At 71.9% G+C, this 57,235-nt stretch carries 46 protein-coding genes, 1 tRNA gene and 1 riboswitch (1 of these 48 cut by a window edge); of the genes, 22 read left to right on the forward strand and 25 right to left on the reverse strand.

Annotated elements, in window-relative coordinates:
• Window positions 1–81 precede the first annotated feature (81 nt).
• Together ACWD0A_RS16685 and ACWD0A_RS16690 are read right to left on the reverse strand one after the other, a co-directional pair.
• A complete protein-coding gene (locus ACWD0A_RS16685) occupies window positions 82–1,377 on the reverse strand; it encodes a class I SAM-dependent methyltransferase (RefSeq protein WP_451298672.1) in 1,296 nt (431 codons plus the stop codon).
• A gap of 197 nt (window positions 1,378–1,574) precedes the next feature.
• Window positions 1,575–2,954, reverse strand: a complete 1,380-nt coding sequence (locus tag ACWD0A_RS16690; RefSeq protein ID WP_451298674.1) for an NAD(P)/FAD-dependent oxidoreductase — start codon at window positions 2,952–2,954, stop codon at window positions 1,575–1,577.
• Window positions 2,955–3,544: 590 nt separating this feature from the next.
• Between ACWD0A_RS16690 and ACWD0A_RS16695 the strand changes: the two genes are divergently transcribed.
• Window positions 3,545–4,339, forward strand: coding sequence for a VOC family protein (locus ACWD0A_RS16695; protein ID WP_451298676.1), 795 nt, complete (start codon window positions 3,545–3,547; stop codon window positions 4,337–4,339).
• 6 nt (window positions 4,340–4,345) lie between these two features.
• On the opposite strand, the gene ACWD0A_RS16700 is transcribed toward ACWD0A_RS16695, so the two are convergent.
• The 11 genes from ACWD0A_RS16700 to ACWD0A_RS16750 form a co-directional block, all read right to left on the reverse strand.
• Window positions 4,346–5,338: a Ppx/GppA phosphatase family protein gene (locus ACWD0A_RS16700; RefSeq protein WP_451298678.1), complete on the reverse strand. Its 993-nt coding sequence runs from the start codon at window positions 5,336–5,338 to the stop codon at window positions 4,346–4,348.
• Window positions 5,335–5,871, reverse strand: coding sequence for a DUF501 domain-containing protein (locus ACWD0A_RS16705; RefSeq protein WP_451298680.1), 537 nt, complete (start codon window positions 5,869–5,871; stop codon window positions 5,335–5,337). The genes ACWD0A_RS16700 and ACWD0A_RS16705 overlap by 4 nt, the downstream gene beginning before the upstream one ends.
• A 32-nt stretch (window positions 5,872–5,903) precedes the next feature.
• Complete coding sequence (locus ACWD0A_RS16710) at window positions 5,904–6,377, reverse strand: FtsB family cell division protein (protein WP_177152366.1); 474 nt, start codon at window positions 6,375–6,377, stop codon at window positions 5,904–5,906.
• 93 nt (window positions 6,378–6,470) lie between these two features.
• Window positions 6,471–7,757 carry a phosphopyruvate hydratase gene (gene eno / locus ACWD0A_RS16715; RefSeq protein WP_451298682.1) on the reverse strand — a complete coding sequence of 429 codons (1,287 nt, stop codon included), beginning with the start codon at window positions 7,755–7,757 and terminating at the stop codon, window positions 6,471–6,473.
• A 275-nt stretch (window positions 7,758–8,032) separates the two neighbouring features.
• The gene (locus ACWD0A_RS16720; protein WP_451298684.1) at window positions 8,033–8,680 is read right to left on the reverse strand and encodes a transglycosylase family protein; all 648 of its coding nucleotides are present in this window, start codon (window positions 8,678–8,680) and stop codon (window positions 8,033–8,035) included.
• A gap of 3 nt (window positions 8,681–8,683) precedes the next feature.
• Window positions 8,684–8,857: riboswitch (cyclic di-AMP (ydaO/yuaA leader) on the reverse strand.
• A 270-nt stretch (window positions 8,858–9,127) separates the two neighbouring features.
• The gene (locus ACWD0A_RS16725) at window positions 9,128–10,090 is read right to left on the reverse strand and encodes a transglycosylase family protein (RefSeq protein ID WP_451298686.1); all 963 of its coding nucleotides are present in this window, start codon (window positions 10,088–10,090) and stop codon (window positions 9,128–9,130) included.
• Window positions 10,091–10,231: 141 nt separating this feature from the next.
• Window positions 10,232–11,476 (reverse strand): cytochrome P450 family protein, encoded by a 1,245-nt coding sequence (locus ACWD0A_RS16730; RefSeq protein WP_451298688.1) that lies wholly within the window; start codon window positions 11,474–11,476, stop codon window positions 10,232–10,234.
• Window positions 11,473–12,489 (reverse strand): nucleoside triphosphate pyrophosphohydrolase, encoded by a 1,017-nt coding sequence (locus ACWD0A_RS16735; RefSeq protein WP_451298690.1) that lies wholly within the window; start codon window positions 12,487–12,489, stop codon window positions 11,473–11,475. Before ACWD0A_RS16735 ends, ACWD0A_RS16730 begins: the two co-directional genes overlap by 4 nt.
• A 19-nt stretch (window positions 12,490–12,508) precedes the next feature.
• On the reverse strand, window positions 12,509–13,156 hold the full coding sequence (locus tag ACWD0A_RS16740; protein WP_451298692.1) for a SurA N-terminal domain-containing protein: 648 nt from the start codon (window positions 13,154–13,156) through the stop codon (window positions 12,509–12,511).
• Window positions 13,157–13,292: 136 nt separating this feature from the next.
• The gene (locus tag ACWD0A_RS16745) at window positions 13,293–13,706 is read right to left on the reverse strand and encodes a GtrA family protein (RefSeq protein WP_451298694.1); all 414 of its coding nucleotides are present in this window, start codon (window positions 13,704–13,706) and stop codon (window positions 13,293–13,295) included.
• Window positions 13,703–14,677, reverse strand: a complete 975-nt coding sequence (locus ACWD0A_RS16750; protein WP_451298696.1) for a glycosyltransferase family 2 protein — start codon at window positions 14,675–14,677, stop codon at window positions 13,703–13,705. Before ACWD0A_RS16750 ends, ACWD0A_RS16745 begins: the two co-directional genes overlap by 4 nt.
• A gap of 124 nt (window positions 14,678–14,801) precedes the next feature.
• Between ACWD0A_RS16750 and ACWD0A_RS16755 the strand changes: the two genes are divergently transcribed.
• A complete protein-coding gene (locus tag ACWD0A_RS16755) occupies window positions 14,802–17,174 on the forward strand; it encodes a YfhO family protein (protein WP_451298698.1) in 2,373 nt (790 codons plus the stop codon).
• A gap of 147 nt (window positions 17,175–17,321) precedes the next feature.
• A complete protein-coding gene (locus ACWD0A_RS16760) occupies window positions 17,322–18,245 on the forward strand; it encodes a class I SAM-dependent methyltransferase (protein ID WP_307715098.1) in 924 nt (307 codons plus the stop codon).
• Window positions 18,246–18,303: 58 nt separating this feature from the next.
• Here the strand turns inward: ACWD0A_RS16760 and ACWD0A_RS16765 are convergent, their stop codons facing one another.
• The 3 genes from ACWD0A_RS16765 to ACWD0A_RS16775 form a co-directional block, all read right to left on the reverse strand.
• The gene (locus ACWD0A_RS16765; protein ID WP_451298700.1) at window positions 18,304–19,809 is read right to left on the reverse strand and encodes a protein kinase domain-containing protein; all 1,506 of its coding nucleotides are present in this window, start codon (window positions 19,807–19,809) and stop codon (window positions 18,304–18,306) included.
• Entirely contained in the window at window positions 19,806–20,459 is a 654-nt protein-coding gene (locus ACWD0A_RS16770; protein ID WP_451298702.1) for a hypothetical protein, read from the reverse strand. The genes ACWD0A_RS16765 and ACWD0A_RS16770 overlap by 4 nt, the downstream gene beginning before the upstream one ends.
• A gap of 99 nt (window positions 20,460–20,558) precedes the next feature.
• Window positions 20,559–22,607: an N-6 DNA methylase gene (locus ACWD0A_RS16775; protein ID WP_451298704.1), complete on the reverse strand. Its 2,049-nt coding sequence runs from the start codon at window positions 22,605–22,607 to the stop codon at window positions 20,559–20,561.
• Window positions 22,608–22,890: 283 nt separating this feature from the next.
• On the opposite strand from ACWD0A_RS16775, the gene ACWD0A_RS16780 reads away from it, so the two are divergent.
• Together ACWD0A_RS16780 and ACWD0A_RS16785 are read left to right on the forward strand one after the other, a co-directional pair.
• Window positions 22,891–23,697 (forward strand): DUF4352 domain-containing protein, encoded by an 807-nt coding sequence (locus ACWD0A_RS16780; RefSeq protein ID WP_451298706.1) that lies wholly within the window; start codon window positions 22,891–22,893, stop codon window positions 23,695–23,697.
• A gap of 161 nt (window positions 23,698–23,858) precedes the next feature.
• Complete coding sequence (locus tag ACWD0A_RS16785) at window positions 23,859–24,626, forward strand: hypothetical protein (protein ID WP_451298708.1); 768 nt, start codon at window positions 23,859–23,861, stop codon at window positions 24,624–24,626.
• 198 nt (window positions 24,627–24,824) lie between these two features.
• Here ACWD0A_RS16785 and ACWD0A_RS16790 read toward each other — a convergent pair whose 3' ends face one another.
• The 3 genes from ACWD0A_RS16790 to mfd all read right to left on the reverse strand — a co-directional run bounded on the left by ACWD0A_RS16790 (window position 24,825) and on the right by mfd (window position 30,045).
• On the reverse strand, window positions 24,825–25,571 hold the full coding sequence (locus ACWD0A_RS16790; RefSeq protein WP_451298710.1) for an N-acetyltransferase: 747 nt from the start codon (window positions 25,569–25,571) through the stop codon (window positions 24,825–24,827).
• A gap of 98 nt (window positions 25,572–25,669) precedes the next feature.
• Complete coding sequence (locus tag ACWD0A_RS16795) at window positions 25,670–26,422, reverse strand: HNH endonuclease family protein (protein WP_451298712.1); 753 nt, start codon at window positions 26,420–26,422, stop codon at window positions 25,670–25,672.
• A gap of 92 nt (window positions 26,423–26,514) precedes the next feature.
• A complete protein-coding gene (gene mfd, locus ACWD0A_RS16800; RefSeq protein ID WP_451298714.1) occupies window positions 26,515–30,045 on the reverse strand; it encodes a transcription-repair coupling factor in 3,531 nt (1,176 codons plus the stop codon).
• Between the two features lie 270 nt (window positions 30,046–30,315).
• On the opposite strand from mfd, the gene ACWD0A_RS16805 reads away from it, so the two are divergent.
• Genes ACWD0A_RS16805 through ACWD0A_RS16815 form a run of 3 tightly spaced genes read left to right on the forward strand, consistent with a single transcriptional unit; the run spans window position 30,316 to window position 32,589 of the window.
• A complete protein-coding gene (locus ACWD0A_RS16805) occupies window positions 30,316–30,810 on the forward strand; it encodes a SigE family RNA polymerase sigma factor (RefSeq protein WP_451298716.1) in 495 nt (164 codons plus the stop codon).
• Window positions 30,803–31,150: a cell wall synthesis protein CwsA gene (cwsA, locus tag ACWD0A_RS16810; protein WP_451298718.1), complete on the forward strand. Its 348-nt coding sequence runs from the start codon at window positions 30,803–30,805 to the stop codon at window positions 31,148–31,150. The genes ACWD0A_RS16805 and cwsA overlap by 8 nt, the downstream gene beginning before the upstream one ends.
• Before the next feature lie 20 nt (window positions 31,151–31,170).
• Window positions 31,171–32,589: a DUF2079 domain-containing protein gene (locus ACWD0A_RS16815; protein ID WP_451298720.1), complete on the forward strand. Its 1,419-nt coding sequence runs from the start codon at window positions 31,171–31,173 to the stop codon at window positions 32,587–32,589.
• A 121-nt stretch (window positions 32,590–32,710) separates the two neighbouring features.
• On the opposite strand, the gene ACWD0A_RS16820 is transcribed toward ACWD0A_RS16815, so the two are convergent.
• Window positions 32,711–35,287, reverse strand: a complete 2,577-nt coding sequence (locus tag ACWD0A_RS16820; RefSeq protein ID WP_451298722.1) for an ABC transporter permease — start codon at window positions 35,285–35,287, stop codon at window positions 32,711–32,713.
• Window positions 35,284–36,072, reverse strand: a complete 789-nt coding sequence (locus tag ACWD0A_RS16825) for an ABC transporter ATP-binding protein (protein WP_177152391.1) — start codon at window positions 36,070–36,072, stop codon at window positions 35,284–35,286. Before ACWD0A_RS16825 ends, ACWD0A_RS16820 begins: the two co-directional genes overlap by 4 nt.
• Before the next feature lie 363 nt (window positions 36,073–36,435).
• Here ACWD0A_RS16825 and ACWD0A_RS16830 point away from each other — a divergent pair, with 363 nt between their 5' ends.
• From ACWD0A_RS16830 to ACWD0A_RS16840, 3 genes are all read left to right on the forward strand, one after another.
• On the forward strand, window positions 36,436–37,995 hold the full coding sequence (locus tag ACWD0A_RS16830; RefSeq protein ID WP_451298896.1) for an MFS transporter: 1,560 nt from the start codon (window positions 36,436–36,438) through the stop codon (window positions 37,993–37,995).
• A gap of 167 nt (window positions 37,996–38,162) precedes the next feature.
• Complete coding sequence (locus ACWD0A_RS16835) at window positions 38,163–38,732, forward strand: DUF485 domain-containing protein (RefSeq protein ID WP_451298725.1); 570 nt, start codon at window positions 38,163–38,165, stop codon at window positions 38,730–38,732.
• Window positions 38,729–40,339: a sodium/solute symporter gene (locus ACWD0A_RS16840; RefSeq protein WP_451298727.1), complete on the forward strand. Its 1,611-nt coding sequence runs from the start codon at window positions 38,729–38,731 to the stop codon at window positions 40,337–40,339. The genes ACWD0A_RS16835 and ACWD0A_RS16840 overlap by 4 nt, the downstream gene beginning before the upstream one ends.
• 105 nt (window positions 40,340–40,444) lie before the next feature.
• Here ACWD0A_RS16840 and ACWD0A_RS16845 read toward each other — a convergent pair whose 3' ends face one another.
• Both ACWD0A_RS16845 and ACWD0A_RS16850 read right to left on the reverse strand, forming a co-directional pair.
• Window positions 40,445–43,066 (reverse strand): SUKH-4 family immunity protein, encoded by a 2,622-nt coding sequence (locus tag ACWD0A_RS16845; RefSeq protein WP_451298729.1) that lies wholly within the window; start codon window positions 43,064–43,066, stop codon window positions 40,445–40,447.
• A 7-nt stretch (window positions 43,067–43,073) separates the two neighbouring features.
• Window positions 43,074–44,096 carry an SMI1/KNR4 family protein gene (locus ACWD0A_RS16850; protein WP_451298731.1) on the reverse strand — a complete coding sequence of 341 codons (1,023 nt, stop codon included), beginning with the start codon at window positions 44,094–44,096 and terminating at the stop codon, window positions 43,074–43,076.
• A 219-nt stretch (window positions 44,097–44,315) separates the two neighbouring features.
• Here ACWD0A_RS16850 and ACWD0A_RS16855 point away from each other — a divergent pair, with 219 nt between their 5' ends.
• Window positions 44,316–44,822, forward strand: coding sequence for a YwqJ-related putative deaminase (locus ACWD0A_RS16855; protein ID WP_451298733.1), 507 nt, complete (start codon window positions 44,316–44,318; stop codon window positions 44,820–44,822).
• Window positions 44,823–44,833: 11 nt separating this feature from the next.
• The gene (locus tag ACWD0A_RS16860; RefSeq protein ID WP_451298735.1) at window positions 44,834–45,325 is read left to right on the forward strand and encodes an SUKH-3 domain-containing protein; all 492 of its coding nucleotides are present in this window, start codon (window positions 44,834–44,836) and stop codon (window positions 45,323–45,325) included.
• Between the two features lie 30 nt (window positions 45,326–45,355).
• Here the strand turns inward: ACWD0A_RS16860 and ACWD0A_RS16865 are convergent, their stop codons facing one another.
• Entirely contained in the window at window positions 45,356–46,672 is a 1,317-nt protein-coding gene (locus ACWD0A_RS16865) for a sensor histidine kinase (RefSeq protein ID WP_451298737.1), read from the reverse strand.
• A 155-nt stretch (window positions 46,673–46,827) separates the two neighbouring features.
• Here ACWD0A_RS16865 and ACWD0A_RS16870 point away from each other — a divergent pair, with 155 nt between their 5' ends.
• The 8 genes from ACWD0A_RS16870 (at window position 46,828) to ACWD0A_RS16905 (ending at window position 53,395) form a co-directional block, all read left to right on the forward strand.
• Window positions 46,828–47,676, forward strand: coding sequence for a hypothetical protein (locus tag ACWD0A_RS16870; protein ID WP_451298739.1), 849 nt, complete (start codon window positions 46,828–46,830; stop codon window positions 47,674–47,676).
• Window positions 47,677–47,712: 36 nt separating this feature from the next.
• Window positions 47,713–47,784 (forward strand) — tRNA-Gln (locus ACWD0A_RS16875).
• A gap of 110 nt (window positions 47,785–47,894) precedes the next feature.
• Window positions 47,895–49,343 (forward strand): bifunctional UDP-N-acetylglucosamine diphosphorylase/glucosamine-1-phosphate N-acetyltransferase GlmU, encoded by a 1,449-nt coding sequence (glmU, locus tag ACWD0A_RS16880; RefSeq protein ID WP_451298741.1) that lies wholly within the window; start codon window positions 47,895–47,897, stop codon window positions 49,341–49,343.
• Between the two features lie 109 nt (window positions 49,344–49,452).
• Entirely contained in the window at window positions 49,453–50,430 is a 978-nt protein-coding gene (locus ACWD0A_RS16885) for a ribose-phosphate diphosphokinase (RefSeq protein WP_307715074.1), read from the forward strand.
• Between the two features lie 259 nt (window positions 50,431–50,689).
• On the forward strand, window positions 50,690–51,283 hold the full coding sequence (locus tag ACWD0A_RS16890; protein ID WP_451298743.1) for a 50S ribosomal protein L25/general stress protein Ctc: 594 nt from the start codon (window positions 50,690–50,692) through the stop codon (window positions 51,281–51,283).
• A gap of 97 nt (window positions 51,284–51,380) precedes the next feature.
• Window positions 51,381–51,974, forward strand: coding sequence for an aminoacyl-tRNA hydrolase (gene pth / locus ACWD0A_RS16895; RefSeq protein WP_451298745.1), 594 nt, complete (start codon window positions 51,381–51,383; stop codon window positions 51,972–51,974).
• A 67-nt stretch (window positions 51,975–52,041) separates the two neighbouring features.
• Window positions 52,042–52,512 (forward strand): hypothetical protein, encoded by a 471-nt coding sequence (locus ACWD0A_RS16900; protein WP_451298747.1) that lies wholly within the window; start codon window positions 52,042–52,044, stop codon window positions 52,510–52,512.
• Window positions 52,513–52,687: 175 nt separating this feature from the next.
• Window positions 52,688–53,395, forward strand: a complete 708-nt coding sequence (locus tag ACWD0A_RS16905) for an LPXTG cell wall anchor domain-containing protein (protein WP_451298749.1) — start codon at window positions 52,688–52,690, stop codon at window positions 53,393–53,395.
• 63 nt (window positions 53,396–53,458) lie between these two features.
• On the opposite strand, the gene ppc is transcribed toward ACWD0A_RS16905, so the two are convergent.
• Window positions 53,459–56,188: a phosphoenolpyruvate carboxylase gene (gene ppc, locus ACWD0A_RS16910; protein WP_451298751.1), complete on the reverse strand. Its 2,730-nt coding sequence runs from the start codon at window positions 56,186–56,188 to the stop codon at window positions 53,459–53,461.
• 219 nt (window positions 56,189–56,407) lie between these two features.
• Between ppc and ACWD0A_RS16915 the strand changes: the two genes are divergently transcribed.
• Window positions 56,408–57,235, forward strand: the 5' portion of a protein-coding gene (locus tag ACWD0A_RS16915; protein WP_451298753.1) for an acyl-CoA desaturase. Its footprint extends 180 nt past the window's final position; only the first 828 of its 1,008 coding nucleotides appear in the window; the start codon lies at window positions 56,408–56,410; its stop codon lies off the right edge, out of view.

Consider the following 57,235-nt stretch of genomic DNA (forward strand, 5'->3'; position numbering starts at 1 on the left):
TTTTTTTTCTCCGGTGTGCTCTCCCCCTGGGCCCGCGGGGGGGGGGGGCCGCCGCGCGGCGGCCACACCGCCGTCCCGCCCTCAGCCCCGCCAGTCCCGTGTGCGCGGGCGAAGGCCCGACTCGCCCGTCGTCGGGGTCCGGACCGCCAGGATCTGGTTGACTCCGATCCGGTTCCGTTCGAACGACACCGCCGACGCCGCCATGTACAGCCGCCACACCCGCGCCCGGCCCGGGGACGTCAGGCGGGACGCGCGGGGCCAGGACTCCTCCAGGTTGGCGACCCAGGCCCGCAGCGTGCGGGCGTAGTGCTCGCGGATCGCCTCCACGTCGCGGACCTCGAAGCCCGCCTCCTCCAGCGTGGCGACCGTACGGCCGAGTGGGGCCAGTTCGCCGTCGGGGAAGACGTACCGGTCGATGAACTCGTCCACGCGGTACGCCGCTTCGTTCTTCTCCGGGCGGCGCGCGATCTGGTGGTTGAGCAGCCGGCCGCCCGGCTTCAGCAGCGACAGGAGCTGGTCGGCGTACTCGCGGTAGCGGACCCGGCCGACGTGTTCCGCCATGCCGATGGAGGAAATCGCGTCGTACGGACCGTCCCTGACGTCGCGGTAGTCCTGCACGCGGATCTCGATCCGGTCCGTCAGCCCCTCGTCGGCGATCCGCTTGCGGGCGTACGCGGCCTGCTCGCGGGAGAGGGTGATGCCCGTGACCTGCGCGCCGTACTCGCGTGCCGCGTGGATCGCCATCGAGCCCCAGCCGCAGCCGACGTCGAGCAGCCGGTCGCCCTTCGCCAGCCCCAGCTTGCGGCAGACCAGGTCGAGCTTGTCGCGCTGGGCCTCCTCCAGGGTGCCCTCGCCCTCGTCCCAGTAGGCGCACGAGTAGACCATCGACGGGCCGAGCACCAGCCCGTAGAAGTCGTTGCCGACGTCGTAGTGGTGGCTGATGGCCTCCTTGTCGCGCCGTCTGGTGTGCAGCGGGCCGGTGCGGCGCCGCACCTCCTCGGCGGGGGCGGCCGGCGGGGGAAGCGCTCCGCCGAGCTTCAGCAGCCCCCGGGCGGCGGCCCGCAGCCGGGGGTCGCGCAGCGGGTGCACGGCGGGGGCGGCATCCGGATCCCGCTCCCACGCGAGCCCGGACAGCCGGTCGAGCACCTCGTAGAGGTCCCCGTCGACGTCGATCTCTCCGGCGACCCACGCACGCGCGAGGCCGAGCTCGCCCGGCCGCCACAACAGCCGCCGCAGCGCCCGCCGGTGGCGTACGACGACGACCGGCGCGTCCGGAGGACCGGACTCGCTGCCGTCCCAGGCCCGGATGCGCACCGGGAGCGGGGCTCCCAGCACTTCCTCGGCAAGAGTGGTCAGCCGCAGCGCGGCGTCGGCCATGGCGCACACCTCCGTGACGGTGGTTCCGCGGAACGCTCCACTTCCGTCCAACACGATGCCCACCCTGTGTACTTCCCCGCACTACGCCATGCACAGGCAAAATGCCTGCATGGCCCACCGGGTGTACGCCGGGGACGCCGAAGGGGCCGCCCGCACCACGGATGGCGGGCGGCCCCTTCGGGGCGGTGCGGGTGTCGTTACGACGCCTTGGCCTTCTCGGCCTCCGGCTTCGCGGCGACCGGGGCCGGCTTGGCGGCCTCGTAGAACTCCTCGCGCGGGCTCTCCATCGCACCGAGGGAGACGACCTCGCGCTTGAGGAACATCGCGAGCGTCCAGTCGGCGAAGACCCGGATCTTGCGGTTCCAGGTCGGCATGGCCATGCCGTGGTAGCCACGGTGCATGTACCAGGCGAGCCGGCCCTTGAGCTTGATCTTCACCTTGCCCATGACGATCATCGCGACGCCCTTGTGCAGGCCGAGACCGGCGACCGCACCCTTGTTCGCGTGCTCGTACGTCTTCTGCGGGAAGCCGCGCATCCCGGAGATCACGTTGTCGCCGAGGACCTTGGCCTGGCGCAGCGCGTGCTGGGCGTTCGGCGGGCACCAGGCGTTCTCGACGCCGGCCTTGCGGGCGGCCACGTCCGGGACCTGGGCGTTGTCGCCGGCGGCCCAGATGTAGTCGGTGCCGTTGACCTGGAGGGTCTCGTTGCAGTCGACGTGGCCGCGGGGGCCGAGCGGCAGGCCGTAGCGGGCCAGCGCCGGGTTGGGCTTCACGCCGGCCGTCCACACGATGGTGTTGGAGTCGACCTCGAGGCCGTTCTTGAGCACCACATGGCCGTCGATGCAGGAGTCCATGGAGGTGGAGAGGTAGATCTCGACCCCACGGGCCTCCAGGTGCTCCTTGCCGTACTTGCCCAGCTTGGGGCCCACCTCGGGAAGGATCTTGTCGGCGGCGTCGACGAGGATGAAGCGCATGTCCTCGCGCTTGACGTTGGTGTAGTACTTGGCCGCGTCGCGGGCCAGGTCCTCCACCTCGCCGATGGTCTCCGCACCGGCGAAGCCGCCGCCCACGAAGACGAAGGTCAACGCCTTGCGGCGGACCTCCTCGTCGGTCGTCGAGTCGGCCTTGTCGAGCTGCTCGAGGACGTGGTTGCGCAGGCCGATGGCCTCCTCGATGCCCTTCATGCCGATGCCCTGCTCGGCGAGGCCGGGGATCGGGAAGGTACGGGAGATCGCGCCGAGGGCGATGACCAGGTAGTCGAAGGGCAGCTCGTACGCCTCGCCGACCAGGGGGGAGACGGTGGCGACCTTGCGGTCCTGATCGATGGTCGTGACCCGGCCGGTGAGAACCTCTGCCTTGGGCAGCACGCGTCGCAGCGGGACGACGACATGCCGAGGCGAGATGCTGCCGGCGGCAGCTTCGGGGAGGAAGGGCTGGTACGTCATGTACGAGCGCGGGTCGACGACCGTGACGGTCGCCTCGCCGTAGCGCATCTTCTTCAGGATGCGACGTGCCGCGTACAGGCCTACGTACCCACCGCCTACAACGAGGATCCTGGGACGCTCCGTGGTGCTCATGCCATCGAGTATCCACCCCCCTCGGAGGGGGTGCTCGTGAGCCCCTTCACAAGCACTTGGGTGTGCTCTGCTACACTGCGCGGCCCACGTGACCGAGGTCATGGCGTGGTACGGGAACCACGGTGTAACAGAGGACGTTGTCCACCCCTCGTGAGCTGGCCCCTAAGCCTTCTCGACAGGAGAACCACTCCTCCTTCCCCTCTACGGGCAACGCATACCGAATGCCTTGGAATCCGCTGCAGAACACCCAACAGGCGGGTGGAGAGAGGGTTTCGGGGCTTCGGAGCACCCATCGGGACCGAATTCCTTGTGAAGAACTTCACGAACTTTCTCCGCGGGCGCCTCCGGGGGCCCTCCGATCGGTCCACCAGGCCCTGCCCGGAGGCCGGCAGGGCGAGCACCTCGCGCTCGTGCCGCGGGGGTGGAATGCCGAGCCGCCCCGTCGGTCCGCAGGGCCGGCCGGGCGGCTCCCGCGTACCCGTCGGGACGGTTCCGGGCTGTTCGGCGCGCGACGGGACGCGCCTGGTGCCAGGCTGGCAAAGGTGTGCCACGAGCCCTGAGACACAGCCCCGGAGAAAGAGAACTCGACCATGATCACGACCGACTTCGTCCCCGGCTCCCCGTGCTGGATCGACCTGGGCGCCCGCGACGTCCCGGCGGCGGCGGCCTTCTACAACGCCGTCTTCGGCTGGGAGGCCCATCCGTTCGGCGCCGAGCCGAGCGACTACAAGGCCCTCCGCCTGGACGGCAAGGTGGTCGGCGCCATCGGGCCGCTCACCGAGGAAGGCGCCCGCTCGGCCTGGATGGTCTACTTCCACACGCCCGACATCGAGGCCACCGTCAAGGCCGTCGAACAGGCGGGGGGCTCCGTCCGCACCCCGCCGTCCGAGGTCTCGGAGGAGGGCCGGTTCGCGCAGCTCACCGACCCGCAGGGCGCCCGGTTCGCCGTCTGGCAGCCCGGCACCTACCCAGGCATCGAGGTCGCGGACAGCCCGGGCAGCCTGGGCTGGGTCGAGCTGTACACGAACGACTCGTCGGCCGCGCAGGACTTCTACGGCACGGTCTTCGGCTGGACCGGCCAGGACATGGAGCTCCCGGGCGGCGGCGGCACGTACACCATGCTGACCCCGAAGGACCATCCGCCGGAGCGGATGTTCGGCGGCCTCATGGCCGTGCCCGGCATGTTCGAGTCGGGCGACGCGAAGCCGTACTGGCACCCCGTCTTCGGCTCGGCGGACTGCGACGCCACGGTCGCCCGTGTGCGGGAGAACGGCGGGTCGGTCTCGATGGGCCCGGAGGACGCGGAGGGCGTCGGCCGGCTGGCGGTGTGCAACGACCCGGCGGGGGCGGAGTTCGTCGTGCTGACCCCCGCCCCGCCGGCCTGAGACACCTCAGAACCAGCCTTCGGCCGCCTTGTACGCGATGCCGTCGAGGATGTCGTGCTCGCTGACGACGACCTCGCGGGCGCCGATGCGCTGCATGATCGTGAGCAGGACGAGCGCCCCGGCCTGGATGACGTCGACCCGGCCGGGGTGCATCACGCCGATCGCCGCGCGCTCGTCGTGCGTCGAGTTCAGCAGCATCGTCGTGACCTCCTCGACCTTCTCGTAGGAGATCCGCGAGTGGTGGATCCTGGACGAGTCGTACGTGTCGAGGCCGAGCGCGATCCCGGCCACCGTGGTCACGGAACCGGCGAGGCCGACCAGGGTGCGCGCCTCGTCGATCGGGACGGTCTGCGCCGCGAGGTCCAGCGCGGCCTCGATGTCGGCGCGGATCGCCGCGATCTGCTCCGGCGTCGCGGGGCTGCTCGGCGCGTGCCGCTCCGTCATCCGCACGCAGCCGATGTCGACCGACCGGGCGGCAAGAGAACAGGTGTGGCGCGTAGCGCCGCCGTTGAGGGTGGTGGCGGGCGACGGGCGGGAATGCTCCTCGCCGACCACGAACTCGGTCGAACCGCCGCCGATGTCGACGACCAGGTACGGCTTGTCCAGGTCGGTGCGGCCCGCGAGCGAGCGGGTGGCGCCGGTGAAGGAGAACTCGGCCTCCTGGTCGCCGGAGATGACCTCCGGCTCGACGCCGAGGATGTCGAGGACACCGCGGACGAAGTCGTCGCGGTTCTCGGCGTCCCGGGAGGCGGACGTGGCGACGAAGCGTACGGTCTCGGCGCCGAGCTCCTTGATGACGGCGGCGTACTCGCGGCAGGCCGCGAAGGTCCGCTCCAGCGCCTCGGGGGCGAGCCGCCCGGTGCGGTCGACGCCCTGCCCCAGCCGGACGATGATCATCCGCCGGTCGAGGTCGACCAGGCTGCCCGACTCCGGGTCGACGTCGGCCACGAGGAGCCGGATGGAGTTGGTGCCGCAGTCGATGGCGGCGACGCGGGTCACTTGTCGTCCTCCTCCGTGCCGAGGCCGGTCACGCACGGGCCCTTGCGCCACCACTCCGGCAGCATCGCGATCGCCTCGTCCCCCAGCGGGTTCACGCCGGGGCCCGCCGCGAGCGAGTGGCCGACCAGGACGTGCAGGCACTTCACCCGGTCCGGCATGCCGCCCGCGCTGGGGAAGCCCTGGAGCACCTCGATCGCGTCGCGGCGCGCGATGTAGTCCTCGTGCGCGGCGCGGTAGGCGGCGGCCAGCTCGGCATCCGTGGCCAGGCGTGCCTGCATCTCCTTCATGACGCCGTTGGCCTCCAGCGTGCCGATCGCGGACGCGGCCCGCGGGCAGGTCAGGTAGTACAGCGTGGGGAAGGGCGTCCCGTCCGGCAGACGGGGTGCGGTCTCGACGACATCCGGCTGCCCGCAGGGGCAGCGGTGCGCGATGGCGCGCAGTCCGCGCGGCGGCCGGCCGAGCTGCTGCTCGAACGCGGCGATGTCCGCGTCGGTCGGCTCGGTGTGCTCGGTGGTGGGAGGAGGGGTTTCCATGCCTGCCTTGCTGCTGTGTTCGCTACTGGGGGCTACTGGCGGTCGGCGTTGTCCACGCCGTTCCAGACGTTCGAGTACCAGGGCCGGTCCGCCGCGCTCTCGTCCTCGCGGCGCTCCTCGGCGGTCTCGGGGTCGATCACCGTGTAGCCGGTCTCGCCCGGGAGCACGTAGTGCAGGTGCTCACGGGCGAGGCGCCGGATGTACATGTCGTCCTGGAGGCGGGCCTTCTCGTCCCGGAGCTCCTCGACCTGCTCGCGGGCCTCGGCCATCCGGCGTTCCTGCTCGGCGATCTCGGCGCGCTGGGAGACGTACTGGCGCATCGGGTAGGCGAGGGCGACCACCAGGGAGCAGACGACCAGCGCGAGGAACGCGGCCCGGCCGGTGAGCCGGGAGCGGCGGGCCTGGCGACGGCTCTGCGACCGGTAGACGCGGGCGGCGGTCTGCTCGCCGAGCAGCCGCAGTCTCGTCGCGGTGGAGAACCGGTCCGGCTCCGGCCTGCGCGCCATGCTCTCTCGCCTCCCCTTTCACACGCGTACGTCCCCGGACACGGTACGGGACCGGGGCCAGGGACGTACGGAGGCGGGGGTGTCAGCCCGCGGTCAGCCCTTGAAGCGCGGGAAGGCGCTGCGGCCGGCGTACACCGCGGCGTCGTCGAGGATCTCCTCGATGCGCAGCAGCTGGTTGTACTTGGCGACGCGCTCGGAGCGGGCCGGGGCGCCGGTCTTGATCTGGCCGCAGTTGGTGGCGACGGCCAGGTCGGCGATGGTGACGTCCTCGGTCTCGCCGGAGCGGTGGGACATCATGCACTTGAAGCCGTTGCGCTGGGCGAGCTCGACGGCGTCCAGGGTCTCGGTCAGCGAACCGATCTGGTTGACCTTGACGAGCAGGGCGTTGGCGGTGCCCTCCTCGATGCCGCGGGCCAGACGCTCCGGGTTGGTGACGAACAGGTCGTCGCCGACGAGCTGGACCTTGGAGCCGAGCTTGTCGGTGATGACCTTCCAGCCGGCCCAGTCGTCCTCGAACAGCGGGTCCTCGATGGAGACCAGCGGGTAGGAGGCGACGAGCTCCTCGTAGTACTCGGTCATCTCGGCGGCCGAGCGGGCCTTGCCCTCGAACTGGTACGCGCCGTCCTTGTAGAACTCGGACGCGGCGACGTCCAGCGCGAGCGCGATGTCCTTGCCCGGGGCGTAGCCGGCCTCCTTGATGGCCTCGAGGATGAGGTCGAGGGCGGCGCGGTTGGAGTCGAGGTTCGGCGCGAAGCCGCCCTCGTCGCCGAGGCCGGTGGACAGGCCCTTGGTCTTCAGCACCTTCTTGAGGGTGTGGTAGACCTCGGTGCCCCAGCGCAGGGCCTCGGAGAAGGACTCCGCACCGATCGGCGCGATCATGAACTCCTGGATGTCCACGTTGGAGTCGGCGTGCGAGCCGCCGTTCAGGATGTTCATCATCGGAACGGGCAGCAGGTGCGCGTTCGGGCCGCCCAGGTAGCGGAAGAGCGGCAGGTCGGACGCCTCGGAGGCGGCGTGCGCGACGGCGAGGGAGACACCGAGGATGGCGTTGGCGCCGAGCGACGCCTTGTTGTCGGTGGCGTCCAGGTCGAACATCGCCTGGTCGATCAGGCGCTGCTCGGTGGCGTCGTAGCCGACGAGCTCCGGACCGATCTGCTCGATGACGGCGAGGACGGCCTTCTCGACACCCTTGCCCTGGTAACGGTTCTGGTCACCGTCGCGGAGCTCAATGGCCTCGAACGCACCGGTGGAGGCGCCGGACGGAACAGCAGCACGACCCGTGCTGCCGTCGTCGAGGCCAACCTCGACCTCGACCGTGGGGTTGCCTCGGGAGTCCAGGATTTCCCGGGCTACGACGACGTCGATGGACGGCACGAGCATCTCCTTCTGGGATGTGACGCGAGAAATGTGCAGAGGTCTGCTTGGCCTTGCGGCAAGAGCCTAACCGCCTCGGGGGCAAAGGCCGGCCGATGCCCGCCCCGTGGGACGAAAAAGGGCATGAACGCTGGGCTTGCCGGACAAAACCCCCGCAAGCTACCCGTAAGTAAGGCTCTTCGGGGCCCTTCACGACCGAACCCCGGCCCGGCGCTTACGGGGGAAGCAGCGCCGGACCGGGGTGCTCGGAATCCGTCCGCGGGCCCGCGGACGGCGGGCGGTCAGCTCAGGTGGAGCTGCTGGCCCGGGTAGATGACATCGGCGTTCTCGATGACGTCCTTGTTGAGGTCGAAGAGCTTCTTCCAGCCGCCCTTGACCTTCTCGGCCTCCGCGATCTTGCCCAGGGTGTCCCCGGCCTTGACCTTGTACTCGCCGTCGCCCTTCTTGAACGACGTGGCCGCGGCCTTCTTCGGCGCGGGGGCCTCGGCACGCTCGGAGCGGGTGGTCGGGGCCTCGGCGCGCTTCTCGGCCGGCTCGGCGGAGCCGCCGTTGTAGGGGGCGCTGGAGAGGCCCACGCCGCAGTTCGGCCAGGCGCCCTTGCCCTGGCCGGCGAGGACCTTCTCGGCTATCGCGATCTGCTGGGACTTGGAGGCCTGGTCGGCGGACGGGGCGTACGACGTGCCGCCGTAGGCCGCCCAGGTGGAGGCGGAGAACTGCAGGCCGCCGTAGTAACCGTTGCCGGTGTTGATGGACCAGTTGCCACCGGACTCGCACTGGGCGACGGCGTCCCACTCGGAGGCGGTGGCGGCGGAGGCCGAGGTGGCGCCGAGCATCGGGGCCGCGACGGCGGCACCGGCGACGCCGGCGAGCGTTGCGAGACGAACAGTCTTCGACGAGCGGCGGTGCTTGGCCTTGCCGGAACGCAGCATGGAGCTTCTCCTCACCGACGCCTGCGAGGTGAGCTGTCGGGTTCGGGCCGGAAGAGTTGCCCGGCCGCGCGTCGATGCGCGCGGCTCCACCCCCAGCCGTTCTCGGCCGTCGTGATCGACGGCCGGGACCGGCACTTACCTTGGGTCCCCCGCTCCTGCCTTCGGCGCACTGAGCGACGACTGTTCCCCCCGACCGACGGCAGGATTCGGCGTGACGGTCGACGGTGCCCGCGGTGGCGAGCGGTTCCGACCGTAAACACACCGCTCCCCGATGTCCAAAGTCGAACATCGGGGAGAAATCGCCCGAACCGCCCTCCACTTGGGAGGCGTTTGCGCAGGTCGGGCACGGCTTGGGCGAATTTGCTGGGCGATATCGGCCAGTTGCGGCAAAGAGACCCTTGTCTCACTTGCACAGAACGGACATATGCCAGCGAATCGCCGCTTGAACTACTCGCCGTTCAGGCCGAGATCGAGGCTCTGACCGGGGAGGATGAGATCGGGGTCGGCGCCCACGGTCTTCTCGTTCGCCTCATAGAGGGCACCCCACCCCCCGGGCACCTCGCGCTCGTCGGCGATGGCCCACAGAGTGTCGCCCGGCCGGACGGTGTACGTACCGTCGGACGCGCCCTCTGTCACCCCGTCACGTGCCGATGCGTCACCTCGTGAGGCATGACGACCGCTTTCGCGCTCCTTGTCCTCGATGCCCGTTTCGGCATCGTCGGGGGCGGGCTCGCCCCGGTGCCTGCCCGCGCCGGTCGCGGGGTCGGACGCCTCGGCGCCGTCCGTGCCGGCGGACGGGGCCGGGGACGCCTGCGCGTCGCCGTCCTCGGGCGTGGGCCTTGTGGAGGCGTCCGGCGCGGGGGTCTCCCGCGAACCGTCCGGCGCGTCCACGGCCGGGTCGCCGGCGCCTGCGTCACCGGAGTCGGCCGGTGCATCCGCGTCGGCGCCCGTGTCGGACCTCGTGTCGGCTCCGGCCTCCGGGCTCGCGTCCGGCAGAGGCAGGAGGTCCCCGGGGTCGACACCGGTCGAGGCGTCGTCGTTGGTCAGCCCCGCGATCGGGGCGCATGCCTGCCAGGCGTCGGGCCCCTGCGCGTCCAGCACCTTCTCCGCGACCGCGATCTGCTGCGAACGGCTCGCCAGGTCGGCGCTCGGCGCGTACGCCGTGCCGCCGAACTCCTCCCACGTCTGCTGCGACATCTGCAGCCCGCCGTAGAAGCCGTTGCCGAGGTCCGCGCTCCACATGCCGCTGCTCTCGCATTCGGCGACGCGGTCCCAGGTGGCCGCGTCGGCAGCGGAGGCGGAGCCCGCGCCGAGCAGGGGGATCGCGATGGCGGATCCGGTCACCCCCGCCGCGACGACGATGGCCGGAGCCTGACGGGGGCGGCGGTGACGTCCGTTCCCGGAGCGCATGCGGTTGCCTTTCGCGTGACTACTGGGGACTGTGCGGCCTGCTGATGCCTGCCGAGTCGACGGTGAACGTAGCCGCATTCGAACGTGAGTCACAAGTCGATGCAGCGCAGATCACGTAAAAGTCACAGACTTGACGCTGCGTCAGCTTCTGGTGGCGGTGAACTCAACGGGCAGAGTGCGCAATCCGCGCATGATGAGTCCCCCACGCCACCGCAAATCGGCCGGATCGCCCGCAAGTCGCAAGTCAGGCGTCCTCGTGAGCAGGGTCGCGATCGCCGTCTGCCCTTCAAGCCGGGCGAGCGGGGCGCCGAGGCAGTAATGGATGCCGTGCCCGTATCCCAGGTGCTGGTTGTCGCGCCGGGACAGGTCGAGCGTGTCGGGCTCGGTGAACCGCTCCGGGTCGCGGTCGGCGGCGGCGAGCACGACGAGCACGGGGTCGCCGGCGGCGATCCGCTGTCCGCCGATGTCCAGCGCCTCGGTGGCGAACCGCCAGGTCGCGAGCTCGACGGGACCGTCGTAGCGCAGGAGTTCCTCCACGCCGGTCTCCAGCAGGGCACTCTCGCCGGCCGCGAGCGAGCTCTGCAGCCGCTCGCGCTGCACGGGATTGCGCAGCAGGGCGTACACGCCGTTGCCGATGAGGTTGACCGTCGTCTCGAAGCCCGCGAAGAGAAGGATGAACGCCATCGCGGCGGCCTCGTTCTCCGTCAGGTGCTCGCCGTGGTCCGACGCCTTGATGAGCCCCGAGATGAGGTCGTCCCCCGGGTCGTTCCGCTTGCGGTGGATCAGCTCGGCCAGGTATCCCCGCATCTTCTTCACGGAGCGGGCGACACCGCCGCGCGGACCTCCGCCGTGACGGATCATCATCCCGGCCCAGTCACGGAAGTCGTCCTGGTCCTCACGGGGAACGCCCAGCATGTCGCAAATGGCGTAAATGGGCAGCGGGAAGGCGAACTCGTGGATGAGGTCGGCGCTCCCCTTTGTAGCGAAGTTGTCGATCAACCGGTCCGTCAGTTCCTGCACGCGCGGCGCGAACTCCGCCACGCGCCGCGGCGTGAACGCCTTCGACACCAGGCGGCGCAGCCGTGTGTGATCCGGCGGGTCGATGTTGAGCAGATGCGTCATCAGCTCGGCCTTGCGCTCGCCCGGGATACCCGTCCTGCCCTTGGCGTGCGCGGGCTCGTCGTGATGCGCCGGGTTCTTGGACAGCCGCTGGTCCGCGAGCGCCTGCTTCGCGTCCGCGTACCGGGTCACCAGCCATGCCTCCACCCCGGAGGGCAGCGCGGTGCGATGCACGGGCGCGTGCTCGCGCAGCCAGGCGTAGGCGGGGTACGGGTCGGTGGCGAACTCCCAGGTGAAGAGTTCGGGCGCGGTGTTGGGGTCGTTCACACCCCGACGGTATCCGGGCCGCCGTGCCCCTCCGCCGCGCGGATCGCGTCGCGGTAGGCACGGGCCGCCGCGCGCAGGGCCGCCTCCGGGTCGACGCCGTCCGCCTCGGCGCGTACGGCGAGGGCGAGCAGCTCGTAACCGATGCCCTCGCCGGCCGGGGGCGGCGCGTCCAGGCCGGCCGTACGGACCCGGGAGGCGAGCTTGGCCGCGAGGGCGAGGCCGGGCTGCCCGAGCGGCACGCCGTCGGTCACCGATGTGCGCTGCTTCTCGATCGCCTTGGTGCGCAGCCAGTGCTCCTTGACCTCCTCCGGCGTCTCGGCGGTCTCGTCCCCGAAGACGTGCGGATGCCGGTGGATCAGCTTCTCGACGATGGTGCCCGCGACGTCGTCGATCGAGAACGGCGCCTCGGCATCCTCCTCCGCGATGCGCGCGTGGAAGACGACCTGGAGCAGTACGTCACCGAGCTCCTCCCGCAGTTCGTCGCGGTCACCGTCCTCGATGGCCTCGACGAGCTCGTACGCCTCCTCGATGCCGTACTTGGCGAGGCCCTTGTGCGTCTGCTGCGAGGACCAGGGGCAGGCGCGGCGGATGCGGTCCATGACCTCGACGAGGTCGAGCAGCCGCGCGCCGGGCAGGTCGTACGAGCCGGGCAGCAGCTCCAGGTCCGGCATCCGGACCTGGCCGGAACCGCCGAGGCGGGCCAGTCCGTCGGTCAGCGCCCGGTCGCCTTCGCCGGAGGCGAGGACGACGACGGTGCGCCCTCCCCCAGAGCCTTCGGCCGGGGAGGTACCCCCCGCACAGGCGTCGACGAGCTCCCGGGCGCTCGGCGCGGCCTGCTCGACGGCGACGCCCGCCTCGCGCAGGTACGGCAGCTGCGGGTGGGCGGCGTCGGCGCAGAGCACCTGGTCGGCGGCGTGCAGCGTCTGCCACGCCGGCCAGGACAGCAGCCCGGGCGCCACGCGGTGGCTGGCGGTCAGCAGGACGATACGGCCGGCGTCGACAGGTTCGGTCACCCCTCGAACCTACCTCGGCTCAGGCTCCTGCCTCGACGGCCTCCGCCTCCTTGGAGACCTGGGTGATCCAGGGCGCCTTGTAGGCGCCGAGCTCCAGCTTGGTGTCGTCCCAGGCGCCGTAGCGCGGGTTCACATCGATCTTCAGCGACTTGGCGGCGGCGGTGAACACCTCGTTCATCCGCTCCTGGCCCTCGGGGCCGTTCGTCACGCCGAGCGCGGTGGCCAGCTTGTTCACGAGGACGTCCCGGCGCACGACCTCGTCGAGCTGGCCGGGGGCGACTCCGCGCTGCTGCAGATACATGGCGGCCAGCTGTTCCTGCCCGCCGGACTGCTCCGTGAGCGCGGCCCGCGCGTCCTGGATCTCCTTGCGGGTGACCTTCACCCCGGCGTCGGCGGCGGCCTTCTCCACGATCCTGTCCACGATCAGGTCGTAGAGCTTGGCCCGCCCGAGCTGCCCGGTGTCCTTGATCAGCTGGGCGGCCTGCGGTGACGCCTGCTGCGCGTCGCGCACGTCCTTGACCTCGGCCTGGACGGTGGACACCTCGATCCGCTGCCCGCCGACGACGGCGGCGGCCCCGGGGTGTGCCTCGTTGCCGCAGGCGGCGAGGAGGGGCGCGGCGGCGATGATCGCGGAGACGACGAGCGCGGTGCGACGACGGCGGTGCAAAGGGGCCTCCCGGCGTGATTGTGCTTCGGTGCACAAGGCCTTGCGATGATCGATGGTAGGCAGTCGGAGTGGTGTGGGCCACTGATTCGCCAAACGATTCGCCAGGCGGTGGGGATGCGCGGGGAGACCGGGGGGCCTACGTGCGGACCCGCTCCGGCTCCGGAGCGGGTTCACGGCGGCTGTCCGGGCGGAGCATGATCGTGCGGGAGACCACGAACGTGACGGGGATCGCCGCCGCCGCCGCGATCAGCGGGGCGTACCGGCTGCCGAAGTGGAGCACGTCCACCAGCAGGTACACCCCGCTCGTCGTCACCACGAAGTTCGCCGCGTTGGTCAGCGGGAAGAGCAGGAACTTCCGCCACGTCGGCCGCGTGCGGTACGTGAAGTACGAGGTCAGGAAGAACGAGCCGACCATGCTCAGCAGGAAGGCGACGACATGCGCCGCCACGTACGGGAGCCAGGTCAGCAGCACCAGGTACAGGCCGTAGTACGTCCCGGTGTTCACCACTCCCACCAGGGCGAACCTGACGATCTGGCCCCGTACCGTCATTTCCCTACCAGTTCCCCCGCGCGCCTGTTCCGCTCGTCGTCCCGTCGGGGAAGGCCGGCGTTGGTCGCCTTCACCAGGAAGTGCGGACGCCGCTTCACCTCGTAGTAGATGCGGCCGACGTACTCGCCGACCACCCCCAGCATCAGCATCTGCACGCCGGCGAGCGCGATGACCGCCACAAGCAGGGTGACATACCCGGGGGTGTCCACGCCGTTCACCAGGGCGACACCGACGATCCACGCCGCGTACGCCATGGCGACCGCGAGGAGCAGCATTCCCAGATAGATCGCGGCGCGCAGCGGTTTGTTGTTGAAGGAGAGCAGTCCGTCCAGGCCGTAGTTGAGCAGTTTCCCGAAGCTCCATTTGGAGCGGCCCTGCTCGCGCACCGCATTCTCGTACTCGAAAGTCGTCGTACGGAATCCGACCCAGGCGAAAATCCCCTTGGAGAACCGGTTGTACTCGGTCAGCTCCAGAATGGCGTCGACCGTCCGCCGCGACAGCAGCCGGAAATCGCCCACGCCGTCCACGAGCTCGACGTCGACCAGCCGGTTGATCAGCCAGTAGTAGGCGCGGGCGGTGACGGTGCGGGTGACCCGGTCGCCCTTGCGGGTGCGCTTGGCGATGACCTGGTCGAAGCCCTCCTCGTGCAGCTGCAGCATGCGCCGGACCAGCTCCGGCGGGTGCTGCAGGTCGGCGTCCATGATGACGACCGCGTCGCCCTCGGCATGCTGGAGACCGGCGAGCATCGCCGCCTCCTTGCCGAAGTTGCGACTGAAGGAGACATAACGCGTACGGGAGTCGGCCTCGGCGATCTCCTGGAGGAGATCGAGCGTTCTGTCCTGGCTTCCGTCGTCCACGTAGACCAGCTCGAATTCCTGCCCGAGCAGGCCCAGTTCGGCGGTCACATGGTCATGGAAGCGGCCGATGATCTCCTCTTCGTTGAAACACGGGACAACTATCGAGATCAGCACGAGAGAACAACAACCCGCCCGAATGTCGCCACCCCGTGTTCCACGTGACATACAGGCGACCATTGGGTGAACTGACCTGTGTGCAGCATGTTTTCACGATCGGCGCTGGCATATTCGATTCATCATGTGGACTCTGCCCTCCGCGCGCGGCCGTGCCGCTGCCCTCGCCGCGCTGATCACCGTCGGGACGGTGAGCGCCGGCGACGCCGTCGCCCGCACCTTCCCCTTCGGACCGCGCACCCGCAGCGTGAACGACCTCGGCAATCAGTTCGTCCCGTTCCACGCCCACCTGTGGGACCTGCTCCACGGACGCGCCGACGGCGGTGTGCTGCTCAACTGGCAGTCGGGCTACGGCACCAGCGCGCTGCCCGACCTCGGCACATATCTGACGAGCCCCTTCTCCCTGCTCGTCGGCCTCTTCCCGCGGGACGGGATCGACCTGGCCGTCTACGTCGTGACGCTCGTCAAGACGGCCGCCGCAGCCGCTGCCATGACCTGGCTGCTCACCGCCCTGCACAAGGGCCACGGGCGCCGGTGGATGGCGGGCGTGCTCGGCGCCTCGTACGCCCTGTGCGGCTGGTCGGTCGTGGAGGCGTCGTACAACCCCATGTGGCTGGACGGTCTGATCGCCTTCCCGCTGCTGTGCCTGGTCGGCGAGTGGGCGCGCAAGGGCAGGAGGCCGCTGCTCGGCCCGGTGATCGTCGCGCTCGCGTGGATCGCCAACTTCTACACCGCGTACATGGCCACGATCGGCGCCGCGCTGGTGCTCCTCGCCCGGCTGCTGCTGGAGGACACGCAGGCGCGGGAGAGGATACGGGTCCTGCTGCGCGCCGCGTGGACGGTGCTGCTGGGGATCGGCCTGTCCGCCCCGGTCCTCGTCCCCGTGTTCCTCGGCTCGAAGCACGCCTACCCGGGGTGGACGAAGGAGTTCGCGCCGGCCGGCTGGACGGACGTGTTCGCCCGGACACTGCCGGCGACGTACAGTTTCTTCACCCCCGCCGTCTTCGTCGGCGGCGGGGCGCTGCTGCTGGCCGGCGGCCTCGCGTTCAACCGGTCCGTGCCGAGGCGCGAGAGACGGTTGTGGACAGCGCTCATCGCGGCGGTCGCCGTCTCGCTCCAATGGGGCCCGACGCACCTGGTGTGGCACGCCTTCGCCACCCCGAACGGCAGCCCCTACCGGCAGACCTTCGTCCTCGCGGGCATCGTCGTCATCGCCGCCTGGACCTGTCTGTCGCGCGGCTGGCCGGGACGGCGGACCCTCCTCGGGGGCGGCGCCGTCGTGGCCGTGATCGCGCTCGGCGCAAGCACCAGCGAACTGGTCACCGGTCCGGCGTACCTGCTGTTCGCGGCGGGGCTGGCCGCCGTGCTCGGCGGTCTGCTGCTCGCCGCGCGGGGCCGGGCCGTGGCGGTGGCCGCGGTCCTGCTCACCGGGGCGCTCGCCGGCCAGGCCGCGGCGACGACCGCGTACGCCGACCGCGAGCGCCCGGCCAGGCTCGACGACTACCCGCCGTGGGGCGCGTCGCACAGCGAGCGGGCGGCGGCCGTCGCCGCCGCCGACGGCTGGCCCGGCTACCGCACGGACCCCGGGCGCACACAGCTCACCGGCAACGACCCGATCCTGCTGGGCGGCCAGGGGGCCTCGTACTACAGCAGTCACACGCCCGACGTCCTGACGCGCACGCTGGCGGCGCTCGGCGGCGGCTGGACGTCCAACGGCCGCAGTCTGCAGTCCCTGGACAATCCGGTCACGGACGCCGTCTTCTCGGTCGGGGCCCGGCTGCGGACCGCCCCCGGACAGAAGCCCCAGGTGATCCGGCAGGAGACCGCCCCGCTCGTGACGGTGCGGCCGGCCGGCGCCGAACCGCGCTACGGCGCCTCGCCCTTGCGCAACCAGGAGCTGCTGCTGGGCGCGAAGGTCTACGAATCCCCGGTCGCGGGCGCCTGTCGCGTCGGCACCGACGTGTTCCTGTGGGCGCCCGACCACACGGGGACGGCACGCGTCGGCGACGGCCCCGCGGTGGAGCTGCGCGGCGGACAGCCCAAGCGGCGGGCGGCGCTCACCCCGCTCGGCACGGTCTCCGAGCCGGGCGCCCGCGTCGTCTACGGCGGCGAGGCGCCGCGTGACGCGAGCATCGGCTGCCTGGACCGCGACCGGCTGAAGGCTGCGGTCGCCGCTCTCACGAGGACCGGCGCGGTGCGGGTGGACGTCACGGACAGCGGCGTCACGGCCGAGCTGCCGCCGGGCACGAAGGGCACAGCCGTGCTCGCCGCGCCGCGGATCGTGGGCTGGAGCTGCGAGGGACGCCCGGCGGACTCGTACCTCGGACTGGTCGCCGTGCCGCTGGACGGCACGACCTCGACCGTCACCTGCTCGTTCCGGCCTCCGGGCCTGGTGGCGGGGTCGGCAGCGGGTGCGGGTGCGCTGGTCGCGCTGGCCGTCACCGTCCTGCTCGTCAGGCGGCGAGCGGGCGCGGGAGCCGGCCACCGCGAGGCGTGAGCGCCGGCCGGCGGTGGTCCCGCGCGGGGCGTCACCTCCGCTCGACCTGGAACCGGAAGGTCCTTCACGGCCGTGACATCAAGACTTCACCTGCGCAGCATCAGCCCTTGGTGGGGTCGGGGGCCGTTCACGCGTACGTTCCCGGACATGCCCTTTGTGCCCAACCGTTTGACGAAGCGAGTCCTGCGCCCCGCCCTCACGCTGGTCGAACCGCGCGTGAGATGGGGCGTGGAGCGTGTGACCAGAACCCTGCGGGCCGACGTGGACTCCCTGCGCAGAGAGGTCGGGGAGATGCGCACCCGGCAGTACGCGCTGGGTCTGCTCCTCGACAGCACAGGCAGGGGGACGCACCGGATGCCGACGCCCGGCGCGATCGACACCCTGGTGCGCCAGATAGAGCAGGTGAGCGGTGGCAGCGAACACGCACGCCGCAGCGTCGTCGTCGCCTACCGCACGGTGGTCGCCCAGGAGGCGCTCGGCGTGGGCAGGCTCGCGGGCTCCACGTCCAACGTGTGCGGAAAGCTCGCCACGGTCCCCCTGCTGTCCCCGCCCAACGGGAACATCCTCGAAATCGGCACGCTTTACGGGCAGTTCGCCTCCGCCCTGATGCGGATGCTGCACCGGGCCGGCACCCGGCCCGACCTGACGATCGTCGACCCGCTGGCCGGCTCCCAGCTCCAGCCGGGCACCACCCACCACGCGGACCCGACAGGCACGCCCGTCCAGGAGGACGTCGTGCGGGCCAACCTGGCGCTGGCAGGCAGCCCGCAGGCGTACGCGTCGAGGATCGAGCGGGGCTTCTCGTCCGACCCCGACGTGCGCGAGGCCGTCTCCGACCGGGAGTACGGAGTGATCATCGTGGACGGCGACCACTCCGAGGACGGGGTGCGGGCCGACCTGGAGTGGGTCGAGGAGATCGCCGCTCCCGGCGGGATCGTGGTGCTCGACGACTACGGCGACAAGAAGTGGCCCGGCGTGCAGGACGCCCTGGACAAGCACCTGGCGGCCGGCACGTCCCGGCTGCGGATGCTGGGCAGGGTCTCGACGTCGGCCTATCTGCGGGCGAGCTGACACCACGCGCCCACGGGCGGCCCCGCTGCCGGTGACGGCGGCGGGGCCGCCTTCCGTCTCAGCCCGTGCGGAACTGCTGCTGCCGCTCCAGTGCGCGCCGCAGCTCCGCCGGGAGCTGGTGGTACGGACCGTACGCGCGCTCCGCGTCGAGCAGGAGCGACTGGAACTGGTGCCGGGCCGCCGTGTGGTCGCCGACCGCCAGCAGCAGGTGGCCGATGCGGTGGCGGACCTGGAGCGCGCGGTCGCCGTCGGCGCTCTCGTAGTACGGCAGGACCGCGCGGTACTCGGTGAGCGCGGCGGCCGGTTCGCCGAGCTGCTCCAGGCACTGGGCCGCGTCGAAGCGGTACTGCAGGGTCTGCGGGTCGGACGGGCCCGCCTCCGCCGTGCGGTCGTCGGCGAGGCGGCGCAGCTCGGGCAGCGCGCGGCGGTACTGGCCGTCGTCCATCAGCGTCGCCGCGTACTGCTTGCGCAGGATCCTCACCACGGGCGAGTGCTCGCCGTGCTCGGCGGCGGCGGCCGGGAGGATGCCGCCGAGGATGTCCACCGCCTGGGTGATGCTGCCCTCGCCGAGCAGGCGCTTGACCTCGTCGACGGCCGCGGCCACGTCCGGCCGGGGCGCGGGCGCCACCGGCGGTGCGGCCGGGGACGGGATGCTCACCCGGTCCGGCCAGGGCGCGTGCGGGCGCAGGAAGGGGCGGGTGGGGTCCAGCGGCCCGGCCGGCGCGCCGCGCGCGGGCAGCAGGGGCGCCAGCGCCTCGTACACCTCCTGGGCGCCGGACGGCCGGTGCTGCGGGTCCTTGGACAGCAGGCGCAGGACCAGTGCCTCGAGCGGCTCCGGGACCTCGGGGCGGACCTGGCGGACCGGCAGCGGCGGCTCGTACAGATGGCGGTGCAGGACGCCGAGGGCGGTCGATCCCGCGAACGGCACGTTCCCGATGAGCAGTTCGTGCAGGAGCACCCCGAGGGCGTACAGATCGGTGTACGGGCCGACCGCGCCGCCCATCGCCTGCTCGGGAGCCATGTAGGCGGGGCTGCCGATCGGCGAACCGGTGTGGGTGAGACGGGTGGTGTCCGTGTCGATGACGGAGGCGACACCGAGGTCGAGCACGGTGACCGTGCCGTCCGGCTTCACCATCACGTTGCGGGGCTTGAGGTCGCGGTGGACGATCGGCACGGCGTGCACCGCGCCGAGCACCGCGCACAGCTGGGCGGCGACGGAGACGGCCCACTCCCAGGGGTAGGGGTCGTGCTCGGCGAGATGGTCCGCGAGGTCCGCGCCCTCCACGTACTGCATGACGAGGTACAGGTCGTCGCCGTCGCTGCCCGCGTCGTGGACGGTGACGAGACCGGGGTGGGAGACCTGGGCCGTGACCCGGCACTCCCGCACGAAGCGGCGGCGCATGTCGTCGGCGGCGGTGGCGGCGGCCATGTGGTCGGGCCGTAGCAGCTTGACGGCCACGCGGCGGTCGAGGCGGGTGTCGTACGCCGTCCAGACCTGACCCATGCCGCCCTGCCCGATGAGCGCGGACAGCTCGTAACGGCCCGCGATCACACGGCCGTTCATCTGTCCTCCTCCTTGCGGAGCAGGTCGCTGAGCTCGTCGAGCTCGGCGCGGACCTGATCGATGCGGCCGGACCGCGGCGGCTCGGAGGCGGGCGTCGCGGGCCGCGGGGCTGCCTGGGGCTGCGGGACGGGCGCCGGGTGCGGGGCGGGCGGGGGCTGGGGCGCGGCTTGCGGCTGCGGCGCGGGCTGGGGCCGCGCGTGGAGCGGCGGCGTTGTGCAGGGGGAGCCGTGAGTGGGGGCGGTGGCCGACGGGGGCGGATAGCCGTACCCGAAGTGCGGCTGCGGGGGCGGGCCGTAGTACGCCTGCGGCCGGGTCGCGAAGTGCTTGGTCTCGGCGAACAGGTAGTACGTGACCACCAGGACCCCGATGGCGAGCAGCACGGCGATGGCCACGTTCGACCGGGGCAGCTCGAGGTCAGCGGTCGGGTCCGACATCACCATGCCGAAGCAGACCGCCACCGCGAGCACGGTCGCTGCGAACAGGGCCCAGTCCCGCGGGCGGCGGGTGACCACCGCGAGCCGCAGCATGGTGGCCCACGACAGCAGCCCACAGCTGATCATCGGCATCAGCGCGAAGAGCACGCGCAGCACGATCACCGAGGCGGAGACCTCCCGCGGGGGCTGCGGCGGCGCATAGCCGGGGCCGTGCATGAATGCTCCTGGGTGGCTGGAAACGCACTGGTCGGTGTCGAGCGTATACACCGACACCGACAACGGCCCCGGGGTTGTACGGAACCGTTGTCGAACCCGTCACTCCGGCCGCACGGTGCCGTCCGTCAGCCCGTCGTACAGGCCCTGGACCAGCTGTTCGCCCAGCCTGTTCGCGAGCCGCAGCGCGTCCTCGAACTCGGCCAGCGCCCGGAAGCGGGCCCCGTAGCGCTGCTGGTCGGCGAGCGGGAGGCGCGGCAGTTGGAGGCGGCGCACGTCGAGGCGGGTCGCGGTCGACGCGTAGCTGCTGGCCTGGCGCTGGTTGGCGCTGCCGCGCAGGAAGCCCGCGAGGAACCAGGGGTCGAGCGCGGCCGGGTCCGGGCGCAGCAGCTGGAGGTTGCGGCCGAGGGCCGCGCCCGCCGCGGCGTCGTCGGCCACGCGCACGACCGTGCCGCCGCCGAGCACGGGGACGACGACGTCGCCCGCCTCGACCAGCACGGGCTCCTCCTCGGGGCCGTCGGGCAGGGTCCCGGAGGGGGGCCTGCCCGCCAGGACGTCCTGTTCGGTGAGGACCGCCACGGGGGCGCCGGCCGGAGCGGCGCCCGGTCCTCCGGCACGCAGGACGAGAGCGCCCGCGCGGGCGAGCTCGCCCACGGTGGTGGACGGCCAGTGCGCGGGGGCGGCCGGGGGCTGCTCGACGGGCGGGGGCGTGAGCTCGCCGGTGCGCCGCAGGGTCTCCGTCAGCCGGTCGCGCACGGCGCCCAGTTCGGCGGTGCCGCCGCCCGCGGCCGGGGGCGGCAGGTGACGGGCGGGGGCCAGGTCCACGTCGTCGTCGAGGAGTTCGATGACGGGGACGGGCCTGCTCACGCCCGGGTTCTCCGTGGTGGAGCCGTTCCGTTCGAACGGCAGCCACGCCTCCAGCACCGTGTCCTGGACGGCGGGCCAGTCGAGCCTGTCGCGGCCCGCCGCCGTCGCCTGGTCGGTGGCCGCGGCGTCGACGAGGAGCAGGTCGGGCGAGGGCCGGTCGGTGGCGCCGGGCCTGCGCAGCACCCACAGGTGGAGCGGGATGCCGTACGGGGGCGCCGCCCCGGCGGGCAGGGCGATGACGGCGCGCAGGGCGCCGCGGCGCAGCAGCCCGGCGCGGATACGGCGGCCGGAGCGGCGGGAAGCGGCGGCCGGGGGCATCAGAAGGACCGCGGTGCCGCCGGGGCGGAGGCGGGCGAGCGCGTGCTGGACCCAGGCCAGCTCCGATTCCGTACGCGCGGGGAAGCCGTACTCCCAGCGGGGGTCGTAGGCGAGTTCGTCGTGGCCCCAGTTGCGCTCGTTGAACGGCGGGTGGCACAGCACGGCGTCCGCGCCGAGATCCCCGAACGCGTCCGCGCGCAGGGCGTCCCCGGCCGCCGCCCGTACGTCGGCGTCGGTGTTCAGGGCGAGCCGCAGGGCCGTGAGGGCGGCCAGGTCGGGGTCCGCCTCCTGGGCGTAGAGCGCGGCGGGCCGCTCGACGGCGCGCAGCAGCGCGCCGGTGCCGGATGCCGGGTCGAGGACGCGGCGGGCAGGGCCGGCGAGAGCGGCCATGAGCGCGGCGGGGCCGGGCGGGGTGAGCGTGTACTGCCGGGGATTCGCGTCGAGGTGACGGCCGAGCAGGAACTCGAACGCCTGGCGGGCCCCGCTCTCCGCGGCGAGCTCCGCGACGCCGCGCAGCATCGGCGCGGAGGGGACGAGCTCCTCGGCGAGCGGTGTCCTCACGGCGCGCGGGGCGCCGAACCGCAGGCTCAGCACCTCCTCCAGCGCGCCGGGCAGCACCTCGGCGAGGCGGTCGTCGGAGACCGCGGAGAGCTCCAGCCAGCCTGCCGGCCTGTCGCGTACGAGAAGGAGCGCGCAGCCGGCGTGCACCAGGGCGGTGACGGCGCCGGAGGGGTGGCCCGCCAGTTGCTGCCAGATCCGTTCGCGCAGCGGGACCTCGGCCAGTTTCCCCTGGTCGCGCAGCCACTGCTCGACATCGGCGAGGGCGAAGGAGGGGCTGGTCTCGGTGCCGCCGACGGGCTTCGGGAAGTCGGCGTGCCGGCGCCGCCAGTTGCTCACGGCGGCACGGCCCACTCCCGCGAGCCGGGCGATCCCGGCGGCGGTCACCTCTGCTGCGTTGTCCGGCACCCGGATGGCTCCCCTCGACCTGTTCCGGCGGCGCACCCGCGGCTGTCGCGCGCCCCGGCGGGGCGGGTCTGCCCAGCGGGTGGTCCGGCGAGCGGCCGCGCGGGCGGTTCCGATGCTGTGGCGGCGATCCTACCCGCCTTCACAGTCGACCTCGCTTCACACACGATCCCGACGTGAACAGAGAGTGCTTGTTGACTCGGTTCACAGGCTCTGCTCTTATTGACCCATCGGAACACGGATCCGACTCCACGGGTCCGGCCACAACTCTCCGGGGGGTACACCCATGTCGCAGTCCGCTCAGCAGCCCGAGGCGCCGCACGGCGCCTGGACCTACGGCGCTCCCGGCGCGCCCCTCCCGGTGCGCAACGGGCTCGGCACGGCCGCCCTGGTGCTCGGCATCATCGGCGCCGTCACCGGATTCGTCCCGCTGCTCTTCTGGCTCGGTGGCCTCCTCGGCCTGCTCGCCCTGGTCCTCGGCCTGCTGGGCCGGGGCCGCGCCAAGCGCGGGGAGGCCACCAACAAGGGCGCCGCGACGGCCGGAGCGATCCTGGGCCTGATCGCGATGATCGTGGGCGTGGTGATCGGGGTCGCCACGGTGAAGGCCGTGGACGACGCGGTCGACGACCTGAACCGGACCACCGAGAACACCGCTCCGAAGGACCCGTCCACGAAGGACAAGGACGGGAAGAACGCGAAGGCCGAGGTGCTCGCCGCCGGCGACAGCATCGTCTACGACGACGACCTGACGGTCACCGTCTCCGCGCCCAAGCCGTTCACCCCCGGCGAGAACGCCGTCGGCCACACCAAGGGCAACAAGGCCCACCAGGTCACGATCACCATCGAGAACGCCGGCAAGAAGAAGTTCGACTCGACCCTCGTCACGGTCACGGCCCGCGCGGGCAAGGAGGGTGTGAGCGCCGAGCAGATCTTCGACGACAAGGCCGGCCAGGGCTTCGACAGCACGATCCTGCCCGGCAGGAAGGCCACGGTGACCTACGCCTTCGACACCCCGGCCGACGCGAAGAACCTCACGGTCGAGGTCGTCCCCGACGTCTGGTACGACGCCTCGCAGTGGGACCTGGCGCTCTGAGCCGGTCCCCGGTCCCTGCTCCCGCCACTGCGCGGGACGGGGCGGCCCCGGGCAGCCGGCTTTCCTGACCGGCGCCCGCCGCGCACCCCGGCCGCCGGGCGCCCCCCGACGCCCCGCCGGACCCCAGCACCCCCATTCCACCCCTGCCTCGGAGAACCTCCATGCCTGCCACCGCTCCCCGCCGGTTCACGCACCTCGTCCGTGCCGCGCTCTGCGCCGGCGTCGCGCTCGCCGCGACGGCCTGCGGCCCCTTCTCCGGCGCGTCCGACGAGGCGGACGGGCCCTTCCCCGGGATGTCCGGACCGGAGATCGCCGACAAGGCCGCCGAGGCGACCGCGAAGGCGACGTCGCTGACCGTCGACTTCGCCGGCGACACGACCGACGGAAACATCAGGGCGTACATGGCGATCGACTCCCAAGGCGACTGCAAGGGGACGCTCACCATGGGCGGCACCGGGACCGCCGAGCTGGTGCGCGCCGGCGACACGGCCTACATGCGCTTCGACGAGGCGTTCCTGCGCAGCCAGAACGAGGGCGGCACGGCCGAGCAGAACGCGGAGGTCCTGAAGACGCTCAAGGGCCGCTGGCTGAAGGAGGAAGCGTCCTCGCCCGAGGCGAAGGAGCAGCTGCAGTTCTGTGAACTCGACACGTTCCTGGGCGACTTCCGTGAGGGCTTCTCCCTGATGCGGCGCGGCGAGACCACCACGCTGCAGGGGAAGCAGGTGGTCGTCCTCACCGAGAAGGACGGAGACGCGAGCTACAAGTTCTACGTCGCCGCCGAGGGCGAGCCGTACGTGCTGAAGGTGGAGCAGAAGGGCGGCGAGGAGCCGGCCACGATGACGTTCACGGACTTCAACAAGCCCCTGGGGCCGATCAAGCCGGCCGCCAAGGACGTCATCGACCTGCACAAGACACAGCCGGAGCAGTAAGCGCGCCGAGCGTGAACGACCGGGGAGGCCGGGGAGGGGGCGGCCTCCCCGGCCGCCGTGTACCACCCCCCGGCGGTCCGGGCCGGCTCCGGGGACGGGCGTCGTCACCGGCAACGCGGGGCCCGGGCGCGCGGGGGCGGAGAAGGGCACCGGCCCGCGGGGGCGGGCGAGCGGGGCACGAGCACCGCCGCGCGGGTGTCACAGGCCGTGGCGCACCCAGACGTTCGGCTCCACGTACACCGCGTAGCCGCGCTCGGCCTCGACGCGCACCGGGACCAGCGCACCCGGGACCTCGACCTCGCCGGTGGTGTCGAAGGGCAGTCCCGTCCACTTCCGCCACTCCGCGGTCGAACCGGACACCGTCATCGACGCGTGCGCCACCTTCTCGACCACACCGCCCGCGCGGACGTGGACGCGCAGCCAGGGGTCGTGCGGAAGGTCGTCCGACGGGCGGGTGCGGAAGGCGTACTCGTCGATGGACGCGGCCGGTTCGGCGCTCTTCGCGCTCGGCCGCACCGGCGCGATCAGCTCGGCGAAGCCGAGCCGGCGCACGTGGTCCCGCAGCGCGGCCAGCATCTGCCCGGATATGCCCTGCCCCTGCCGGTCGGTGGCCACCGTGATCTCGATCGCGCTGACGACGTCCGGCTTACGGCCGTGCCGCAGATCGGAGAACGCCCAGAGCATGACCTGGTCCCAGCCCCGCTCGGGCAACTCGCGCCGTCCGTCGGCGTCCAGGGCCAGCGGCACGCTGAACGCCCGTGCCACGACCCGGCCTTCGGGGTCGGTCGCGACCAGCACGTAGTGCGGCAGCTCCGCGACGATCCGCCCGATGTTGGCCCAGCCCACCGGGTCATGGGTGACGAACTCGTCCCAGGTGTCGAGCATCTGCCACATGGGGCCCTGGAGTTCGGGGCGTTCGGCGAGGGTCGTGATCACGAGATTCATGCCCGCAGGCTAACGACCGCCGTGACCCCGCCCCACCGGTTTGTTCGGCGTCCGGCTGCCGCCGCCCCACGGTCGCCTCCCCGCCGCCGTGCCTGGCGTCAGCCGCCGCACTGACGCAGCATCGCCCTCTTGTCGGCCGCCGTCACCGGCAGCTCGTACGCCGTCGCCACCTGGGCGAAGCGCACGGCGTAGGAGCAGCGGACGCGCTTGTGGGGCGGGAGCCAGGAGGCCGGCCCCGAGTCGCCCTTGGCGCTGTTCGCGCGGCCCTCGACCGGCAGCAGATTCAGCGGGTCGTTCGCGAGGCGCCGCCGCTTGGCGTCGTCCCAGCGGGCCGCCCCCATCTGCCAGCTGTACGACAGCGGCACGACGTGGTCTATCTGCACCTCGGCCGCCCGGCGCTTGCGCCACTCGATGGTCCTGCCGGTGTACGGGTCGTCCAGTGTCATGCGCACCACCACGCAGTCGGAGCCCGAGCGGTGGGCGAGGTCGTGGCCGTCGCGGGCGAGCAGGTCGTTGCGGGTGTCGCAGCCGTTCCGGGCGAACGGCACGCCGTCCGCCGTGTCCAGCCACGCGTAGCCGAACTCGTCCCGGTCGTAACCGGTCCTGGGCCCACGCCCCTTGGTGGCCAGTGCCTCGATGATCTCGCGGGCGTCCGCCCGCTCGCGGTCGGTGGTGAGGGCGCCGAGACCGGGGCGGGTCCCCTCGGGGTTGTCGAGGGGACTGGTGCCCGAGGACGAGCCCTGTGCAGGCTTTGCGCCGGCGCCTGGCCGGGCACCGGTGCCGTCACAGCCCGCGAGCACGACGACGGCCAGCAGCGCGGCCCCTCCCGCGAACGTCCCGTGTCTGGTCACGCCCGTACGCTACTGGAGCTGGACGAGCTCCGACCCCCGCGGGTGCACCGGGGCCGGCCGCGGCCGGCCCCGGTCGCCGACCGCTACGAGCGCTACGACCCAAGGATCGTGGTGAGGAACTCGCCCGTCCACGCCAGCAGTTCGCGGCCCACCACCGGCTTGCCGCCGATCTTGCCCGTCGTCGGGCGCGGGACCAGGATCTGGTGGACGGCCGGCTTGATCACCGTGCGCGGGTACAGCCGCTTCAGCCTCAGCTCCTGCGACTCGCGCAATTCCACGGGCGCGAAACGGATGTTGGGCCCCTGGAGCACGATCTCGCCGACGCCGCACGCCCGCGCCAGCATCCGCAGGCCCGCCACCAGCAGCAGGTTCTCGACGGGCTCCGGCAGCTTGCCGTAGCGGTCGGTGAGCTCCTCGCGGACCGCCTTGACGTCCTCCTCCGAGTTGGCGGAGGCGATCGCGCGGTACGCCTGGAGCCGCAGCCGCTCGCCCGGCGCGTAGTCGTGGGGGACGTGCGCGTCGACCGGCAGCTCGATCTTGACCTCCAGCGGCGGCTCCTCCTCCACACCGCCCTCCAGCGAGGCCCGGTAGTCCGCGACCGCCTCGCCGACCATCCGCACGTACAGGTCGAAGCCGACGCCCGCGATATGGCCGGACTGCTCGCCGCCGAGCAGGTTGCCCGCGCCGCGGATCTCCAGGTCCTTCATGGCGACGTACATGCCGGCGCCCATCTCGGTGTGCTGGGCGATCGTCGCGAGGCGCTCGTGCGCCGTCTCCGTGAGCGGCTTCTCCGGCGGGTAGAGGAAGTACGCGTAACCCCGCTCGCGGCCGCGGCCGACGCGGCCGCGCAGCTGGTGCAGCTGGGAGAGGCCGAAGTTGTCACCGCGCTCCACGATCAGGGTGTTGGCGTTGGAGATGTCGATGCCGGACTCGACGATCGTCGTCGAGACGAGCACGTCGAACTTCTTCTCCCAGAAGTCCACGACCACCTGCTCCAGGGCGCTCTCGCCCATCTGGCCGTGGGCCGTGGCGATCCGGGCCTCGGGCACGATCTCCCGCAGCCGCGCGGCCGCCCGGTCGATCGACTCGACGCGGTTGTGGATGTAGAAGATCTGGCCCTCGCGCAGCAGTTCGCGCCGCACGGCGGCGCCGATCTGCTTCTCCTCGTACGGGCCGACGAAGGTCAGCACCGGGTGCCGCTCCTCCGGAGGCGTCGTGATGGTCGACATCTCGCGGATGCCCGTGACCGCCATCTCCAGGGTCCGCGGAATGGGCGTGGCGGACATGGTCAGCACGTCCACGTTGGCGCGGAGCTTCTTCAGCTGCTCCTTGTGCTCGACGCCGAAGCGCTGCTCCTCGTCGACGATGACCAGCCCCAGGTCCTTGAACTTCGTCTCGGACGAGAAGAGGCGGTGCGTGCCGATGACGATGTCGACGGAACCGTCCCGCAGGCCCTCCAGCGTCGCCCTGGCCTCCCCGTCGGACTGGAAGCGGGACAACGCGCGGGTGACGACCGGGAATTGGGAGTAGCGCTCGGAGAACGTGCCGAAGTGCTGCTGCACCAGCAGCGTCGTCGGGACGAGGACGGCGACCTGCTTGCCGTCCTGCACCGCCTTGAAGGCGGCCCGCACCGCGATCTCCGTCTTTCCGTAGCCGACGTCGCCGCAGATCAGGCGGTCCATCGGGACCGTCTTCTCCATGTCCTCCTTCACCTCGGCGATCGTCGACAGCTGGTCGGGCGTCTCCACGTACGGGAAGGCGTCCTCCAGCTCCCGCTGCCAGGGCGTGTCGGGGCCGAAGGCGTGGCCGGGGGCGGCCATCCGGGCCGAGTACAGCTTGATGAGGTCGGCGGCGATCTCCTTGACCGCCTTCTTGGCGCGCGCCTTGGTCTTCGTCCAGTCGGCGCCGCCGAGCCGGTGCAGCGTCGGCGCCTCGCCGCCCACGTACTTGGTGACCTGCTCCAGCTGGTCGGTGGGGATGTAGAGCCGGTCGCCGGGCTGGCCGCGCTTGGCCGGGGCGTACTCGACGAGCAGGTACTCGCGGGTCGCGCCCTGCACGGTGCGCTGCACCATCTCGATGTAGCGGCCGACGCCGTGCTGTTCGTGGACGATGTAGTCCCCGGCCTCCAGCGTGAGCGGGTCGATGGTCTTGCGGCGCCGGGTCGGCATCCGCTGGCCGTCCTTGCCGGCCGCCTTCTGGCCGGACAGGTCGGTCTCGGTGAGGACGGCGATCCTGAGCGCCGGATCGACGAAACCGTGGTCGATGGAGCCGCAGGCGACATGGACGACGGACGGCGAGATCTCGGCGAGGTCCGCTTCGAGGCGGGCCGCGATGCCCTCGCCGCCCAGCACCTCGACGGTGCGGGAGGCGGGCCCGTGCGCCTCGGTGACGTAGACCGTGCGCCAGCCGTCGGCCAGCCAGCCCTTGGTGTCGGCGAGCGCCCGGGCGGTGTCGCCGCGGTACGTCTCCGGGGCGCGCATGCCCAGCTTGAGCGTGTCCTCGTCGAGGTCGGCGTCGGCGGCGAACGGGGACACCGACCACCACATCATGCCGAGCTCGCGGGCCCGGTCCCGTACGTCCGCGATCCCCCACAGCGAGGCCGCGCCGAGGTCGATGGGGGCCTCCCCGCCGCCCGCGGTCGCCGCCCACGACGCCTGGAGGAACTCCTGACTCGTCGCGACGAGGTCGGCGGCCCTCGTCCGCACCCGCTCCGGGTCGCACACGACGGCCATGGCGCCCTTCGGCAGGACGTCCAGCAGCAGCTCCATGTCGTCGACGAGCACGGGGGCCAGGGACTCCATGCCCTCGACCGCGATGCCCTCGGCGATCTTGCCGAGCAGCGCCCCGAGCTCCGGGTGCGCCTCGGCGAGCGCCGCGGCCCGCCGCCGTACGTCGTCGGTCAGCAGCAGCTCGCGGCACGGCGGCGCCCACAGCCCGTGCTCGGCGACCTCCAGCGAGCGCTGGTCGGCGACCTTGAAGTAACGGATCTCCTCGACGTCGTCGCCCCAGAACTCCACCCGCAGGGGGTGCTCCTCGGTCGGCGGGAAGACGTCCAGGATGCCGCCGCGCACCGCGAACTCGCCGCGCTTCTCGACCAGTTCGACCCGGGAGTACGCCGCGGCGGCGAGGCCCTCCACGACCTGGTTCAGATCGGCCTGCCAACCGGTGCGCAGCTCCACGGGCTCCAGGTCGCCGAGGCCCTTGACCTGCGGCTGCAGCACGGAGCGCACGGGCGCGACGACGACCTGGACGGGGCCTGCCGCCGGGTCGTCGGGCGAGGGGTGCGCGAGGCGGCGCAGCACGGCGAGGCGGCGGCCGACCGTGTCGGAGCGGGGCGACAGCCGCTCGTGCGGCAGCGTCTCCCAGGAGGGGTACTCGACGACGCCCTCGCCGGGCAGCAGTGAGCGCAGCGCAGCGGCCAGGTCCTCGGCCTCGCGGCCGGTCGCGGTGACGGCCAGCACGGGCCTGCCCGCCTCGCGGGCGAGGGCGGCCACGGCGAAGGGCCGCGCGGCGGGCGGCCCCACCAGATCGACGTGCATCCGGTGACCGTCCCCGGCCGCCTTGACCGCTTCGGCGAGCGCCGGGTCACGTACGACGGCATCCAGCAGACCGTGCAGGCTCATGAAGGGCTTTCCGTCCAGGAGGATCCGGGAGGATCCCCGGGGTGGGCAACGCGATGCGCCCGACACGTCTGGGTTCCCCATGTCGAAGACCAGGGGCGTGCCGGGGGTCTCCAGCGTACGACGGCGGTACGACACCCGCGTCCGGATCCCGCGCCGCCGGCCGGGAGCCGGAACTTCTCCGGTCCGGGTGTCAACCGGATGCGGTCCGCCGGGCGTACAGGCAGTGAGACCTGTCCGAACCCGGACGCGTCCGACCGACCGGGAGCCGCATTGACCGTCGAGGAGTTCGAGGAGTTCTACGCTCACTCCCTCAAACCGCTGGTGGGACAGCTCTACCTGATGACGGGGGACCTGCACGAGGCCCAGGACGTGGTCCAGGAGGCGTTCGTACGGGCCTGGGCGCGGCGTTCCCGGCTCTCCCGCGACGCGGGGCCCGAGGCGTGGATCCGTACGGTCGCCTGGAGGCTCGCGGTCAGCCGGTGGCGCAGGCGCGGGCGGTCCGACGAGGCGTGGCGCAGGCGGCACGGCGGCGCGCCGCCGACGAGTCCCGAACCGGAACCGGGGACGGTCGTCCTGGTGGACGCGCTGCGCGGGCTGTCGGACCGGCAGCGGCGGGTCGCCGTCCTGCACTACGTCTGCGATCTCACTGTCGAGCAGGTGGCGGCCGAGACCGGCCTGTCCTCCGGGACGGTCAAGACGCACCTCTCCCGCGCACGGGCCGCACTGCGGCCCCGGCTCACCGCCGAGGAGGACCACGGTGTCTGAGTTCCCCAGGGGTTTCCGGGACGACGAGGCCCTCGGCGACGCGCTCAAACGGGCGGCCGCGGCCGGGGCGGACGGGATCGTGCCCGAACCGGTCGCCGTGATCGCCGAGCGCGGGACGCGGCGCCGCCGCCGTCGCCATGCCCTGGTCGCGGCCTGCGCCGTGTGCGTGCTGGCCGGGGCGGGGGCGTTCGCCGGGCTGCGGCTCGCGTCGGACGGCCCCGCGCCGCCGGCGGCGCCGCCCTCGTCGGAGCTGCCTTCACCGATCGGGCCGGACCTGCCCGGCAGTCTCTCCCCCACGCCCGCTGTTCCGCCCGGCGCGTCCTCGTCGATGCCCTCCTGACCCGAAGAGGTTCACCCGCCATGCACGGAGCTCTCCTCGCCACGCCCGAGAACGCGATGTCCGGTCCCGGCACCGCGCCCGCCGTGCCCGCGCGGCGCCGGGACCGCTCGCCGTACGCCCTCGCGCTCGCGCTCTTCGTCGCCTACACGGCCGTCTCGGTGCTGCGGTACCGGCGTATGGAGACCCTGTCCTGGGATCTGGGCATCTTCGAGCAGGCGATCCGCGCCTACTCCCGCCTCCAGGCGCCCATCGCCGACCTGAAGGGACCGGGCACCCACATACTGGGCGACCACTTCAGCCCCGTGACCGCTCTGCTGGCCCCCGCGTACCGGCTCTTCCCCTCCCCCGTCACCCTGCTCGTCGCCCAGTCGGCGCTCTTCGCGCTCTCCGCCGTTCCCGTCGCCCGCGCGGCCGGCCGTCTGCTCGGACGCGCGTCCGGGCTCGCGGTCGCCGTCGCCTACGGACTGTCGTGGGGCATCCAGCGCGCGGTCGACTTCGACTTCCACGAGATCTGCTTCGCGGTCCCCCTCATCGCGTTCTCGCTGGAGGCCCTCCTGCGCGGACGGTGGCGCGCCGCCCTGATGTGGGCGGCGCCCCTGGTGCTGGTCAAGGAGGACCTGGGCCTGACCGCCGCGGCGATCGGGCTCGTCGTGGCCTGGCGCGCCCGCCGGGCGGCGCCGCGCAGCGCCCTGTGCGGGCTCGGGCTCGCCGCCTTCGGCACGGCGGCCACCCTGCTGACGCTCACCGTCGTCATACCGGCCTTCAACGCCACGGGTGGCTACGACTACTGGGCCAAGATCGACGGCGGTCTGTCCCCCTTCGCCGGTTCCGACGTCAAACTCCGCACGCTGGCCTGGCTGCTCCTTCCCACCGGCCTGTTCGCCCTCCGTTCGCCCCTGCTTCTCGTGGCCCTGCCCACGGTCGGCTGGCGCTTCCTGTCCGCCGACGACCACTACTGGTCCACGGACTGGCACTACAGCGCCGTGCTGATGCCGGTTCTCGCCCTCGCGCTCGCCGACGCGGTCCGCACGGCGGACCGCAGCCGCCGCCCGTGGCTACGGGCGTACGCGCACCGGCTGCCCGCCTGTGCGGCCGGCGCGGCACTCGCGCTCACCACCGCACTGCCGCTGTCGGCCCTGACCGACCCCGCCGCCTACCGCAAGAGCGCGGCGGTGACGGCCGTCGAGGACCTGCTCGCCCGCGTCCCCGACGGTGCGACGGTCGAGGCGAACGTCGGACCGATCAGCAGGCTCACCGGCCGCTGCCGGGTCCTGTGGGTGGGCAACGCACGGGGGACGACCCCGGACTTCATCGCCCTGGACAACCGCTCCGGCTGGGCCGGTGACCCGCTGGCGTACGCACGGCGGCTCCACCCCGAGGCGCGCTACCGGCAGGCTGGTACGGCAGGCGGCTACGTCGTACTGGAGCGCCGCGCCTGACTCCCGCACCGCCCGCCCCGACTCACCCGCGCACGGCGGCGGCCCCGAGCGTCCGTCGTGGACACCCGGGGCCGCCGCCTTGGTGCCGCGCCCGTACCCCCGTACCGGGCCCGCCGCCGTGCTACTCCGTGGCGATGGCGTTCAGTACGTTCATCCGGCCCGCGCGGAACGCCGGCACCAGCGCCGCGAACAGGCCCACGAACGCCGAAGCCACGAAGACCGTGATGATCGTCGGCCACGGGATCTCCAGGACGCCCAGGCCCTCCAGCGCCAGCAGCTTCTGCGCCGAGGCGCCCCAGCCCATGCCCAGGCCGAGTCCGAGCAGCGCACCGAAGAGGGCGATGACGACGGACTCCAGACGGATCATGCGGCGCAGCTGGCGGCGCGAGAGGCCGATCGCGCGCATCAGGCCGATCTCCCGGGTCCGCTCGACCACCGACAGGGCGAGGGTGTTCACCACACCGAGGACCGCGACGATGATCGCGAGCGCCAGCAGGCCGTAGACGATGTTCAGCAGCTGGCCGACCTGGTCCTTGAGGTCCTGCTTGAAGTCGGTCTGGTCCTGCACCTTGTACTGCGGGTAGTCGGCCAGCGACTTCTTCAGGGCGGCGTAGGCCTCCTTCTCCTTGCCGTCCACCGCCTTGGCGAACATGATCATGTTCTGGGGCATCCTGTCGGCCGGGACGTACCGGGCGGCGGTCGTGAGGTTCAGGTACATCGCGCCCTTGTCGACGTTCGTGTCGTCGGAGGTGATCGCGGCGACCTTCAGGTCCGCGCGCCGCCCGTTCTTGAACGCCACCTGGATCGAGTCGCCGACCTTCACGCCGTGCTTCTTCGCGTAGTCGTCGCCGACGGACATCGCGTCCTTGCCGTACGCGGCCTTCAGCTCGCCCGCCACGGTCTCGCGGCGCAGGTCGTCGGCGTACGTCGGGTCGGCGGCGACCAGGTTCAGGTCCTCGGAGGCGCCGTCGGGGCCGGTGATCTTCGCCCGCACGGACCGGTACTCGGTGATGTGCGCGATGTCCGGCGCCTTCTCCAGCGCCTGCTGGGCCTTCGGCACGATCGCCCGGCCGTCGTTGGCCGAGGACTGCACGATGAAGTCCGCGCCGACCGACTTGTCCAGCTCCTGTGTCGCCGAGGCGACCATCGAGGAGCCGACCACGGACAGGCAGGCCACCAGCGCGAGGCCGATCATCAGGGCGGCGCCGGTCGCTCCGGTCCGGCGCGGGTTGCGCAGCGCGTTGCGCTCCGCCATGCGTCCCACCGGGCCGAACATCCGCAGCACCAGGGCGCTGATCACCCGGACCACGACGCCCGCGAGCAGCGGGCCGACGACGATGAAGCCGATCAGGGACAGCACGACGCCCAGGCCGAGGAACATCGATCCCTCGCTCGCCTTGTCGGCCCGGGTGGCGACGACGAGCGCGGCCGCGCCGGCACCCGTGAGGACGAGGCCGATGACGGCGCGGACCCGTCCGGCCCGGCCGTCCGCCGGGGTTCCGGCGTCGCGCAGGGCGGCCATCGGGGAGACCTTGCCGGCCCGGCGGGCCGGGACGTAGGCGGCGAGCACGGTCACGACGATGCCGAGCGCCAGGCCGACCGCGGGGGTCGTCCACTTCACGGTCAGGTCGTCGGTCGAGAGGTTCATGCCGACCGCGCCCATGAGCTTCATCAGCCCGACGGCCAGGCCCACGCCGGCCGCGACGCCGGCGACGGAGCCGACCACGCCGAGCAGCACCGCCTCGACGAGCACGGAACGGTTGACCTGCCTGCGGCTGGAGCCGATCGCCCGCATCAGGCCGATCTCGCGGGTGCGCTGGGCGACCAGCATCGAGAAGGTGTTGACGATCAGGAAGATGCCGACGAGGAGCGCGATCCCGGCGAAGCCGAGCATCGCGTACTTCATCACGTCGAGGAAGGAACCGACCTCCTCGCGGCCCGCGTCCGCCGCTTCCTTCGCGGTCTGCAGCTTGTACGGGGCGTCCAAGGCGGCGGCCACGTTCTTCTTGAGCTGCTCGTCCGCCACGCCGGGCGCGGCGGTGACCAGGATCTGCGTGAACTGCCCCTCCTTGCCGAGGAGTCCGCGCTGGGCGGTCGCGGTGTCGAAGTAGACGACGGCCGCGCCCGGGTTGGTGACCTTGAAGGAGGCGATACCGGAGATCTTCGCGGTGAGGTCGCCGGTGACGGCGATCGTGCGCAGCTCGTCACCGAGCTTGAGGCCGTGCTTGTCGGCGGTGTCGGCGTCGACCATCACCTCGGTGGGGCCACGGGGTGCGTGGCCGGAGGTGATCTCCATGGACTTGAGCTCGTTCTTCGTCCAGTTGGCGGCGATCGTCGGCGCTCCGCCGTCGGACCCCATGTTCTTGTTCACCGAGTCGACGACGGTCACGCTCATGCTCATGACCGCGCCCTCGGCGGAGGCGACACCCTCCGCGGAGGCGATCTCGTCGACGAGGGAGGCCGGCAGTGCCTCGGGCCTGCCGGCGGCCGGGCTCTCGTCGTCGCCGGAGCCCTTGGGGCTGATGGTGACGTCGGAGGCGGTCACGGCGAAGAGCTTGTCGAACGTGGTGTTCATGGTGTCGGTGAACACCAGCGTGCCCGACACGAAGGCCACGGACAGCAGCACCGCCACCGCGGACAGCGCCATGCGGCCCTTGTGCGCGAAGAAGTTGCGCAGGGAGGTCTTGAGGACGCTCATGACGTACGCCCCCGGGCGTCGAAGTCCTTCATGCGGTCGAGGACGGCGTCGGCGGTGGGCCGGAGCATCTCGTCGACGATCCGGCCGTCGGCGAGGTAGAGCACACGGTCCGCGTAGGAGGCGGCGACCGGGTCGTGCGTGACCATCACGATCGTCTGGCCGAGTTCGTCGACGGAGCGGCGCAGGAAGCCGAGGACTTCGGCGCCCGCCCTCGAGTCGAGGTTTCCGGTCGGCTCGTCACCGAAGATGATCTCGGGCCGGGCGGCCAGCGCACGGGCGACGGCGACGCGCTGCTGCTGGCCGCCGGACAGCTGGGTCGGCCGGTGCTTCAGCCGCTCCGCCAGGCCGACGGTCTCGACGACCCTGTTCAGCCAGGCGGCGTCCGGCTTACGGCCGGCGATGTCCATGGGAAGGGTGATGTTCTCCAGGGCGTTCAGCGTCGGCAGCAGGTTGAACGCCTGGAAGATGAACCCGATCCGGTCCCGGCGCAGCTGCGTCAGCTTCTTGTCCTTGAGCCCGGTGATCTCGGTGTCGTCGAGGAAGATCTGCCCGGAGGTGACGGTGTCGAGGCCGGCCAGGCAGTGCATCAGCGTCGACTTGCCCGAGCCCGACGGGCCCATGATGGCGGTGAACTGCCCGCGGGCGATGTCCACATCGACGTGGTCGAGCGCGACGACCCGGGTCTCCCCGGCGCCGTAAGCCTTGACGACCTGCCGCCCCCGTGCGGCGACGGCCGTGCGCCCTCCGGTCTCCCCGTGGGCGGGGGTGGTTACAGCCGTAGTCACGGTAGGTCTCCTAGCTGTGGGAAGTGACGACGTCCGATCGCCACGGATACGAGTCGAGTCTTGCGACAGAAGCGGTCACGCGCGCTGGTGCGCAGCGCAGTCCTGGCCGGGGGTTTTCCCCACCCCCCGCCGGTGCGCGGCCCCGACCGCGGCTGTAGGACCAAGGTAAGGAACGGTCCCGGCCGTTCTCGTCGTCCGCCGGGACGACCGCTCCCTGAGCGGAAGTAAGGACAACCCCCTAGGGGCCCTCCACCCTCAGGTGGAGGCGCGGTACGACGAGCGTGCACCCTCCCCTTGCGTCAGGTTCAAGTGAGAGGGTGTCCCCCGGAAATAGATGCAGGGGGAAAGGATCTGGACGTGAGCATGGAGGAGACACCCCGGGGCCGCGCGGCCTCCCCGGCGACCGGCACCTCGGCGGCGGGGAGCGGCGGGGAGGCCGACCCGGCCACGGGGCGCCGCGGGCCAGTGGTCGCGGCACTCATGCTCGGGATGGCGCTCGCCGCGCTCGACGGGACCATCGTGTCCACCGCCGTACCCCAGATCGTGGGCGATCTCGGCGGGTTCTCCGTCTTCTCCTGGCTGTTCTCCGGCTACCTGCTCGCCGTCACCGTCACCCTGCCCGTCTACGGCAAGCTGTCGGACACCTTCGGCCGCAAGCCCGTCCTCGTCGCCGGCATCGTGCTGTTCCTGATCGGCTCCCTGCTGTGCGCCGTCGCCTGGAACATGGCCGCACTCATCGCGTTCCGCGTCGTCCAGGGGCTGGGCGGCGGCGCGCTCCAGGGCACGGTGCAGACGATCGCCTCCGACCTGTATCCGCTGAAGGAACGGCCCCGGATCCAGGCGAGGCTGTCGACGGTGTGGGCGACGTCGGCGGTGGCGGGCCCGGCGATCGGCGGGCTGCTCGCCGCGTACGCCGACTGGCGCTGGATCTTCCTGCTCAACCTGCCGGTCGGTGCCGTCGCGCTGTGGCTGGTCGTCCGCCACCTGGCCGAGCCGTCCCGCCCCGCGCCCGCGGCCCGTCCCCGCGTCGACTGGGCCGGAGCGCTGCTCGTCTTCGCGGCGGGCAGCCTGCTCCTCACCGCCCTGGTCCAAGGCGGCATCGCCTGGCCCTGGCTGTCGGCGCCCTCCCTCGCGCTGTTGGGCGGCAGCGCCGTCCTGATCGCCGCCACGGTCGTCGTCGAGCGCCGTGCCGCCGAGCCGATCATTCCCGCCTGGGTCTGGCGCCGCCGCACCATCGCGGCGGTGAACCTCGCCCTGGGGGCGCTCGGCCTGTTGATGGTGGCGCCCACGGTGTTCCTGCCGACGTACGCGCAGTCCGTCCTCGGCCTCGGGCCCATCGCGGCGGGCTTCGTGCTCTCGGTGATGACGCTGAGCTGGCCGGTCAGCGCCGCGCTGTCCAACCACGTCTACACACGCATCGGCTTCCGCCTGACCGCGATCATCGGCATCGGCCTGGCCATGCTGATCCTGCTCGCGTTCCCCCTGCTGCCGTTCCCGGGCGCGCCGTGGCAGCCGGCGCTCATCATGCTGCTGCTCGGTGCCGCGCTCGGGCTCTTCCAGCTCCCCCTGATCGTCGGCGTCCAGTCCACGGTCGGCTGGTCCGAGCGCGGCACGACGACCGCGTCGGTCCTCTTCTGCCGCCAGGTGGGCCAGTCGGTGGGCGCGGCCCTGTTCGGCGCGGTCGCCAACGCCGTGCTCGTCTCCCGCCTGGGCGGCGGCGACCTCGACTCCGTCTCGCGGGCGCTGGAGCACCCCGCCTCGGGCGCGGCGACCGACACACTCCGCAGGGCGGTGGACGCCGCGGTGGACCACGTCTACGTGGGAGCGGCGGCCGCCGCCGGACTGGCGCTGCTGGCGCTGGTGTTCGTGGCGCCGCGCAGGTTCCCGGTCATCGCCGACAAGGCCGGCAAGGCCGACGCCTGAGACGCCGTCGGCCGGCAGCGGGGCACGCTCGCGGGCCGAATCGTCACCGAAACGACATACCGAACGGTCAGTAACCTCTTACGCAAGGGCTTTACCGGTGAGTAACGTACGCAAACCACCAGTGCGCCACCCGCCCCGTCCCCCGAGGCGGCAAGGAGCGAGAACCGATGTCGTACCACCAGCTCTTCCCCGAACCACCCCCGCCGCCCAGACCGGCCGGCCGCCACCGCCACGACGCGGCGTCCCACGGCTGGGACGACGGCCCACAGCCCTCGGCCGGCGCCGGGCAGCCGCAGGACCCCTGGGACACCGCGCGCCGGCGGCCGCAGCAGCAGCGCTGGGACGCCCCCCGGCAACAGCCGGAGCCGGACCCCGCCCCCGACGACCGCGGCGACATGCGCGCACTCGGCTCGGCCTACCGCCGCCTGCGCCGCGTCGCGACGCTGACCGCGCTCGGCTACTTCGTCCTCTTCCTGGTCCTGTCCGGCTACGCCCCGGGGACGATGACGGACCGGATCACCGGCGGACTGACCACCGGACTCGTGCTCGGGCTGCTCCAACTGCCCGTGGCGCTCGCCGCGATCGCGGTCTACGAACGGATCGCGCGCAGACGGGTCGACCCGCTCGCGCACGCCATACGGGAGCGGGCCGGGACGGCAGCCGCCGACCGGACCGAGGACCAGAGCCGTCCGGGCCGCCCCGCGTGGCAGCAGCCCATGGGAGGTACGCACGCATGACCGGCTTCAGCTCCGAGGCGCAGACCATGTCGCTGATCGCCTTCATGACCGTCATCACGGTCACGCTGCTGCTGTGCGTGATGACCGGCCCCGACCGCGACGACCTGGGCGAGTTCTACACCGGCTACCGCTCCCTGACGCCCGTGCAGAGCGGCCTCGCCATCGCCGGCGACTACATCTCCGCCGGCACCGTGCTCGGCACCATCGGCATCATCGCGCTCCTCGGCTTCGACGGGGTGACGCTCGCCCTGAGCACCGTGCTCTCCCTGGTGCTGATGATGTTCCTGCTGGCCGAACCCCTGCGCAACGCGGGCCGGTTCACCATGGGCGACGTCTTCAGCCGCCGCGCCCCCGGCCCCGCCGTACGGATCGTCACGGCCGCGGTCACCCTCACCGCGCTGCTGCCGCTGGTCGTCTTCCAGCTCGCGGGCGCGGGCGACCTGCTCGCCGTCGTCCTCGGCTTCCACGCCGACGGGTTCAAGACCGGGGCCATCGTGTTCCTCGGCCTGCTGATGATCGCCTACGCGGCGATCGGCGGAATGAAGGGCACCGCCTTCATCCAGATCGTCAAGACCGTCGTCCTGCTGGTGGCGGCCACGGCCGTCACGCTGCTCGTCCTCGAACGCTTCGACTTCAGCCTGCCCGTACTGCTGGACGCCGCCGCGCGGGGCAGCGGGGCGGGCGACGCCTACCTCGCCTCCGGGCTCCAGTTCGTCGGCGACGAAATCGACATGATCAGCACGCAGTTGACGATCGTGCTCGGCGCCGCCGTCCTGCCGCAGATCACGATGCGCATGTTCACCGCGCGCAGCGCCACCGCCGTGCGGCGTTCGATGTCGTGGGCCGTCTCCATCGTCGTCGTGACCTGCCTGCTGAGCGTCGTCATCGGCTTCGGCGCGGCGGCCGTCGTCGGGCACGAGACGCTCGTCACCGGAGACCCGCAGGGCAAGACCGCGTTCCTGATGGTCACTCAGGCCGTTCTCGGCTCCGATCCGACGACGCTCGAGACACTGCTGTTCACGGCAGTCGCCACGGCGATCTTCCTCACGCTGCTCGCCTCCGTCGCCGGAATCACGCTCGCCTGCGCCAACACCCTGGCGCACGACCTCGTCGCGCACGGACTGCGCCGGGCGACGCTGCCGCCCCGCACGGAGACGGCCATCGCCCGGGCCGCCGCGGCCGGGGTCGGCCTGGTCGCCCTCGTCATCGCCGCCGGGGCCCGGCACCTCAACCTCCAGGCGCTGCTGACCCTGTCGTTCTGCATCGGCGCCTCCGCGGTCGCCCCGGCGCTCGTCTACAGCCTCTTCTGGCGCCGCTTCTCCCGCACGGGTCTGCTCGCCACCCTCGTGACGGGCACCGTCGCCTCGCTGATCCTGATGACCGGCAGCAACCTCGTGTCCGGATCGCCGCAATCCGTCTTCCCGGACGCGGACTTCAACTGGTTCCCGTTCACGACGACGGGCCTCGTGTCCGTACCGCTGGGCTTCCTCGCGGGCCGGCTCGGCACGGTCCTGTCCGAACGCGACCGGGCCGGGGAACGACAGCGCTACGAGGAGCTGGAACCGGCGATCCTGGCCGGCGCCGTGGAAACCACCCCCGGGTCGTAACCGTCGGCAGTGCCCCGAGGACGGGTGATCCCGAGTCCTGAACACACGGCCGGGCGCCGTGGTCCGCCCTCGCGGACCACGGCGCCCGGCCTGTTGCTCAACGGGTCAGAGCAGCCCGTCCCACATCTGCTCCAGCAGCACCGACCACCAGCTCTCCGGCGACGACAGCGCCGCCGGGTCCAGGGCGGCCAACTGCGCCTGGAAGTCGACCGTCCAGCGGCCCGCCTGCTCCGGGTTCAGCCCGAAGCGCAGCCGCCACATGCGGCCGAGCAGCGCCATGCAGCGCACGAACTCGGGCAGGCCCGTGTTCACGAACTGCGGCGCCACCGGCGCACCGCCCGGGCCGCCCTCGACCGGGACCGCCACGATGTGCGCCGTGCCGTACTGGACACAGATCGCACGGCCGAAGTCGCTGCCGAGCACCAGGTACGAGCCCGCGTCCGACGCGGGCTGCACCTGCCGCTGCGCGGCGAGCTCCGCGAGCGTCGGCACCACCGGCTGGGCCGGCTGAGCCCAGAAGAACGGGTTGAAGTCGCCCGGCAGGCCCGCCCACACCAGGGTCGCCGCCACGATCTCCGGCACGCCCTGGCGCGACACCGCCCGCTGGTCGAACCGGCACAGCCCCTGCGGGCCGAACGCCGCCGCCAGCTCCTGTGCGACACCCTCCGGAGGGATCGGCGCAGCGGGCGGAACCTGCGGCAGCGGGGCACGCACCGGCGCGGGCCGGGCGGGCCCGTCCGCGACCTGGTGCAACTCGCCCTGGTGGGCGATCAGTTGCGCCATGCCCTGCTGACGGGACGCGTGGTCCCTGCCGTACGGGGCGATCGAGGTGATCCGCGCCTGCGGCCACGTCTCACGGATCATGCGCGCGCAGTACGCCCCCGGCAGCTCGCACGACTCCAGCTCGGTGTGCAGCTCCAGCACCTGCTGCGGCGGCACGTTCATGGCGCGCAGTTCGTGCAGGATCTGCCACTCCGGATGCGGGGTGCCCGGCGCCGAACGGCGGATCAGCTGGGCCTCGGAGCCGTCGGGCGCGCGGTAGCGCAGCACCGCCTGGTAGCCGGGGCCGACCGTCGGCACACCGGACGGCTGCTGCGGGTAGCCGTACGCGGGCGGGCCGCCCGCCGGCTGCCCGGGCCGCGGCACGTGCGGCACCGGACCGGGGGCGCCGGGAGCGCCGGGAGGCCCCGGAGGCTGCGGGGCGCCCGGACCCATCTGCGCGGGACCGGCCAGCATCGTCGCCGCATGATGCACCCCACCACCCGGAGGCGGCGTCGCACCCGGAGGCGCAGGCGGACCAGGAGGCGGCGGCGTCGAACCCGCAGGACGCGGCGGACCAGGAGGCCCCGGAGGCTGCGGGGCGCCCGGACCCATCTGCGCGGGACCGGCCAGCATCGTCGCCGCATGATGCACCCCACCACCCGGAGGCGGCGTCGCACCCGGAGGCGCAGGCGGACCAGGAGGCGGCGGCGTCGAACCGGACGGCTCGGGGGGCTGCGGCCCCTCCGGGCCGAGCTGCGAGACGAGTTGCGTCGGCAGATAGCCGCCCGCGGGCGCGCCGGGAGTCCCCGGGCCCGTCGGCGGCGGCGTGGCACCCGGCCGTGCGCCGGGCGTGCCCGGAGCACCGGGCGGCGGCGGAGGCGTCGCGCCCCCGGCAGCCCCGCCGCGCGCACCGCGCGGCGGAAGGACCGCCTTGCTCGTCGCCGCGTCCGCGATGTCGGCCGCGCTCGGGCCCTGCGGGGCGGCCGGCGGGCCGGCGGGCGGGCCGGCGGGCGGCGGCGTCGCCGAGGAGGGGGCCGAGGGAACGGGCGGCCGCGCGCCCGGCCCGGCCTGCGGGTCGAGCGCCGGAGCGACCGCCGTAGGCGGCAGCCGGCTCCCGCCCGACATGAGCGCCGTCGGAGCATCGGGGGCGACCGGCGGCGGGGTGGCGTCGCCGTCCACCGTCACCGGCGGCGCGAACACCGTCGCGGGCAGCGGCACGGACACGTCGTCGCCGCCGTCCGCGCTCGTGTCCGTCCAGCCGGTGCTCCCGGCCGGACGTGCGGGCACACCGTCGGACGCCGTCGGCTCGTGGTCGCCGCCGCCCGCGCTCGGCCACGCAGGGCCGCCGCCGCGCGGGGCGTCCCCGTCGTCCGCAGCAGCGCCGGCATCCGGCCACGGAGCGGCGGCCGCAGGCGCCGACGAGGAACTCCCCGTCGCCTGCGAGGAGTTGCCGCCGGACGAAGCGGAGTCGTCGTCGCCCGTGGCGGGGGTCCCTCCCAGGCCGGAGACACCCGCAGAGGACGGCACACCCGCCGGCGCGGGCGACGCGTCGGCGTCCGCGCCGGACACCGCCGCACGCCGGTCCGGGATGCCCAGCTTGTCCGCCGCCTCCTGCAACCACTCCGGCGGGCTCAGCAGGAACGACGTCTGGTTCAGATCGATACGCTGCGGCGGCTCCGCCGCGGACGGGGCCGCCGCGGCCACCTGCGCCCCGTACTCCTCCTCGTACCGGCGGATCACCTCACCCACCGGCAGCCCCGGCCACAGCGTCACCTCACCGCTGTCCCGGGCGATCACCAGCCGCTGCTCCCCGCCGTCCGAACGCGCACCCCCCTCGCGGTCCTCCGCCCACACCACGAAGCCCAGCTCGAACTCCCGCACCCGCACCTCGCGGTGCTGGTACGCGGGCACATCACCGTTCACCCACTCCTCGGCGCGCTCCTGCGCCTGCGCAAACGTCACCATCGGACCGTCACCCCTCGCCCGCAACCGGAACGGCCCGCGCGAAGCCGCCGTCCACCATCAGATTCGCCACGGTCTCCAGCTCCGGCGGATTGCCGGCGAGCCGCCGCAGGAACGCGTCGAAGTCCTCGCCGCACGGCAGCAGCAGGCGATCCACCCGCTCCTGCACGTTCCAGCCGGCCGCTTCGCTGACGTCCCGCGCGTCGTCGTACGCGCAGAACCACACCGACCCGACGTCCGAACCCCTCACCTTCACCGCGAGGATCCCGCCCTGGACGAAGGCGACGCCCAGATAGTCCTTCGTCAGATGGTCGCGAAGACACTTGTTGACATACACCAGGTCGTTCACCGCGGCCTCGTCGCGCACCGTGAAGAACGGCTGGTCCACCAGCAGCCCCAGCTCCGCGTCGAGCGCCGCGCCCACCGGCGCGCAACCGCCCGCCGCCTTGAGGAAGGAGCGGTACGGGCCGGGCAGCCGGTAGCCCAGGTCCTCCTCCACCCCCTGCAACTGCTGCTCGGTCACCGACACCGCGTTCCTCGGCAGACCGAAGTGCGCGGGCCGCGTCTCCTGGAGCGGGCGCGTGCCGCGCTTGCCCTGGTCCACCGGAGCCGTCGCCAGACCGCCGTGATGCCGCAGCAGCGCCTTCACCTCGACCGGCACCAGCTCGAGCCGGCGCGTCCCCGGCACGTGGTGCCAGGTCCAGCCGTGCGGCGTCGCCACCGCGGGAACCGTGTCCCACAGCGCGTGCCCGTCCGCGTGCAGCGCCGCGTTCGCCGACACGAAGTCGGTCAGCCGCAGCTCGTCCACGCCGAAGCCCTCCGGAGGCTCGGCGATCTCCGCAGCCGCCCGCGCGTACGGCGAGAAGTCCGGGAAGCCGTTGTCGTCGATGCGCACCCCGCGCGGATGACGCGCCGCCCGGACCGGATCCGGGAAGTGCACGACCTGCCCGGCGTAGGCCGCATTCGGTGGCGCGGTACGCGCGCCGGCCCCGGGGCCCATTGCTGCCCCCAGGCCCTGCCGACCTGTCGTCATGGCGATTTGCCCCCTGTGGCGTCTGGCTGGTTCAGCACAGCCTATGCGGTACGGCAAGACGGGCTGCCGACGCTCCGCTTCCGTAACGAACAGTCACTTTCGAGTGACCCAGAGCCCATCGGCGACACGTTTCAGCGACCCAGCTTCCACACCCCCCACCCCATTTGGCAGGCTGTTCCCTCGCCACTCGGGGGAGTGCACGGGAGGGACCGAAGCGCCATGCACACAGCGCGACCACGCACGACCGGTGATCCACGCCTCAACTGGAGCAGCGACGACACCACACGCCCGCCCGGCCTCCGCCACCGCCGCGACGGCATCCTGCCCGCCGTCGCCGCCGCACTCTCCGTACGCGGCGAGACCCTGACCTGCACCGCGGGCAAAGGCGACCAGCCACCCACACTCCACCCACTCGTACAGGACTTCCTCGACACCCTCACCAGCGGCCAGCGCGAACGCTTCACCGGCCGGTGCCCCGAGGCCATCCTGCTCTCCCGGCACCTCGCCTCCGCCGAGAGCCAGCGCTCCAAACGCGCCCAGCGCAAGCCCCTCACCCACAGCGAGGCCCGCCGCGCGCTCAAGCACTCCAAGCTCACCGCACGACGCATCCGCGAGGACGGCGACCCGCTCCACGGCAGCTACGCGCCGCCCTGCCGGTCGTGCACCGCGATGCTCGACCACTTCGGCGTACGCCCCGTCGACCCGACCGCACCCGAGAACGGCTGACACCCACACCGATGCCCGACCACCTGAGCACGACCCGGTTCCCCGTCGCCGTCGACGCAGCACTGCGCGAGGCGGGCTGGCAGCCCGGCCGGTGGGACATCAAGCAGGCCGAGCACTGGGCCGACACCCTGCGTGCGCACGCCTCTCCCGCCGGCCACCGGCACAGCGTCTTCCCCGCCGTCGTCGAGGCCTGGGCCGAATTCGGCGGGCTGACCGTCACCGCCCCCGGACCCGGCCGGCAGCACGCCCCCGCCCCGTTGCACTTCGACCCCCTCGCCGGCCTCCACCTCGCCCGCACCCTCTCCGACCTGGGACGCGCCCTGGACACCGAGATCTCACCGCTCGGGAGGGAAGGAGACCACCAGGCGGTGCTCGCCATGGACACCGAGGGCCGCGTCTACAGCATCGACCACACCGGCGACTGGTACCTGGGCCCGGACATCGACCAGGCGCTCACCACGCTGATCACCGGCATCCAGCCCGCCCGCCTCACGACCGGGTAGCGACGGCCGGACGGCACCCCCGCGTCTCGGTCAGACCGCCTCGGCGCGGTACGGGAGAACCGCCGAGACCCGGAAACCGCCGACATCCGTCGGGCCCGAGACGAACACCCCGCCCAGCGCCGTGACCCGCTCGCGCATCCCCACCAGTCCGTTCCCCCCACTCGGCAGACCCGGCGCCGACGCGGCGCCCGCCGCATCCGGAGCACCGTTCTCCACCTGCATGGCGACCTCGGCCTCACGGTGCGCCAGCCGCACCCTCACCTTCGCGCCCGCCGCATGCTTGTGCACATTGGTCAACGCCTCCTGCACCACGCGGTACGCCGTCTGCTCCACCTCCGGCGCGTAGCCCCGCGCCTCCCCCTGCACCGCGAACTCCACCACCATGCCCGCCTGCCGGGACTGCCCCACCAGCACCTCGATGTCCGCCAGACACGGACCGTCCGCCGCCGCGGCGGCCGCGGCCGCCGCGGCCGCCGCCCCGACCGCCGCCAACGGCACCGGCTTGTCGGCCGCACGCCTCTCACCCTCGCCCGCGCGCAGCACCCCGAGCATCTCCCGCAGCTCGGTCAGCGCCTGCCGGCCCATGTCGCCCACCAGCGCGGCGTTCCTCACCGCCTTCTGCGGATCCTTCAGCGCCACCGCCTGCAACGCCGCCGCGTGCACCACCATCAGGCTCACCCGGTGGGCCACCACGTCGTGCATCTCGCGCGCGATCCGCGTCCGCTCCTCCTGACGCGCCCACTGCGCCCGCTGTTCCGCACGGTCCGCCAGCAGCGACAACTCCTGCTCCAGCGAGTCCGCCCGCTCCCGCAAGCTCTCCATCAGCCGACGCCGCGCCCCTATGTAGAGACCGAAGAGCACCGGCGGAGCCGTCAGCCCCAGCGACATGAAGCCGGCCATCAACGGCACGTACCAGGCGCCGAAGTCCCCGCCCTGCACGTCCTGGCGCACCCGCACGAACGTCACGATGAACGTCGCCGCCAGCGACATCCCGGCCAGCGTCGCCGTGATCCGCCGCGGCACCTCCGAGGCGGCCAGCGTGTACAGGCCGACGACGGCCATCAGATAGCCCATCTCCGCCGGCGTCGTCGCCACCGACACCAGCACCACGGCGATGGGCCACCGCCGCCTTAGCACCAGCACCGAACCGACGGCCAGTCCGAACAGCACCCCGAACGGCACCGGCAGCGCTGCATGCCCGGCGAACACGACCCCCTGCAGCGCGCATTCCACGGCGGACACGGCCGCCAGCCCCACGTCGAGCACGGCACTGCGCCGCCGCCCCCACCACAGCCACGCCCGGGCGGTCGAACCCGTGGCGTCCTGCTCTGCCCCCGTTGCGGTCATGGCTCCCAGACTACGGGCGGGCGCGAGTCATTTTCGCGGGAGTGCAGGAGCACGAAGCGTGCGCACTTCCTGGCGGAATGCACCAGAAACGCTCGAACTGATGAATCGACCAAAGTTTCGACCCTGACGTCCGCATTCCGGACGACGATCACTCCATGACACGCACCGCCGGCAAGTACGCCGACTTCGAGGCCCTCCGCACACAGGCCATGGCCCTGCGCCGCGAGGGCCTCAGCCTCCGCCAGATCCGCGACCGCCTCCGCATCGACAACAACGACCTCCTCAACCGCCTGGTCAAGGGCGAGCCCCCGCCGGAATGGACGAAGCGCCCGAACGCCAAGGACGACCTGCGCGCCAGGGCCCGCGAACTCCGGCTCCAGGGCATGACCTATGACCAGATCCAGGTGGAGCTGGGCTGCTCGAAGAGCTCGATCTCCCTGTGGGTACGCGACCTGCCTAAGCCGGCGGCTCGCTTCACACCCGAGGAGCAGCGGGCGCTGATGCATGCGGGCTTCGCCCGCCACAGGGCGGCAACGGAGAAGAAGCGCCAGGACACCAAGCGAGCGGGCCATGACGAGATCGGTCACCTTTCGGACCGGGAGCTGTTCATCGCGGGAGTCGCTCTCTACTGGGCCGAAGGCGCCAAGGACAAGCCGTATCGCCGTTGCGAGGTTCTCCACTTCATCAACAGCGACCCACAGGCGATCAGCCTGTACTTGAGGTGGTTGGAGCTGCTGGGTGTCTCCCGGGAGCGGATGCGCTTCCGCGTGAGCATTCACGAGAGCGCGGATGCCACGGAGGCGGAGCGCTTCTGGGCCACCCTCGCCGGCGTCGACCCCTCGACGTTCCAGCCGGCGACCCTGAAACGCCACAACCCCAAGACCGTTCGCAAGAACGTCGGCGAGGCCTACCGCGGCTGCCTCGTCATTTACGTCACCAAGAGCGCCGATCTCTACCGTCGCATGGAGGGGGCTTGGTACGGCATAGTGTTGGGTGCCCAGTAGGCACCCGGCGGCATGTCCGGTTTGGGTGCTTTGCAGTCCCCTGTGGTGTAATTGGCAGCACTGAGGCTTTTGGTGCCTTATGTCCGGGTTCGAGTCCTGGCGGGGGAGCTGCTTGTGTTCGGGTCCTGACCTCCCCGGTCAGGACCCGCGCTCGTTTCTCGCCTGAAACCCCCCGGTATCCTTCGGATGTCCACCACCCGAAGCCGAAGGGCATACCCGTGAGCGCCAATCGCCCGGCAGCCGTCGTCGTTCTTGCAGCGGGTGAGGGCACCCGCATGAAGTCGAAGACTCCCAAGGTCCTGCACGAAATCGCCGGGCGTTCGCTCGTCGGACACGTCGTCTGCGCCGCCCGCGAGCTCGAGCCCGAGCAACTCGTCGTGGTCGTCGGCCACGCGCGCGAGCAGGTCGAGGGGCACCTCGCGGAGCACTGCGCGGGGACCCGTACCGCCTTCCAGGCCGAGCAGAACGGCACCGGCCACGCCGTGCGCATGGGGCTCGAGGAGCTCGGCGGGGAGCTGCGCGGCACCGTGATCGTCGTCTGCGGCGACACCCCGCTGCTGTCCGGGGACACGCTGACCGCCCTGGCCGCCACGCACGCCGCCGACGGCAACGCGGTGACCGTGCTGACCGCCGAGGTGCCGGACTCCACCGGATACGGGCGCATCGTGCGCGACGACGCGACCGGCGCCGTGACGGCGATCGTCGAGCACAAGGACGCGACCGACGCGCAGCGCGCGATCCGCGAGATCAACTCCGGTGTGTTCGCGTTCGACGGGGTCCTGCTGGCCGACGCGCTGAAGAAGGTGCGGACGGACAACAGCCAGGGCGAGGAGTACCTGACCGACGTGCTCGGGATCCTGCGCGAGGCGGGGCACCGGGTCGGCGCCTCGGTCGCCGCCGACCACCGGGAGATCCTGGGCATCAACAACCGCGTGCAGCTCGCCGAGGCGCGCCGGCTGCTGAACGAGCGGCTGCTGGAGCGGGCGATGCTGGCGGGTGTCACGGTCGTGGAGCCGGCGTCGGTGCTCCTGGATGTGACGGTGACTTTCGGCCAGGACGTCGTCGTGCATCCCGGCACGCAGCTGCTGGGCGCCACGCATCTGGCGGAGGACGCCGAGGTCGGCCCGAACACGCGGCTGAAGGACACCGTGGTGGGCGCGGGCGCACGGGTGGACAACACGGTGGCGGACGGCGCGGAGATCGGCGCCGCGGCGACCGTCGGTCCGTTCGCGTATCTGCGCCCGGGGACGAAGCTGGGCGCCAAGGGCAAGATCGGTACGTACGTCGAGACGAAGAACGCGGTGATCGGCGAGGGCACGAAGGTGCCGCACCTCTCCTATGTCGGTGACGCGACGATCGGGGACCACTCCAACATCGGTGCGGCGAGCGTCTTCGTGAACTACGACGGCGAGAAGAAGCACCACACGACGATCGGGTCCCACTGCCGTACGGGCTCGGACAACATGTTTGTGGCTCCTGTCACGGTCGGGGACGGCGCGTACACCGCCGCCGGCTCGGTGATCACGAAGGACGTGCCGCCGGGTTCGCTGGCCGTCGCCCGTGGCCAGCAGCGGAATATCGAGGGCTGGGTGGCTCGCAAGCGCCCGGGAAGTGCTGCCGCGCAGGCCGCCACGGCGGCAACGGAGGGCGTCGCCGAGGAGAACTGACCGGAAACGGCTGCGTCGAACTCGGCGTACCGTGATACGTGCACACAAATTCGGCTGGCTCGCGCCCAGGACCTTCGCGGCCAGAGAACACGTCTGAGGAGACAGTGCTGTGACCGGGATCAAGACGACCGGCGAGAAGAAGCTGATGCTCTTCTCCGGCCGCGCCCACCCCGAGCTGGCCGAGGAGGTTGCATACCAGCTCGGTGTCGGCCTCGTCCCGACGAAGGCTTTCGATTTCGCCAACGGCGAGATCTACGTCCGCTTCCAGGAGTCGGCCCGTGGTGCCGACTGCTTCCTGATGCAGAGCCACACGGCTCCCATCAACAAGTGGATCATGGAGCAGCTGATCATGATCGATGCTCTGAAGCGGGCTTCGGCCCGGAGCATCACCGTGATCATCCCGTCGTACGGCTACGCCCGTCAGGACAAGAAGCACCGCGGCCGTGAGCCGATCTCGGCCCGTCTGATCGCCGATCTGCTGAAGACCGCCGGCGCGGACCGCATCCTCACGGTGGATCTGCACACGGACCAGATCCAGGGCTTCTTCGACGGCCCGGTGGACCACCTGTCGGCGCTGCCGGTCCTCGCGGACTACGTGGGCGCGAAGGTGGACCGGGACAAGCTGACGATCGTGTCCCCGGACGCGGGCCGGGTGCGTGTCGCGGACCGCTGGTGCGACCGCCTGGACGCGCCGCTGGCGATCGTGCACAAGCGCCGTGACAAGGACGTCGCCAACCAGGTGACGGTCCACGAGGTCGTGGGCGAGGTCAAGGGCCGGGTGTGTGTGCTGGTCGACGACATGATCGACACGGCGGGCACGATCTGCGCCGCGGCGGACGCGCTGTTCGCGAACGGCGCCGAGGACGTGATCGTGACGGCGACGCACGGCATCCTGTCGGGCCCTGCCGCCGATCGCCTGAAGAACTCCAAGGTGAGCGAGTTCGTGCTGACGAACACGCTGCCGACGCCGGGTGAGCTGGAGCTGGACAAGATCACGGTGCTGTCGATGGCGCCGACGATCGCGCGTGCCGTGCGCGAGGTCTTCGAGGACGGTTCGGTGACGAGCCTGTTCGAGGAAGAGAAGTAGGACGCGGCAGAGCCGAGGAGGGGCCGTTCCGCACTGCGTGGGGCGGCCCTTCCGCTTGTCGGCGTGGTCCGGGGTGGTCCGTGGGCGGCCCTTCGTGTGATCCATTTGGGCGCCCGGCGGGTGCCGCGTAGACTGTCGTCGTTGCTCGGCGAGGGAGGCCGCACTTCTGGTGCGGCGGTCCGTTATCGACGCGCTCTTCGTAGCAGGCCTGTCGTGGCCGGGTGACCGCCACCAGTTTCCGCATCTACGAGGAGTGCACATGTCCGAGGTGAAGCTCGCCGCAGAGCTCCGTTCCGAGTTCGGCAAGGGCGCCGCCCGCCGTATCCGCCGTGACAACAAGGTCCCGGGCGTTCTGTACGGCCACGGCTCCGACCCGGTCCACGTCACGCTGCCGGGCCACGACCTGCTGCTCGCCCTGCGTACCCCGAACGTCCTGATCTCCCTGGACATCGAGGGCAAGACCGAGCTGGCCATCCCGAAGGCCGTGCAGCGCGACCCGCTGAAGGGCTTCCTGGAGCACGTCGACCTGCTGCTCGTGAAGCGCGGCGAGAAGGTCAGCGTCGACATCCCGGTCCACACCGAGGGTGAGCTGGCGCCGGGCGCCTTCCTGATCGAGCACGTGCTGAACGCCCTGCCGGTCGAGGCCGAGGCCACCCACATCCCCGAGTCCGTCTCGGTCTCCATCGAGGGCCTGTCCGCCGGTGACTCCGTCCTGGCCAAGGACATCACCCTGCCCAAGGGCACCACGCTGACGGTCGAGGACGACACCGTCGTCCTGCAGGTTCTGGCCGCGCAGGCCGAGGAGCCGGCCGCCGAGGGCGAGGGCGAGGGCGAAGAGGCCGCCGAGGCCTGAGCCGTAAGCTCTGCTTGAGGCTTTTCACGGGGTGGCGGGCTGCGGCCTGCCACCCCGTTCTTCCTGTTCGGGCCGGTGACGAGGAGACGCAGCGCAGATGTCCGACGTGAACGCACCCTGGCTGATCGTGGGCCTCGGCAATCCGGGGCCCGGTTACGCCGCCAACCGGCACAACGTGGGTTTCATGGTCGCCGACCTGCTGGCCGAGCGGATCGGCGGCTCGTTCAAGCGTGCGCAGAAGGCGCAGGCGCAGGTGCTGGAGGGCCGTATCGGCGCTCCGGGTCCGTCGAACCGGCGGGTGATCCTGGCGAAGCCGATGTCGTACATGAACCTGTCCGGCGGTCCGGTGACGGTGCTGCGGGATTTCTACAAGGTGCCGACCGAGCATGTCGTGGCCGTTCATGACGAGTTGGACATCGACTACGGCACGCTGCGGCTGAAGCTGGGCGGCGGGGACAACGGCCACAACGGGCTGAAGTCGATGACGAAGGCGATGGGGCCGGACTACCACCGGGTGCGGTTCGGTATCGGCCGGCCGCCGGGCCGGATGCAGGTCGCGGACTTCGTGCTGAAGGACTTCTCGTCGGCCGAACGCAAGGAGCTGGACTACTTCGTGGACCGCGCGGCGGACGCGGTGGAGTGTCTGGTGATCGACGGGCTGGAGCGGGCGCAGGGGACGTACAACTCCTGAGACCTGGGTCTCCTCCTGCCGGTCCGAGGTTGACCCGCGGCAGCCCTATGGCCAAGGATCGCGGGCCATGAAGCGGAACTCCCCCGGCCGGATGCTGACCCACGCCCGTAAGGCGGCGATGGCGCTCGTCGCCCTGCTCCTCCTGGTCGCCGGCTTCTCGTCGTCCTGGGGCAACGCGCAGCACATCCTGCTCTCCAAGGGCCGCGAGCACGGCACGCTGACGGTCGCCCGCTGCGACGACGAGGTGTGCACGGGACCGTACGTGCCCAAGGACCCGGCGCCGGAGCGCGACCGGGTGACGATCGACCGTTCCGTCGCGGTGAAGAAGGGCGTGACGCTCGCCGTCGTACTGAAGCCGGGTACGGGCGAGGCGGTGCGGACGGGGCCCGCGGGCGGGCTCCATGCCTGGTTGCCCCTGGGCGGTGCACTGCTGCTGGCGGCGCTGGTGATCGGCGGCGGACTGCGGCTGACGCGGCTGGCGTGGGTGTCGGCGTCTGCGGGCGGGGCGTTGCTGGTGGCGTCGTTCCTGGTGCTGTAGGGCCGTCAGGAGTCGTTGAATCCTCACGAGTTCACCTGATCGTTATCAGGACTATCGAGGGCGAATCAGCACCTCTGGTGCAGATGCGGAACAAGAGTCCTTGACTGGCGGGTGGGTTCACAGGACGCTGAGCCGCCCCCCACGCCATCTTCCCTCTCTCACGATGGACACCTATATGCGCATCCTTCGTCCCACCGGCGCTCTGGTGGCTGCCGCAGCGCTCTCGCTGTCGGCTGCACCCGCCGCTTTCGCCACGCCGCCCGGCGACAACGGCACCGTGAAGATCCACGACTCCGCGACCGGCGAGGAACTCCGCAAGAACGAGCCGAAGGTCTGCGAGTTCTACCTCGACGCCTTCGGCTTCGACGCCGGCCAGCTGGTCCAGTGGCACATCGAGGCCTGGGCGAACAACGACCTGCCCAAGGGCGAGACCGTGAAGTCCGGTTCGCTCACCCTCGACGCCGACGGCCACGAGCGCACCGTGGACATGACCCTGCCCGACGGGCAGTACAAGCTGTTCTGGAACTTCGACGGCGAGAACGGCAAGGCCAAGCACAAGGTCTTCAAGTCCGACTGCGAGGACGACAAGCCGGGCGAGGACAAGCCCGGTGAGGACAAGCCGGGCGAGGACAAGCCCGGTGAGGACAAGCCCGGTGAGGACAAGCCGGGTGAGGACAAGCCGGGTGAGGACAAGCCGGGCAGCGAGCCGTCGAGCACGCCCGACACCTCGGCCCCCGCCGCGCCGAGCGCCGACGGCACGTCCGGCGACCTCGCCGAGACCGGCAACGGCGCGCCCCTCGGTGTGCTCGCGGGCGTCGCTGCCGCGCTGGTCGCCGGCGGCGGCTACATGCTGGCCCGTCGCCGTACGGCCCGTCAGCACTGACACCTGACATGAGGATGCCCCTCGCCTGCACTCAGGCGAGGGGCATCCTCATGTCGTCCGGCGTCAGCCCGTGTTGCGCAGGCCGGCCGCGACGCCGTTGACGGTCAGCAGCAGGGCGCGGGCCAGCAGCGGGTCCGGCTCCTCGCCGCGCTCGGCCGCGTCGCGCTGCCGCTTGAGGAGCGCGACCTGGAGGTAGGAGATCGGGTCCAGGTACGCGTCACGGATCGCGAACGTCTGGCGCAGCACCGGGTTGGAGCCGACCAGTTCGTCGTTGCCGGTCACCTTCAGCACCTCGCTGACGGTGAGTGCGTGCTCGGCCTCGATGACGTCGAAGACGTGCTTGAGGTGGTCGGGCACGAGCGTGTCGACGTAGTGGCGGGCGATCCGCAGGTCGGTCTTCGCGAGCGTCATCTCCACGTTGGCGATGAAGTTCTGGAAGAAGTGCCACTGCTCGTGCATCTCGTCGAGCACGGTGTCGAGACCCGCCTCGCGCAGCGCCTTGAGGCCGGAGCCGACGCCGAACCAGCCGGGCACGATCTGCCGCGACTGCGTCCAGCCGAAGACCCACGGAATGGCGCGCAGACCGTCGAGACCGGCACCGGAGTCGGGGCGGCGCGAGGGCCGCGAGCCGAGGTGGAGCTCGGCGAGCTGGTCGACGGGGGTGGAGGCGAAGAAGTACGCGGGCAGGTCCGGGTCCTCGACCAGCCTGCGGTACGCGTCATGGGCGGCGTCGGAGACGGTGTCCATGGCCGCGTCCCAGCGGGCGAGCGCCTCGTCGGACTGGCGGGGGGCGGTGTGCAGCGCGGAGGCCTGGAGGGTGGCGGCGACCGTCAGCTCCAGGTTCTCCCTGGCCAGCGAGGGGATCAGGTACTTGTCGGAGATGACCTCGCCCTGCTCGGTCACCTTGATCTCGCCCTCGAGGGTGCCCCAGGGCTGGGCGAGGATCGCGTCGTGCGAGGGGCCGCCGCCGCGGCCGACGGTGCCGCCGCGGCCGTGGAAGAGCCGGAGGCGCACCCCGTGGCGGTGGGCGACGTCGCGCAGCCTGCGCTGAGCGCGGTGGATCTCCCACTGGCTGGTGGTGATGCCGCCGAACTTGGAGGAGTCGGAGTAGCCGAGCATGACCTCCTGGACGTCGCCGCGCAGCGAGACGAGTCGCCGGTAGGAGGGGTCGGCGAGCATGCCTTCGAGGATGACGTCGGCGGCCTTGAGCTCGTCGGTGGTCTCCAGCAGCGGCACGATGCCGATCTTGGCCCAGCCGGCGTGCAGGTCGATGAGTCCGGCCTCGCGGGCGAGGACGGCGGCGGCGAAGACGTCGTCGGCGCCCTGGCACATCGAGATGATGTACGACTCGATGACCTCGGGCCCGAAGCGTTCGAAGGCTTCCTTGACCGTGTGGAAGACGCCGAGGGTCTTCTGCCCGGCGGCGTCCAGCGGCGCGGGCGTGGGCGCGAGCGGGCGCCGGGAGCGGAGCTCCTTGGCGAGCAGCTTCTGCCGGTACTCGCGCGGCATGTCGGCGTAGCGCCAGGACTCCTCGCCCAGCCGGTCGAAGAGCTGCCCGAGGGCGTGGTGGTGGGCGTCCGCGTGCTCGCGCACGTCCATGGTGGCGAGCTGGAGGCCGAACGCGGACAGGGTGCGGATGACCCGGTCCATGCGGCCGTCGGCGAACAGCCCGCCGCGGTGCTCGCGCAGCGAGGTCTGGATGAGGCTGAGGTCGTCGATCAGCTCGGCGGTGCCGAGGTAGTCGCGGCCCTCCTCGTGCGGGGTGCCCTTGGCCAGGCGCTCGCGGGTGTTGAGGAGCTTCTGGCGGATGCAGGTGGCCTTGAGCCGGTAGGGCTCCTCGGCGTTCAGCCGCTTGTAGCGGGGGCTGATCTCGGGCAGCCGCTCCAGGTCCTCGCGCAGGGAGGCGAGCAGCTCCTCGGTGGCCCCGGCGTAGCGGATGGAGTTGGACAGCAGGCCGCGCAGGTAGTCGATGACCTCGATGGCGTCGGTGATGCCGTGCTCGTGCTGGAGGATCAGCACGTCCCAGGTGACGGCGGGGGTGACGTTGGGGTTGCCGTCGCGGTCGCCGCCGATCCAGGTGCCGAAGGTGAGCGGGCGGGTGCCGGGCGGCAGCTCGACGCCGACGCGCTCCAGCTCTGCGGCGAGGTCCTCCAGGACGTCGCCGACGGCTCCGGCGTGCAGCTCGTCGAGGTAGTAGATCGCGTTGCGCGCCTCGTCGGCCGGCTCGGGGCGTACGACGCGCAGCTCGTCGGTCTGCCAGATGAGGTCGATGTGCTCGGCCAGGCGCAGGTCGTGGCGGCGCCGGTCGGCGGCGATGCCGGGGTTCTCCAGCAGCTCGGCGATGCGGCGGAGCTTGTTGAGCACGGAGCGTCGGGCGGCCTCCGTGGGGTGCGCGGTGAAGACCGGGCGCACGTTGAGGTTGCGGACGGTCTCCCGCAGGTGCTCGGGGTCGGCGTCCTTGAGCCGGTCGGCGGTGCGGGCCAGCAGCCCGCCCTCGGCCGCGCGGCGCTCGCGCATCTCGTGGCCGCGGTGCACCTGCTCGGTGACGTTGGCAAGGTGGAAGTACGTGGAGAAGGCGCGGACCAGCTTGGCCGCGGTCTCCAGGTCGGTGTCGCCCAGCAGCTCGGCGGCTGCCTCACCGTCGGTGCGCGTCAGGGCGCGGACCTGCTCGACAAGCTCCAGGAGCTCGGGACCCTCCTGGCGGACGAGGGTCTCGCCCAGAAGATCGCCCAGTCGGCGGATGTCGGCACGAAGCTCGGCGCTGGCGGTGGGGGACTGGTCGGCACTGCTCACAGGTGCGGCTCCTTGCAGTGTTTGAGCACGTCTGGAGGGGTACTGGAGGCTTGCGGACCGCGCTGTCCGACGACACCCAGGATAGGTGTCCATTTCCCTGACGTTGTCCGCAGGTCTCTTGCCCGGCCGCCGGGCCCTGCCATACTTACGTTGCCGTAGGTTACGGAACCGTAGCAACGGCAGTCTTTCATCCCCTCTCCCCACCCCCAGGGAACCCTCATGACCACAAGCCCCGATCTGCTGGACGGCACCGCTCAGCCGTCCGCCGACGCACCGTCCGCCACGCTCGGCGGGGACAGCAAGCGGTCGATCGAGCAGATCACCCTGCTGCTGTTCATCACGGTCCCCTTCCTCGCCCTGCTCGCCGCAGTCCCCCTGGCCTGGGGCTGGGGCGTGAGCTGGCTCGACCTCGGCCTGCTGGTGGCGATGTACTTCATCGGCTGCCACGGCATCACGATCGGCTTCCACCGGTACTTCACGCACGGCTCCTTCAAGGCCAGGCGCCCGCTGCGGATCGCGCTGGCGATCATGGGGTCGCTGGCGGTCGAGGGCCCGCTGGTGCGCTGGGTGGCCGACCACCGCAAGCACCACAAGTTCTCCGACGCCGACGGCGACCCGCATTCGCCGTGGCGGTTCGGCGAGACGGTCCCTGCGCTGATCAAGGGCCTGTGGTGGGCGCACATCGGCTGGATGTTCGACGAGGAGCGGACGCCTCAGCACAAGTACGCCCCCGACCTGATCAAGGACCCGGCGCTGCGCCGCATCTCGCGGGACTTCATCTGGTGGACGGCGCTGTCGCTGGCGATCCCGCCGCTGGTGGGCGGCCTGGTGACGATGTCGTGGTGGGGCGCGTTCACGGCGTTCTTCTGGGGCTCGCTGGTCCGCGTCGCACTGCTGCACCACGTGACGTGGTCGATCAACTCGATCTGCCACGCGGTGGGCAAGCGCCCGTTCAAGTCGCGCGACCGCTCGGGCAACGTGTGGTGGCTGGCGGTGCTGTCGTGCGGTGAGTCGTGGCACAACCTGCACCACGCGGACCCGACGAGC

The sequence above is a fragment of the Streptomyces sp. NPDC002867 genome, assembly GCF_053591895.1.

Excerpts from the sequence above, each read along its gene's own strand:
- ACWD0A_RS16685 (WP_451298672.1), bottom strand. The coding sequence starts at position 1,377 with ATGGCCGACGCCGCGCTGCGGCTGACCACTCTTGCCGAGGAAGTGCTG.
- ACWD0A_RS16690 (WP_451298674.1), bottom strand. The coding sequence starts at position 2,954 with ATGAGCACCACGGAGCGTCCCAGGATCCTCGTTGTAGGCGGTGGGTAC.
- ACWD0A_RS16695 (WP_451298676.1), top strand. The coding sequence starts at position 3,545 with ATGATCACGACCGACTTCGTCCCCGGCTCCCCGTGCTGGATCGACCTG.
- ACWD0A_RS16705 (WP_451298680.1), bottom strand. The coding sequence starts at position 5,871 with ATGGAAACCCCTCCTCCCACCACCGAGCACACCGAGCCGACCGACGCG.
- ACWD0A_RS16710 (WP_177152366.1), bottom strand. The coding sequence starts at position 6,377 with ATGGCGCGCAGGCCGGAGCCGGACCGGTTCTCCACCGCGACGAGACTG.
- eno (WP_451298682.1), bottom strand. The coding sequence starts at position 7,757 with ATGCTCGTGCCGTCCATCGACGTCGTCGTAGCCCGGGAAATCCTGGAC.
- ACWD0A_RS16720 (WP_451298684.1), bottom strand. The coding sequence starts at position 8,680 with ATGCTGCGTTCCGGCAAGGCCAAGCACCGCCGCTCGTCGAAGACTGTT.
- ACWD0A_RS16725 (WP_451298686.1), bottom strand. The coding sequence starts at position 10,090 with ATGCGCTCCGGGAACGGACGTCACCGCCGCCCCCGTCAGGCTCCGGCC.
- ACWD0A_RS16745 (WP_451298694.1), bottom strand. The coding sequence starts at position 13,706 with ATGACGGTACGGGGCCAGATCGTCAGGTTCGCCCTGGTGGGAGTGGTG.
- ACWD0A_RS16755 (WP_451298698.1), top strand. The coding sequence starts at position 14,802 with ATGTGGACTCTGCCCTCCGCGCGCGGCCGTGCCGCTGCCCTCGCCGCG.
- ACWD0A_RS16760 (WP_307715098.1), top strand. The coding sequence starts at position 17,322 with ATGCCCTTTGTGCCCAACCGTTTGACGAAGCGAGTCCTGCGCCCCGCC.
- ACWD0A_RS16765 (WP_451298700.1), bottom strand. The coding sequence starts at position 19,809 with ATGAACGGCCGTGTGATCGCGGGCCGTTACGAGCTGTCCGCGCTCATC.
- ACWD0A_RS16770 (WP_451298702.1), bottom strand. The coding sequence starts at position 20,459 with ATGCACGGCCCCGGCTATGCGCCGCCGCAGCCCCCGCGGGAGGTCTCC.
- ACWD0A_RS16780 (WP_451298706.1), top strand. The coding sequence starts at position 22,891 with ATGTCGCAGTCCGCTCAGCAGCCCGAGGCGCCGCACGGCGCCTGGACC.
- ACWD0A_RS16785 (WP_451298708.1), top strand. The coding sequence starts at position 23,859 with ATGCCTGCCACCGCTCCCCGCCGGTTCACGCACCTCGTCCGTGCCGCG.
- ACWD0A_RS16790 (WP_451298710.1), bottom strand. The coding sequence starts at position 25,571 with ATGAATCTCGTGATCACGACCCTCGCCGAACGCCCCGAACTCCAGGGC.
- mfd (WP_451298714.1), bottom strand. The coding sequence starts at position 30,045 with ATGAGCCTGCACGGTCTGCTGGATGCCGTCGTACGTGACCCGGCGCTC.
- ACWD0A_RS16815 (WP_451298720.1), top strand. The coding sequence starts at position 31,171 with ATGCACGGAGCTCTCCTCGCCACGCCCGAGAACGCGATGTCCGGTCCC.
- ACWD0A_RS16820 (WP_451298722.1), bottom strand. The coding sequence starts at position 35,287 with ATGAGCGTCCTCAAGACCTCCCTGCGCAACTTCTTCGCGCACAAGGGC.
- ACWD0A_RS16830 (WP_451298896.1), top strand. The coding sequence starts at position 36,436 with ATGGAGGAGACACCCCGGGGCCGCGCGGCCTCCCCGGCGACCGGCACC.
- ACWD0A_RS16835 (WP_451298725.1), top strand. The coding sequence starts at position 38,163 with ATGTCGTACCACCAGCTCTTCCCCGAACCACCCCCGCCGCCCAGACCG.
- ACWD0A_RS16840 (WP_451298727.1), top strand. The coding sequence starts at position 38,729 with ATGACCGGCTTCAGCTCCGAGGCGCAGACCATGTCGCTGATCGCCTTC.
- ACWD0A_RS16845 (WP_451298729.1), bottom strand. The coding sequence starts at position 43,066 with ATGGTGACGTTTGCGCAGGCGCAGGAGCGCGCCGAGGAGTGGGTGAAC.
- ACWD0A_RS16850 (WP_451298731.1), bottom strand. The coding sequence starts at position 44,096 with ATGACGACAGGTCGGCAGGGCCTGGGGGCAGCAATGGGCCCCGGGGCC.
- ACWD0A_RS16855 (WP_451298733.1), top strand. The coding sequence starts at position 44,316 with ATGCACACAGCGCGACCACGCACGACCGGTGATCCACGCCTCAACTGG.
- ACWD0A_RS16860 (WP_451298735.1), top strand. The coding sequence starts at position 44,834 with ATGCCCGACCACCTGAGCACGACCCGGTTCCCCGTCGCCGTCGACGCA.
- ACWD0A_RS16865 (WP_451298737.1), bottom strand. The coding sequence starts at position 46,672 with ATGACCGCAACGGGGGCAGAGCAGGACGCCACGGGTTCGACCGCCCGG.
- ACWD0A_RS16870 (WP_451298739.1), top strand. The coding sequence starts at position 46,828 with ATGACACGCACCGCCGGCAAGTACGCCGACTTCGAGGCCCTCCGCACA.
- ACWD0A_RS16890 (WP_451298743.1), top strand. The coding sequence starts at position 50,690 with ATGTCCGAGGTGAAGCTCGCCGCAGAGCTCCGTTCCGAGTTCGGCAAG.
- pth (WP_451298745.1), top strand. The coding sequence starts at position 51,381 with ATGTCCGACGTGAACGCACCCTGGCTGATCGTGGGCCTCGGCAATCCG.
- ACWD0A_RS16900 (WP_451298747.1), top strand. The coding sequence starts at position 52,042 with ATGAAGCGGAACTCCCCCGGCCGGATGCTGACCCACGCCCGTAAGGCG.
- ACWD0A_RS16905 (WP_451298749.1), top strand. The coding sequence starts at position 52,688 with ATGCGCATCCTTCGTCCCACCGGCGCTCTGGTGGCTGCCGCAGCGCTC.